Genomic DNA, 54,323 nt, shown 5'->3' on the forward strand with positions numbered 1-54,323 from the left:
GGCGCGAAAGAAATCCTCGGCGTCGGCATTGGCGTAGGTAATGAAGCCTTCGCCATCGACCATGATCACCGGGCGGCGAATGGTGTTCAGCACGATCTGGGCGGCATCCACCATGTCCGACCCCACCATGTCCGACCCTTGAGCAGCTATGGCCTTCATGCCGCGCTCCGCAAGGTCACTGGTGCGCCGACGATCGAGAACGCGTCGCGCAGTTCGGCAATGACCCTGGCTGGCTCGAAGGACGTCAAAATGGCCTTGCGCTGGTCGGGACCGACGCCGGGGGCGTGGCGGTCGAGATACCAGCCAAGGTGCTTGCGCGCCTGGCGCAGCCCGCTTTCGCTGCCATAGAGCGACAGCATGTCCTCATAATGGGCGATGATGTAGTCGGCGAGAGCCCACGGGCTTTCCGGAATGCCCGTTGCCTCGCCGCCGGCCGCGGCGATGCTGCCTGCAATCCACGGCGCGCCATAATGCGCGCGGCCGACCATCACCGCGTCGGCGCCGGACTGCTCCAGAATATCCGCCGCCTCGGCGGCCGAACCGACATCGCCATTGGCAACGACCGGGATCGACACCGCCTCCTTGACCCGGGCGATGGCGCGCCAGTCTGCCTTGCCCTGGTAGAACTGGCAGCGCGTGCGGCCGTGCACGGTCACCATGCGGACACCCGCCTGCGCGGCGCGGCGTGCAAGCATCGGCGCGTTCAACGCGTCCTCGTCCCAGCCGAGCCGCATCTTGACCGTGACCGGCACCTCGACGGCGCCGACCACCGCCTCGATCAGCGTCAGCGCGTGGTCGAGATCGCGCATCAGCGCCGAACCGGCATAGCCGCCCGTCACCTTCTTGGCCGGGCAGCCCATGTTGATGTCGATGATGTCGGCGCCCTCGCCCGCGGCTATGCGCGCGCCCTCGGCCATATGCACGGCCTCGCGGCCGGCGAGTTGCACCATGTGCACCGGCAGGCCGGAATGGCGGATACGCAGATCGCAGCCGGCCCTGCCCTTGGCCAGTTCCCCGCTCGCCACCATTTCCGAAACGACCAGCCCGGCACCATGCGCATGGGCGCGCTGCCGGAACGGCTCGTCGGTTATCCCGGACATCGGCGCGAGAAAGACGCGATTGCGGATCGTCACGCCGCCGACGTCGAGCGGCACAGTCAATTTGGTCAATTCAGGCATGCACAAAAACCAAGCATGTTCGATTGCTGCACATTCTCTAGCCAGAACGGCGACAATGTGCAACGCGGAATGACGCCACATTAAGGCGCATTTGGGAAAATACCGGTCTTCGGCTTTGGCCGCGACCAAAGCGCCGCGCGTCCTTCAGGACGCGTAAAGGACGCTTTGGAACTTCACAATTGGCGCACGATCTTTTCCGAAAACCGATTACACTTTTCGGGATCGTGCGCTAGGACCAATCCGCATGACTGACGCAAGTGAAAGACAAACCGGGGCGGCAACGGACAAGGTCGGCGTGGTGATCGTCGCCGCCGGTCGGGGCGCGCGCGCGGGACAGGTCGACGGTCCGAAGCAGTATCAAAGCATTGGCGGCCGCGCCGTCATAACACGAACGCTGGACGCGTTCCTGGCCCATCCGAGAGTAGGCCAGATCGTCGTCGCCATCCATGCCGACGACCGCGACCTCTTCCGCAAGGCGGCCGGCGCCAATGCCGACCGGGTCATCGCCATTACGGGTGGCGATTCGCGCCAGGCCTCCGTACGGCTTGGGCTGCTCGCCTTGAGAGACCACGCGCCGGGCCGGGTCCTCATCCATGACGCAGTGCGTCCCTTCGTCGACGGCGGCTTGATCGAACGCACCATCGAGGCCATCGGCGAACGCCAGGGGGCACTGCCGACGCTCCCCGTCGCCGATACGCTGAAGCGCGAGTCGGCCGCCGGCATGATCGAAGAGACCGTTCCGAGGAACGGGCTACATGCCGCCCAGACGCCGCAAGGGTTTCCGTTCTGGCCGATCCTGGCGGCGCATGAAAAGGCGCATCATCTGGGCAAGGCGGATTTCACCGACGATGCCGCGATCGCCGAATGGGCGCATATTCCGGTCAAGATCGTCCCAGGTTCGCCAGACAATGTGAAGCTCACCTGGGCAAGGGACATCGCCATGGCGGACCAACGGCTCTCCGGCGAACGACCGCGCTTTCCGGACATCCGCACCGGCAATGGCTATGACGTCCACGCCTTCGAGCCCGGCGACCATGTCACCCTGTGCGGCGTCGCCATTCCGCACGACAGGAAGCTATCCGGCCACTCCGATGCCGATGTCGGCCTTCATGCCCTGACCGATGCGCTGCTCGCCACCTGCGGCGCTGGCGACATCGGCACGCATTTCCCACCTTCCGATCCGCAATGGAAGGGTGCTGCCTCGCGCATCTTCGTCGAACATGCGGCAAAGCTGGTGCGCGAGCGCGGCGGACGCATCGCCAACGCAGACATCACGCTGATCTGCGAGGCGCCTCGCATCGGCCCGCATCGCGAAGCGATGACGGCAGCCCTTGCTTCGATGCTCGGCATTGCGTCGGAACGAATCTCGGTCAAGGCGACCACCAACGAGAAGCTCGGCTTTGTCGGCCGCGAGGAAGGCATAGCAGCGATCGCCACCGCCAGCGTCGTTTATCCAGGCGACGTTCCGGCATGAACAACGGCGATCTCGCCAACGCCTTGCTCCAGGCCTGCCAGCGCCGCGGCATCATGCTGGCGACGGCCGAGAGCTGCACCGGCGGCATGATCGTCGCCACGCTGACGGACATCGCCGGCTCCTCAGCCGTGGTCGACCGCGGCTTCATCACCTATTCCAACGAGGCCAAGATGGAGATGCTCGGCGTTTCGGCTGGCACGCTCCAGGCGCATGGCGCCGTGTCGCGCGAAACGGCGCTGGAGATGGCAGAAGGTGCGCTGGCCCATTCGCGCGCCGGGCTGACGCTCGCCGTCACCGGTGTTGCCGGCCCAGGCGGCGGGTCGGCGGAAAAGCCTGTCGGCCTCGTCTGGTTCTGCGTTGCCCTGGCCGGCCATCCTGTTGTTGCCGAGCACCGGCTGTTTGCCGACCAAGGCCGTGCCTTCATCCGCAGCGAAACGGTCAGGCACGCGCTGGAACTCGGCTTGCGCGCGCTTGGAGAAGATCAGGCTCTGGCGCCGTAAATCACGTTGGCACGCTTCTCGAACGCCTCGGAAAACATGCGGAAGCCGCGGTCGAACATCGTTCCCATCAGTGCGCCGAGAATGCGGCTCTTGAACTCGTAGTCGATGAAGAAATGGACCTCGCAGCCGCCGTCGGCCGGGTCGAAACGCCAGATATTGCTTAAGTATTTGAACGGGCCGTCGATGTATTTGACGTCGATGGTGTTTTCGTCCGGCTTCAGCAGCACCTGCGTGGTGAAGGTCTCGCGGATCGCCTTGTAGCCGATGCTCATATCGGCGACGAGAATGGTGCGGCCGTCGCGTTCCTTGCGCGAGCGCACGGTCAGCGCCTCACAGAGCGGCAGGAACTGCGGATAGGCCTCGACATCGGCGACCAGCCTGAACATCTCTTCCGGCGTATGCGCGACGCGGCGGGTGGCTTCGAATTTCGGCATGAAGACGGGATATCAGGCGGTTTTTCTGAGCTGCGCTTCGCGCGCCGCGCGCAGCCTGGCGAAATCGTCGCCGGCATGGTGCGAGGAGCGCGTCAGCGGACTCGACGCCATCAGCAGGAAACCCTTGGTCTTGCCGATCGTCTCGAAGGACTTGAATTCCTCCGGCGTGACGAAGCGGATCACCTGATGGTGCTTTTTCGACGGCTGCAAATACTGGCCGATGGTCATGAAGTCGACATTGGCCGAGCGCAGATCGTCCATCAGTTGCAAGATCTCGTTCCGCTCCTCGCCGAGCCCGACCATGATGCCGGACTTGGTGAAGATCGACGGGTCGAGCTCCTTCACCCGCTGCAACAGCCGGATCGAATGGAAATAGCGCGCGCCGGGCCGCACCGTCAGGTAGTTCGACGGCACCGTCTCGAGGTTGTGGTTGAACACATCGGGCTTGGCCGCCACCACGATTTCCAGCGCGCCGTCCTTGCGCAGGAAGTCGGGCGTCAATATCTCGATCGTCGTCGATGGCGTTGCCGCCCGGATCGCACGGATGACCTCGGCGAAATGCTGCGCACCACCATCGGCGAGATCGTCGCGGTCGACCGAGGTGATGACGACGTGGCTGAGGCCCATCTGCTTGACGGCATGCGCGACGCGCGCCGGCTCGTCGGCATCGAGCGCCGTCGGAATGCCGGTGGCGACATTGCAGAAGGCGCAGGCGCGCGTGCAGATCTCGCCCATGATCATGAAGGTGGCGTGCTTCTTCTCCCAGCACTCGCCGATATTCGGGCAGCCGGCCTCCTCGCACACCGTCACCAGCTTATGCGACTTCACGATCTCGCGCGTCTCGGCATAGCCCTTCGAGACCGGCGCCTTGACGCGGATCCAGTCGGGCTTGCGCAGCACTTCCTGATCCGGCTTGTGCGCCTTTTCGGGGTGCCGCAGCCGCGGCGCATTGGCGATCGTGTCGAGAACAGTGACCATCTCAAACCCGGTTCATTGGCGAGCCCCTGTCCGGCGCTCGCGTTCCAACGTCATCTAAGGCTTTTCGGCGCAAAGAAAAAGGTCATGCCGGCGCATGACGGCAGGGCCTTTTTCGCATAGCGGCATTCGGCCGGATCTAGCGGCGTACCAACCGTCCTGCAAAGATCAGCAGGCAGGCACCGATGAAGCCGGTGATCAGATAGGCGAACCAGCCGACGCCGAAGGGCTCGATGCTGAGGCTCTGAGGATTGCGTTCAGCACCACCGCGCCGACGATGCCCATGATGATGTTCATGAAGATGCCGGTGTTGCTCTTCATCACCATCTCGGCCAGCCAGCCCGCCAGACCTCCGATGATGATGGCTGCAATCCAGCCCACGCCATTCACGTCCATATGCCCACTCCTCGTATGATGGGGGAAAATGCATCCGCAAACGAACTGCCTTGCCGTCGCGTTCCTCCGAGCTTTGCGCGTGAGTCCCGCACAGCCAATTTATCATGCGTTGAGCGCCCGGCCATAGGCGTCGAGCACGCTCTCCTTCATCATCTCCGACAGCGTCGGATGCGGGAAGATGGTGTGCATCAGCTCTTCCTCGGTAGTCTCGAGGTTCATCGCCACGACAAAACCCTGGATCAGTTCGGTGACTTCGGCGCCGACCATATGCGCGCCGAGCAGCTGGCCGGTCTTCTTATCGAAGATGGTCTTGATGAAGCCCTGATCCTCGCCGAGCGCGATCGCCTTGCCGTTGGCGCCGAACTGGAAGCGGCCGACGCGGATGTCCTTGCCTTCGGCCTTGGCCTTCGCTTCGGTCAGGCCGACGGAGGCGACCTGCGGGTTGCAGTAAGTGCAGCCCGGAATCTTCAGCTTGTCGGTAGCGTGCACGCCGGGGAAATTGGCGATCTTCTCGATGCACACCACGCCTTCATGCTCGGCCTTGTGGGCAAGCATCGGCGGTCCGGCGACGTCGCCGATGGCGTAGATGCCAGGCACGTTGGTCTTGCCATAGCCGTCAACGACAACGCAGCCGCGGTCCGTCTTCACGCCGAGCGTTTCGAGACCGAGATTCTCGATATTGCCTTGCACGCCGACGGCCGAGATCATGCGGTCGGCGGTGATCTTCTCGACCTTGCCATCCTTCATCTCGACATGCGCGGTGACCGAATTGGCTGACTTCTCGACCTTGGTTACCTTGGCTTCGAGAATGATCTTCATGCCTTGCTTTTCGAACTGCTTCTGCGCGAATTTCGAGACCTCGGCGTCCTCGACCGGCATCACCGCCGGCAACAGCTCGACCACCGTCACCTCGGCGCCCATGGTGCGGTAGAAGGAGGCGAACTCGATGCCGATGGCGCCCGAGCCCATCACCAGCAACGACTTCGGCATTTCCTTCGGCACCATCGCCTCGAAATAGGTCCAGATCAGCTTCCCGTCCGGTTCGATGCCGGGCAGCGCCCTTGGCCGCGCGCCCGTCGCCAGGATGATGTGCTTGGCGGTGTAGGTGCCCTCGCCCTTGACGCCTTTCGGTGCTGGCGGCTGCGGCTCCATCGGCTTCTTGGCTGTCTTGGAGACGACGATCTCGCCCGGCTTCGACAGCTTGGCTTCGCCCCAGATGACGTCGACCTTGTTCTTCTTCATCAGGAAGGCGACGCCGCCATTGAGGCGCAGCGAGACCTTGCGCGAACGGTCGACGACGGCGGCAGTGTCGGCGCTGACCTTACCGTCGAGCTTCAGGCCGTAATCCTTCAGATGATCCGAATAGTGCATGATCTCGGCCGAGCGCAGCAGTGCCTTGGTTGGGATGCAGCCCCAGTTGAGGCAGATGCCGCCGAGATGCTCGCGCTCGATGATCACCGTCTTGAAGCCGAGCTGCGCGGACCGCACCGCCGTGACATAGCCGCCGGGGCCGGAGCCGATAATGATGACGTCGTAGGATTCAGCCACGGGTTTTCTCCCTGATTTTCTAGAGTTCCAGCATCACGCGCACCAGCGGTGCCAGCGCCTTGCCGATGTTTCGCGTGTTTTCGGCGTCGAGATGGACGCCGTCGAGCGGCGTGGTCGTCGCCACCGTGCCGGCATCGAAGAAGCCGCAGCCGGCCTCGTCGGCAAGCGCGGAAAATTGCGGCGCCAGCCGTTTTGACGCTTCGTCGCCGCCGGCGAACATTTCCTTGAACTCGGCATTGTCGGTGCGGCTGACCGCGGGCGGCGCGACGAGCAGGATCTGCGGCGCCGGCCAGTCGAACGGATAGTCGTGGCCGCGCACGATGTCGATCAGGCGCTGCATGCCCTGCTTGGCGGCGACCGGATTGCCGTGGATCCACGGCTTCATGTCGTTGGCGCCAAGCATGATGATGATCAGGTCGAGCGGCGCATGCGTCATCAGGACCGTCGGCAACAGTCTTGCACCGTTGCGATCGGCACCAGCCAGGTGGTCGTCGAAGGCCGTGGTGCGGCCGTTCAGTCCGTCGGCGATGACCTCGATGTTCCCGCCCAGTGTCGCGCGCAGCACGCTCGGCCAGCGGTCTTCCAGCGCATGGCGGCCGAGGCTGGCGGCGTCATAGCCCCAGGTCAGCGAATCGCCAAAGCAGAGAATTGTCGTCATGCGTTTGTCCCACCCCTGCCGAACCCTGCCGCCGAGCCTTTGAGGCGCCAGCGCACGAACAGCCATTGCACGATGATCGCCACGACGCCGGGCAGGATCAGCCCGGCAACGATGGAAAGATCGCTTGCGATCGCACGGTTGTCGGCCGGCACGGAAAACGTCCAGCCGGCGAGCGCCAACAGCGTTAGTGCGAAAACCGCAAGCGGCCACCACAACATGCGGTCGACCGCCCGAACCGGCTCGGCGCGGAACTGGACCAGAAAGAAGATGACCGTCACGACGATGATGATCAGAGCCGTCGCCGCGAAGACCAGTATGTACTCTTCCGTCGCACCAGTGAGGACGGCCAGTTCCTGCACCACCAGCCCGCCAGCCAGACCGGAAAGGATGAAGGCGAAAAGGCTGGTGAAGAATTTCCGCACCGCCTTTTCCTTTCCTAGACCAGCATGCCCATCGGGTTCTCGATCATGCGCTTGAAGGCGCCGAGCAGTTCGGCGCCGAGCGCGCCGTCGACGGCGCGGTGATCGGTCGACAGCGTCACCGACATGACGGTGGCGATCTTGATCTCGCCGTTCTTCACCACCGCCCGCTCCTCGCCAGCGCCGACCGCCAGGATCGTCGCATGCGGCGGGTTGATGACGGCGGCAAAGTCCTTGACGCCGAACATGCCCAAATTGGACACCGCCGTGGTGCCGCCCTGATACTCTTCCGGCTTCAGCTTGCGGCTGCGCGCCCGGCTCGCCAGATCCTTCATCTCGTTGGAGATGGTGGACAGCGTTTTTTCCTCGGCGCGGCGGATGATCGGCGTGATCAGGCCGCCGGGGATCGACACCGCGACGCCGACATCGGCGTGCTTGTGCTTGACCATGGCGCTGTCGGTCCACGACGCATTGGCATCCGGCACCGCCTTCAGCGCCATGGCCATCGCCTTGATCACCATGTCGTTGACCGAGAGCTTGTAGGCAGGTGCCTCGCCTTTCTCGGTCTTCTTCACCGGTGCAGCGGCATTGAGTTGCGTGCGCAGCGCCAAGAGCGCATCGAGCTCGCAGTCGAGCGTCAGATAGAAATGCGGGATGGTGCTCTTGGCCTCGACCAGCCGCCGCGCGATGGTCTTGCGCATATTGTCGTGCGGGACGAGGTCGTAGGAGCCTTCGGCGAACAGTTTTAGCACCTGATCGTCCGACATCGCCTTTGGTGCTGCAGCGGCCGCGGATGCCGGTGCGCCGGCGGGCGCTGCCTTCGCGGCCGGAGCTGCCTTGGCGCCACCGCCGGCAATCGCCGCCTCGACATCGGCCTTGACGACGCGGCCATGCGGGCCGGTGCCCGTCACTGCCGAGACATCGACGCCGGCGTCCTTGGCAATGCGCCGGGCAAGCGGCGAAGCGAAGGTGCGCTCGCCAGCCGCGTGGCCATTGGCAACCGGCGCCGCTTCTGCCTTGGGCGCCGGCGCTGCAGCGGGTTCCGACTTCGGCGTTTCTGCCTTGGCTGCCTCGGCGTTGGGTGTCTCGGCCTTTGCCGGCGCGGCAGCTCCGCCGCTCTTGGCAGCTGCTCCCGCATCCTCGCCTTCGGCCGCAAGCACCGCGATCAGCGCATTGACCTTGACGCCTTCGGTGCCGGCTGGAACGACCAGCTTGGCAACCGTGCCTTCATCGACGGCCTCGACCTCCATCGTCGCCTTGTCGGTCTCGATCTCGGCGATAACATCGCCCGGCGAGACCTTGTCACCTTCCTTGACCAGCCATTTGGAAAGATTGCCCTCTTCCATCGTGGGCGAGAGCGCCGGCATGGTAATATTAATTGGCATGAGGTCCCTCCACTTGGGCAATCGTAACAACATCCAATCGCCTGCCCGCGATCTCTTTTCCAAGCGCGTGTTCCAGAGCGAATTTGAATGCGACAAAGTAGCAGGCAAACGATATCGCGAAGGCCACGTAGGTTATGCTTTGAACAAGCCGTTCCGTCGGCACTCCAGCGCTCACAAGAATTTGGGGTAGAAAGAGACTGAAGACGAAGTTCACAACAATTCCAAGGATAATGCCCGCGATTACCGTCTTCCAGAAGATCGACCAAGCAATGCGCCACACGCCAGGAGCGGTCGACATCTTTGCTATCCCCGATACGTGACGGCTTTGACCGCCTCGACGACCTCGCCGATATTCGGCAATGCCAGCTTTTCGAGGTTCGCCGCATATGGCATCGGCACGTCCTTGCCGGCGACGGTGATGACCGGCGCATCGAGGAAGTCGAAGGCGCGCTGCGACACCTGGTTGGCGATGTGATCGCCGACCGAGCTCTGCGGGAAACCTTCCTCCACCACGATCAGACGGTTGGTCTTCTTCACCGAGGCGATGATCGTGTCCAAATCGAGCGGACGGATCGACCTCAGATCGATGATCTCGGCGTCGATGCCCATGCCGCGCAACTCGGCTTCCGCCTTGATCGCATAAGTCATGCCGATGCCGAAGGAGACGATGGTGACGTCCTTGCCCTGCTTATGGATGCGCGCCTTGCCGATCGGCAGCACGAAATCGTCGAGCTTCGGCACGTCGAAGGACTGGCCGTAGAGGATTTCGTTCTCAAGGAAGATGACCGGGTTCGGATCGCGGATCGCGGCCTTCAGCAGGCCCTTGGCATCGGCGGCCGTGTACGGCATCACCACCTTGAGGCCGGGAATGTGGCTGTACCAGGCGGCATAGCACTGCGAGTGCTGGGCAGCGACGCGGGCAGCCGCCCCATTCGGTCCGCGGAAGACGATCGGCGCGCCCATCTGGCCACCGGACATATAGAGCGTCTTGGCGGCGGAGTTGATGATCTGGTCGATCGCCTGCATGGCGAAGTTGAAGGTCATGAACTCGACGATCGGCTTCAGCCCGGCCATCGCAGCACCCACACCGACGCCGGCAAAGCCATGCTCGGTGATCGGCGTGTCGACGACGCGGCGCGGTCCGAACTCCTGCAGCAGCCCTTGCGTGATCTTGTAGGCGCCCTGGTACTCGGCGACCTCCTCGCCCATGACGAAGACGTCGCCGTCGCGGCGCATTTCTTCGGCCATGGCATCGCGCAGCGCTTCGCGCACCGTGGTCGAGACCATCTCGGTGCCGGCTGGAATGTCCGGATCGGCGGCGATTTCGGTCTTCGGTGCCGCCGCGACAGGCGCCGCGGCCTCGCTCTTGGCCGCCGCAGGCGCAGGCCCCGCTGCTTCAGCCTTGGCAGGTTCTTCGCCGATGCCTTCGCCGGCCTTGTCGACATCTTCGCCATCAACCGCAAGCACGGCGATCACCGCGTTGACCTTGACGCCTTCGGTGCCGGCTGGAACCACGATCTTGGCAATCGTGCCTTCGTCGACCGCTTCGACTTCCATCGTCGCCTTGTCGGTTTCGATCTCGGCGATGACGTCGCCGGCGACCACCTTGTCGCCTTCGTTCTTCAACCACTTGGAAAGATTGCCCTCTTCCATGGTCGGCGAGAGAGCGGGCATGAGAATTTCGATCGGCATGTCCTTGCCCTCCCCTTACAGTACGATGTCGGTCCAGAGCTCGGACGGATCCGGCTCTGCGTCGTTCTGGGCAAAATCGGCGGCGTCGGCGACAATGTCGCGGACTTCCTTGTCGATGGACTTGAGCTCGTCCTCGCTTGCCCACTTCTTGTCGATCAGCCGCGCCTTGACCTGCTCGATCGGGTCATGCTCGGAGCGCATCTTCTGCACTTCTTCCTTGGAACGGTACTTCGCCGGGTCGGACATCGAGTGGCCGCGGTAACGGTAGGTCTGCATTTCCAGGATCAGCGGCCCGTTGCCGGCGCGGCACCATTCGGTGGCGAGGTCGGCGGCGGCCTTGACCGCGCGCACGTCCATGCCGTCGACCTGGATGCCGGGGATCTTGAACGAGGCGCCGCGATGCGAGAAATCGGTCTCGGCCGACGAGCGCGACACCGAGGTGCCCATGGCGTAGCGGTTGTTCTCGATGATGAAGATCACCGGCAGCTTCCACAGCGAGGCCATGTTGAAGCTTTCATAGACCTGGCCCTGGTTGGCGGCGCCGTCGCCGAAATAGGTCAGCGAAACATTCTTGTTCTCGCGATAGCGGTTGGCGAAGGCAAGCCCGGTGCCAAGCGACACCTGTGCGCCGACAATGCCGTGGCCGCCATAGAAATGCTTCTCCTTGGAGAACATGTGCATGGAGCCGCCCTTGCCTTTCGACAGGCCGCCACGGCGCCCGGTCAATTCGGCCATGACGCCGCGTGGCGACAGTTCCATCGCCAGCATGTGGCCGTGGTCGCGATAGGCGGTGATCATCTGGTCGCCGTCGATCAGCGCCATCTTCATGCCGGTGACGACCGCTTCCTGGCCGATATAGAGGTGGCAGAAGCCGCCGATGAAGCCCATGCCGTAAAGCTGGCCGGCCTTTTCCTCGAAGCGGCGGATGAGCAGCATGTGCCGGTAGGCGGCAAGCTCCTCGTCCTTGGTGAAATCTGCTGGCTTAGGGGCGGAAAGTCCCGATGATTTGACGGATTTGGCAGGCGCTTTTCTGGCGGCGGTGGCCATGCATCACTCCCTGTTGGCGTCTCTTTGCGGACATTAGAGCAAGATGAAATCTGCTCTGAGGGAGATCAGTTCTCCCCACCGATTTGAGCAAGGCTAACACGCGGGAAAGCGTTTCGCCATGCAGAAAAATGCATGGCTGTCATGCGTCTAAGCGATTAAAATCATTGAAAATATCAACGATTAACTGAAATCCAGTTATTTCGCTGAAGCCGGCAGCATGATGGTGATTTCGTCGGCATGGGAGACATTGAGCGCCTTGCGCGCCTGCTCGTCAAGCATGTCCTTCTCCAGCGTGCCTTCATGCATCAGCTGGACACGGCGCTCGAGATCGACCCGGCGCGCCTTGATGGCATCGAGCTTGCCCTGCAGATCTGTCGCCTGGGCCTCGAGCTGGTATTTGGAGTAGATGCCGAACTCGCCGTGATAGGCGTGGAAGCCGAAATAGGCCAGAAACAGCACGCAGAGCGAGGGGATGATCAGCCGGCCGGTGTTTCTCTGCTTGTGCTGGCGTGTCCACATGGCGCTCTTCCTCTCAACGCCTCTTTCTCGCCGATTGTGCTTAATGGACGGTTACGGGCGGCCGGATTCGGCAGCCGCGAAAAACAAAAGGGCGGGAATGTTCCCGCCCTTGTCGTTACTGGATATGGTCCGGAGATCAGCTTTTCACGATCGACTTGCCGGCATAGCGCGCCTGCTTGCCGAGCTCTTCCTCGATGCGGATCAGCTGATTGTACTTGGCCATGCGGTCGGAGCGCGACAGCGAGCCGGTCTTGATCTGTCCGCAATTGGTGGCGACCGCCAGATCGGCGATGGTCGAATCCTCGGTTTCGCCCGAGCGGTGCGACATGACGGCGGTGTAAGCGGCCTTGTGCGCGGTCTCGACTGCGTCGAGCGTCTCGGTCAGCGAGCCGATCTGGTTGACCTTGACCAGGATCGAATTGGCGACACCCATGCGGATGCCGTCGCGCAGCCGCGCCGTGTTGGTGACGAACAGATCGTCGCCGACCAGCTGCGTCTTCTTGCCGATGAGGTCGGTCAGGATCTTCCAGCCTTCCCAGTCGTCCTCGGAGAGGCCGTCCTCGATCGAGATGATCGGATAGTCGGCGGCGAGCTTGGCCAGGTATTTGGCCTGCGCCTTGGGATCGCGGGTCTTCTTCTCGCCTTCATAGACGTAGTTGCCATCCTTGAAGAACTCGGTCGCCGCGCAGTCGAGGCCAAGCGCCACGTCCTCGCCCGGCTTGAAACCGGCCTGCTCGATCGATTCCATGATGAAATCGAGCGCCGACGGCGCGCTCTTCAAGTTGGGAGCGAAGCCACCCTCGTCGCCGACATTGGTGTTGTGGCCGGCATCCTTCAGCTTCTTGCGTAGCGTGTGGAAGATCTCCGAGCCCCAGCGCACGCCGTCGCGCAGCGTCGGCGCGCCGATCGGCAGGATCATGAATTCCTGGAAGTCGATCGGGTTGTCGGCATGGGCGCCGCCATTGATGATGTTCATCATCGGCACCGGCAGCAGATGCGCCTTGGCACCGCCGACATAGCGGTAGAGCGGCAGGCCGGCCGCTTCGGCGGCAGCCTTGGCCACCGCCAGCGACACGCCGAGGATGGCATTGGCGCCGAGCCGGCTCTTGTTGGGCGTGCCGTCGAGCTCGATCATGGTCTGGTCGATGTGGATCTGGTTTTCGGCTTCCATGCCGCCGATCGCCTCGAACAGTTCGCCGTTGACGGCCTCGACCGCCTTGAGCACACCCTTGCCGAGGTAGCGGGGCCCGCCATCGCGCAACTCGACGGCTTCATGAGCGCCGGTCGAAGCGCCTGACGGCACGGCGGCGCGGCCCATCGAGCCGTCTTCCAGCACCACGTCGACCTCAACGGTCGGATTTCCACGGCTGTCCAGGATTTCACGCCCGACAATGTCGATGATGGCGGTCATTTGCGATGTCCCCGATTGATCGATTGAAGCGTCGCGCCCCTCTTAGCCAAAGCGCTGCAAAAGGCAATCGGGCGGCTTGCAAATAGTGCCGCTACGTCGATTCACGAAGCGCAAATTTCTGTCATCATAAGTCATGCGCGGCAAACTGGTTTCTGGACTATGATTCTGGCGCGCGGGGCGAAACAGGAGGAGTTTCGCCATGTCCCAGTTGAGCGGTATCGTGAGTTTGTTCCTGATCGCTGCGGCGTTCCTGACATCGTGCGACAGCCAGAAGCCACCGCAGGGCGCGGTGCAATTGTCGACCCTCAACGCAGCGGAGTAGCTTTCTTCGCAGAAAAGGGCTCCCGCCATGCGGGGGCCCTTTCGATTCCGGCTGGGCTGGCCCAGCCGGTCAATGCCAGTAGGGATCGACCTTGTAGTAGTCGAATGAGGGCCGCTGACGAAGGTTCCAGACTTTTCTTCGGCCTCGATTGGTTTACTCAGCCAGAATGAAAGTGACCTTCATATTGACCCGGTAAGCGGCGATCTTGCCGTCCTCGACGACGATCTTCTGGTCCTGGATCCAGGCGCCCTCGACGTTCTTGAGGGTCTTTGCGGCGCGCGCAATTCCCTTTTCGATGGCGTCCTGAAAGCTCTTCTTGGACGACGATGTGATCTCGGTGACGCGGGCGACGGACATGGCTTCCTCCTGCCAGGGCGCTCAGTTGCAGGGCAAGCCTACAACCGGCTCTCTGCAACCACAAGCCGGCGCAAGATCAGGCGGGGCTGGCCATCAACATCAGTGCCCTTTCGCCACGCGGTCGAACGCCATCAGCCTTTCGAGCAGCGCCGGCAGGTCCTTGAGCGGCACCATGTTAGGGCCGTCGGAGGGCGCATTGTCGGGGTCCTGATGCGTCTCGATGAACACACCGGCGACACCGACCGCGACCGCGGCACGCGCCAAGGTCTCGACGAAGCGACGATCGCCACCTGTGGATCCGCCCTGCCCGCCCGGCTGCTGCACCGAATGCGTGGCGTCGAAAATCACCGGCGCGCCGATCTCGGCCATGATCGGCAGCGCACGCATGTCGGAGACCAGCGTATTGTAGCCGAACGAGGCGCCGCGCTCGGTGACCAGCACATTGGCGTTGCCTGATCCCGTCACCTTGGCGACGACGTTCTTCATGTCCCATGGCGCCAGGAACTGCCCCTTCTTCACATTGACCACCTTGCCGGTCCTGGCTGCGGCGATCAGCAGATCGGTCTGCCGCGACAGGAAGGCCGGTATCTGCAGGATGTCGACATGCGGTGCGACCAGCGCGCACTGCTCTTCGGTGTGGATGTCGGTCAGAATTGGCAGCGAGAATTCCTTGCGCAGATCGTCGAACACCGGCAGTGCAGCCTCGAGCCCGGCGCCGCGCGTGCCGCCGAGCGAGGTGCGGTTGGCCTTGTCGTAGCTGGTCTTGTAGACGAGCCCGATGCCGAGCTTTTGCGTCAGTTCCTTGAGCGCCCCGGCCATGTCGAAAGCGTGCTGGCGCGATTCCAGTTGGCACGGTCCGGCGATCAGCGACAACTGCGCTGCGTTGGCGAACACGACATTGCCGACGGTTACCGACGAATTGGGCTTGCTCATGGGGTCTCCCGGAAAATAAAGGCTGCGCCCTGCCCGGGCGCCGGCGGCACGACAATTTCGTTGCCGCGTATGTTGTGTTCGACGGATCCGGCTGCAAGCAGCCTCGCCACGGTGTCGGCACTGCCGACCGAAAGGACGATCGCCGCAAACCGAAGCTGCGACGGCGCTCCGGCCGGAATGCCGAAGCGGGTGGCAAAGGCGGCAGGATGCAGGATGGTCAGTGTTGCGTTGGGCAACTCGAACACATCGTCATCCTTGTTCGCCAAGCCGGCGGCGATCGAGATCAGCCGGCGTTGCCCGGCCGGCAGGTCGCTGACCGCCACGATCTCGGCAATACCGGTGACGCCATTGCCATGGGCCTGCAGCGCGGTGCGGTCGATTTTCGGTGCATTGATCCGCTCGCAGGCGAACAGGAACGCGTCCGTGGCCGCGTCACCTGCAGCGAAGGCCAGTTTGAAGGACGCGGTGTCGCTCTTGCCGCTCACATCGGTGAAGGCCCGCGAAAAAGTCAGCTCGTTTCCCGCCGACAGGCCGGCTTCGACATAGCGCGCGTGATCCGCATCGGCGTCGGTCGTTCCGAAGACCAAGGCGCTGAACCCTTCATTGCCGAGGCTGTGGCGATAGAGGCGGTCGCGCGCGACGAAGACGTTACCCTCGGCGATCGCGCTCGCCACTGCCTGTCCATCGCCGACCGCGAGCGGCTCCAGGTAGGTGCCGTCGGCAAAGAAGACGCAGCAATTTTCCGTGCCGAACGGATGGATGCCGGTCGGCGCCACGACAAAGCCAAGCGAGGCAAGCCGCGCCCGCGCGACATCGAGGCTCGCGGTCGGCAGCACAAGGTGATCGAGCGGGTGAGCCGCGGGCGCTTTGGTCATGCGGGTGCGGTGTGCATCATTCCCAAGGCTGGTTCAAGAGCTTCACCTTGGTTGCCGTCCCTGATCGCATTTGCAGTCACCGGGAAGCAACCCTAGGTGGCGGTTGCGGCGATCGTGGTAGTCGCCGCGCTGGTGCTGAGCACGCGGCCGGGCGTCGACCCCGCGGAGACTTCCGCCGTCCAGACGGAATGAGACCACTCATCCATGCATTCGAGGGCATTGCCTGCAGCCGAAATTCGCTCAGGCAGCTACGACATCGGCCGAATAACGCAATTCGCGCAATGGCTTAACCCGGCTGGTCGTCTCGGCGTAGAGCGGATGCGCCTTGTAAGCGGCGAGTGCGGCGTCATCTTCGAATTCGGCATAGACGACCACGTCGATCGCATCCGAAAGCGGATCGACCTTGGTGTTGAGGGTCACTTCAAAGAGGCTGGAATGCGGGATCTTGCCCAGCACCATCAATCCGTCGCGCACGGCTTCCACATCCTCTTTGCGCCGGGCGCTGAAGAAAACGATATGCCGGATCAACCCAACCTCCTGATCGGTAAGCGCGGCTGTTTTGTGCGAGCGCAGCCGTCGCGTCAACCGGCAACGATGTCGCGCCAAGTCCTTTGGAATGCGGGGGGCGAAATTAGAGCATGATCCCGAAAAGTGGCGTCCGGTTTTCGGAAGAGATCATGCTCAAACAAAAAGATAGAGCCCCATCCCGATTCGATCGGGATGAACAGGCTCTAGGCTGCGCCGGTGACGTAGCGCACGATGCGCGACATCTCCCTGACCGTGTAGTCGAGGTAGCGGCCCTCATTGTAGAGGCCGTCCCAGATCAGGAAGAAGGTGAAGCCGACGATCACGATTACATAGCGCATGGCTAAAACTAACGCATATGGGTAGGCGCAACCATAGCGATTCCCATCGCCACGGACACTCTCCAGCGGATTTTTCGTAACCTCGGATTCGGTTGCCTGGCACTGCTTTGCTGATCGCTTGCCTCTTGAAGTTCCCGTCGATGACGTGGAAGATTGTCGTGGGAATTCACAGGGAAGCGCGAAAACCCTTGAGGGGCGCGTTTTCATTCGAGCCCGCCCGCTGCCGAATCGGCAAGCTGTCGAGATCGGCGAGCGGAGTTCGAGCCTGGCGAAGGAACCGCAAGAGGGTGGGAGCCGGCATATTGCGCTGGCTCTGCGGAAGTTCAGGGGCGTGACATGACCTACAGCGAACACAAGAGCGGTGGCCTGGGCGGCATGGCTCTCGGCGACGCGGTAAAGCTCGACGAGTTCAACTTCGCCGAGATCGTCAAGGGGCTGCCGGCCAAGGCACGCATGGTCCTGTCGGCCGCCATGAACCTGCCACGCGGCTCGCTCAAGGTCAGGATGCCGGACGGCCGCGCTGTCCTCGTCGGCGGCAAGGGGCCCGGCCCCGACGCCGAACTGGTGCTCAAGAACTGGCGCCTGCCTGGCCGCGCCTTTTCCGGCGGCACGATCGGCCTGGCCGAGTCCTACATGGACGGCGATTGGGAAAGCCCCGACGTCACCAGTTTCCTGGAGCTGTTCGTGGTCAACTCGGCCATCGGCGAGCGTGTCGCCGGCGGCGCCAATTGGCTGATCAACACCGTCCAGCGCATCCGTCACTGGTTCAACGACAACACCCGCACCGGCTCGGAGCGCAACATTTCGGCGCATTACGATCTCGGCAACGCCTTTTACAAGCAATGGCTGGACCCGAGCATGACCTATTCGTCGGCACTCTACGCGACCGGCGCCAACGATCTGGAAAGCGCGCAGGCCGCCAAATACCGCGCGCTGGCCAAGGACACCGGCATCGGCAAAAAGGACCACGTGCTCGAGATCGGCTGCGGCTGGGGCGGCTTTGCCGAGTTCGCCGCGCGCGAGATCGGCTGCCGCGTCACTGGCCTGACCATCAGCCGCGAGCAGCACGATTTTGCGAGGGAGCGCATCCAGAAGGCCGGGCTGGCCGACAGGGTCGATATCAAGCTGCAGGACTACCGCGACGAGACCGGCACCTATGACCGCATCGCTTCGATCGAGATGTTCGAGGCGGTCGGCGAAAAATACTGGCCGGTGTTCTTCGCCAAGATGAAGGCCTGCCTGAGACCCGGCGGCACAGCGGGCCTGCAGATCATCACCATCAACGAGGATGCCTACGACACCTATCGCGCCCGCCCGGACTTCATCCAGCGCTACGTCTTCCCGGGCGGCATGCTGCCAACGCCGTCGATCCTGAAATCGTTGGGAAGAGACCATGGCCTCGCCCATCTGCGCGAGCGCGTCTTCCCGGACGACTATGCCCGCACGCTCGCCGAATGGCGCCAGCGTTTCTGGGGATCCTGGGAAAAGATCGTGCCGCTCGGTTTCGACGACCGCTTCAAGAAGCTCTGGGAATTCTACCTGCACTATTGCGAAGCCGGCTTCCGCGCCAGCTATATCGACGTCCGCCAGGTGGTCTACAGGGCCTAGTGCGCCACCAAGAGGGGGGAACGCATGAGCACAAATTGCTCATGCGAACGTGATGAAACCGCGATCGGACCCCGGGCGTTTCCTGCTGTCCGCCGCTTGGCACTGCATCGTGTCAAAAACGAGCGCGGAGCATCCTTGGCAACAGGAGGCTTCCTTGAACCGAAACCAGACCGCCGCCGGGCTGTTGCTTGCCGTGATATCGGCAAGCACAGCTCAGGCGAAATCATCCATCCCACAGTCACCAACGACCCGCTGGGTGCGAACACCACCGCCACCCTCACACCTGGAATCAGCGACCTCATCAACAACACGCCGACATCGTCCATCCCGGCGATCCATCACCCGAGAGGCATGACGCCCTTGACCGTTCCCAATGATCCGTTGGGCGATTCCATCCAGCCCGCGTTCCCTGGACCGGTCACCGCTCCCGCGACCGGCTCGCCCTAGATTGGCCGCCGGTTGGCGGCCCCAGCCGGGCAACAAGCTAAGCGCGACCCTGCTTCAAAGAGCGATGCGGTACTTTGCAAACCCCGCTTCGCCCTCGCCTGCGGGCTCGATCTTCAGGGATTTCACCTCGGCGATGAAATCCTTCGCCTTGGGTCCGGTCTCGAACACGACGCTGGTTCCCGACAGCGGCGCGAACGACCAGTTGTTATCAGCGGATGGGTTTATCGTACCTTCGCTGATGATGTAGCGCACGATCACGTCGCGATTGGTGTCCGGCGCCTCATAGATGATCTTCAAAGCATTGATATCGGGGAAATTGCCCCCGCCGCCGGCGCGGTAATTGTTGGTCGCAACGACGAATTTCGCTGCGGGATCAATTGGCTTGCCGTCGAACATCAGATCGACGATGCGGTTCGAGCCGGCATTCGCCAAGCCACCCTTGGCATCGTATTTCGGCGGCTGCGAGAGGTCTATCTTGTAACTGACACCGTCGATAACGTCGAAATTGTAGGAGGGGAAATCGGTGTTGATCAGCGGCTCGTCCGCTTTGCCCGCCTCAATCCGGTTGAAGATACCGGCCGACATCTCCAGCCATTCCTTGACTTGCGCGCCGGTGATTTCAACCGCCCGCACGGTGTTCGGATAGAGATAGAGATCGGCGACATTCTTGATAGCGATGTCGCCCACCGGCACGTCGGTATAGTAGTCGGCGCCACTACGCCCACCGGCCTTGAAAGGAGCCGCGGCCGACAGCAACGGCACGTCCTTCCATTGCGTGCTCTTGAGGATGTCCTTGAGGTACCAGCTCTGCGCCTGATTCACGATCTGCACCGACGGATCGTCAGCGACTAAGGCGAAATAGGAATAGAGCGGCGCCGACGTCTTGCCGACCGGACGGCGCACATAGGCCAGCGTCGCCTCATGGTCCTGTTCCAGTGCGGCAATGATGCGCTTGTCGTCGCCGACCGTCGCCTTGTTCTTGTTGTCGATCCGCTCGTAGATCGGCCGCGCCTCGGAGGTCGCCGAAACGACCCGCCATTTCGAGCCGTCGCGCTCCAGAAGCAGGTCGATCAGGCCCATATGCGACCCCCAGAACCCGCCCATCACGGCAGGCTTGCCCTGTAGCGTGCCCTTTTGCGTGTCGACGGCCTCGAGCGATTGAAAGTCCTTCTTGCCGGGGAAGACGAGATGCTGGTGGCCGGTGAAGACCGCATCGATGCCTTCGACGCCGGCGACGAAGAAGGAAGCATTTTCCATCATGTCGCCTTGCTTGACGTCGATGCCGGAATGCGAAAGCGCAATCACGATGTCGGCGCCCTGCTCCTTGATCTCGGGCACCCAGGCCTTGGCCGCTTCGACGATATCGCGCGTCTTGACGTTGCCTTCGAGGTTTTTCAGGTCCCAGACCATGATCTGCGGCGGCACGAAGCCGATGATGCCGATCTTGATCGGCTGCTCGGCGCCCGACCCGTCCCTGATCTTCTTGTCGAGGATCACGTACGGCTTGAGGTAGAGCTTGTCGTCCCGCGGATTGGTGGCAAGCTCGGTGCCGCGGATCAGGTTCGCGCAGACAAACGGAAAATTGGCGCCGGCCAGCACCTTGTCCAGGAACGACAGGCCGTAGTTGAACTCGTGGTTGCCGAGTGTCGAGCATTCGTACCCAAGCAGGTTCATTCCCTTCATGACCGGATGAAGATCGCCGTCCTTCATGCCCTTCTCATAGGCGATGTAGTCGCCCATCGGATTGCCCTGCAAAAGGTCGCCATTATCGATCAGCATCGAGTTGACCGCTTCCTTGCGCACCGCATCGATCAGCGAAGCCGTCCGCGACAGGCCCATCGTGTCGTTTGCTTTGTCGGCGTAGTAATCATAGGGCAGCACGTTCACATGGATGTCGGTCGTCTCCATGATCCTGAGATGCGCCTGGTTGGCTTGAGCGCGGGCTGAGAACGGGTGCAGCATGATCAGCGCCCCGGTTGCGGCGGCGCCCGCTAGCAACGAGCGGCGGGAGACAGGGTGGAGCAGTTGGGACATTGTTTTTTCCTGTTTCGACAATGCGACAAGCCCTGCCCCGAAGCGAAAGCTTCGCGCTGAAATCCGGCCATGTCCATCGGGAATCCAGTCGATCAGCAAAAGGTGACGGGCGGATGAAACGTCTTCGCGCCAAGCAAGGTCAGCCCTTGTCGTCGTCGCCCTGGGTGATCAGCCGCGCACTGCGTTGTCCGGTCGCATAGATCCATAGCCAGCTAAGCGAAACCGCCAGCCGGTTGCGAAAGCCAATCAGGAAATAGATGTGGGCGATGCCCCACAGCCACCAGGCGGGCCAGCCGGTAAGCTTAATCCAGCCGAAATCGATGACCGCGGCGCGCTTGCCGATCGTCGCCAGATCGCCGTCATGCTTGTAGCGGAACGGCCGTGGCGTGGCATTGCCGGCAAGCCTGGCCTTGATGGTCGCGGCGACATGCCATCCCGCCTGCTTGGCGGCCGGGGCTACGCCAGGCACCGGCTTGCCGTCAGGCCGCAGGACATGTGCCGCGTCGCCGATGACAAAAATCTCCGGGCTGCCTGGCACGGTGAGGTCGGGCTCGACGAGCACCCTGCCCGCGCGATCCGCCGCCGCCCCCAGCCATTCGGCGGCCGGCGACGCCGCAACGCCTGCCGCCCACAGGATTGTCCGGGCCGGCAGGACTGTGTCGCCGAAGACGACGACCTCGGCGTCGCAGCGTGTCACCGCGCGGCCGAGTTCCACCTCGACGCCGAGTCGCTCGAGCGCCATCCTTGCATAATTCGAGAGCTGCGGTGCGAAATTGGCAAGGATGCGGTCGCCGGCCTCGATCAGCACCACACGCGTCTGGCGCGTGTCGATGTTGCGGAACTCGCCGCGCAGCGTGTCGCGCGCGAGTTCCGCAATAGTCCCGGCCAGTTCCACGCCGGTCGGCCCGCCGCCGACGATTGCCAGCGTCAGCAGCGCCTTTCGCTTTTCGAGATCGGTTTCCCGCTCGGCCTGCTCGAAGGCCAGAAGGATGCGCCGCCGGATGGTGGTCGCGTCCTCGAGTGTCTTCAGCCCAGGCGCAAAAGGCTCCCATTCGTCATGGCCGAAATAGGCGTGGCCGGCGCCGGTGGCGAGCACCAGCGTGTCGTAGGCGACCGCGCTGCCATCGTCGAGCAGCACACGCTTGCCGGCGCGGTCGACGCCGCTGACATTGGCGAGCAGCGTCGTCACATCCTTGCGCTTGCGCAACAGATGGCGGATCGGCCAGGCGACCTCCGAGGTCGCCAGCGCCGTGGTCGCCACCTGATAGAGCAATGGCTGGAAAAGATGATGGTTGCGCTTGTCGATCATGGTGATGCGCACCGGCACACCCGATAGCGCTCGGGTGAATTCGAGACCGCCGAAGCCCGCGCCGACAACGACGACATGATGGCTGGCTTCGTTCATCTCATTCACCCCATGGGCGCGTAAATTCACCAGCTTCGATATAGGCATTTTTGTGCACTGCAACAGTGCCCCGACTGCCCGGGACTCGCCGCTCGATGTCGTGAATGCACATGCCGGCCGGCTCATGCGGGGTATAGCCTCCGGACTGGATGACCGGAGTGAAGCATGGCTAGCGATCGTGACGGCGAAGATCCGGCGCAGTATTCCTCGCCGCCCTGCTTCATGCATGAGCTCGATCCCGAGTTCCGCACGCCGCTCACCGAATGGACCGACGTGCGGCGCTGGCGCAAGGCCGAGCGCGAGCGGCTGATCGCGGCGCGGCTGGCGGTTTCCGCCGACGCACGAACGGCAATGTCGCAGCGCATAGCCGAAGGCCTCGACGCGCTGATCGGCGACATTGCCGGCCGCCTGGTCAGCCTCTATTGGCCGTTTCGCGGCGAGCCGGATCTGCGCCCATGGATGGTATCCATCAACGAGCGCGGCGGCCGCACGGCCCTGCCCGTCGTCATCGAGAAGGGACAGCCGCTGGTGTTTCGCGCCTATGTCCCTGGCGATCGGCTGGAGAAAGGCGTCTGGAACATCCCGATCCCGGCCGAAGGCGATCCGGTGCTGCCCGCCATCGTCATCTCGCCGATCGTCGGCATCGATCCCCGGAACTATCGCCTGGGTTACGGCGGCGGTTTCTTCGACCGCACCCTGGCCGCGATGCCGTTCAAGCCTTTGGTCATCGGCGTCGGCTACGAACTGCAGCGCATCGCCACGATTTACCCGCAACCACACGACATCCCGATGGACCAGGTGGTGACGGCGACCGCCAGAATTTAGCAGCCTAAGCCATTTCAAGCCTCAGCCCCACGGTCGTCCGGTCGACGATCTCGCGCAAGGCGAAGGACGAATTGATCTTCGTCACATGCGGCATGGCCGACAGCCATTCCTTGTGGATGCGCTCGTAGTCGACCAGATCCTTTGCTGCGATGCGCAGGATATAGTCGTATTCACCTGACATCAGGTGGCAGGAAAGCACGTTCGGGCAGCGCTTGATCGCCGCTTCGAAATCCGACAGCGTCTTCTCGAATTGTCCCGACAGCGATATATGCACGATCGCCGTCATCTGGTGGCCGAGTGCTGCATTGGAAAGCCGGGCATGATAGCCGCGGATGGTTCCGGATTTCTCCAGATTGTCCAGCCGCCGCGAACAGGCCGACTGCGACAGGCCGACCTTCTCGGCGAGTGCGGCATTGGGTATCCGGCCATCCTTCTGCAATGTCTCCAGAATGGCGATATCAATCCTGTCGAGTGGCATTCTTCGGGATTCCTTCGAAAATCCTGATATTTCGCGCAACAATTATCGAAGCATGCCGGCTAGCGCAAGCGCATTCGCAAACACCTGCGCAACGATTCATGGTTCACTGGGTTCAATGCATGTCGCCCAAAAGTGTTCAGCAGTTTTGGGAGTAACGACATGCTCGAAAACAACAGGGAACGCGCCCTTAAGGGCCGGATCAGGAGAAGAAAATGCGCGTCGGCTGCCCCAAGGAAATCAAGAACCACGAGTACCGCGTCGGCCTGACGCCGGGCTCGGTCCGCGAATATGTCGCGCATGGCCATGAAGTGCTGGTCGAGACCGGCGCCGGTGCCGGCATCGGCGCCGACGACAATGCCTACCGCGCCGCCGGCGCCACCATCGCCAAGACGGCGGCCGACGTGTTCGCCAAGTCCGACATGATCGTCAAGGTCAAGGAGCCGCAGCCCAATGAGTGGGTCCAACTGCGCGACGGCCAGATCCTCTACACCTATCTTCACCTGGCTCCGGATCCGGAGCAGACCAAGGGCCTGCTCGCCTCCGGCGTCACGGCAATCGCCTATGAGACCGTCACCGACGATCGCGGCGGCCTGCCGCTGCTGGCGCCGATGTCGGAAGTCGCCGGCCGCCTGTCGATCCAGGCCGGCGCCACCGCGCTGCAGAAGGCCAATGGCGGCCGCGGCGTGCTGCTCGGCGGCGTGCCCGGCGTGCTGCCCGGCAAGGTCACCGTGCTCGGCGGCGGCGTCGTCGGCCTGCATGCCGCCAGGATGGCGGTCGGCCTCGGCGCCGACGTCACCATCATCGACCGCTCCATCCCGCGCCTGCGCCAACTCGACGACCTGTTCGCCGGCCGCGTCCATACCCGCTACTCGACCGTCGAGGCGCTGGAAGAAGAATGTTTTTCGGCCGACATCGTCGTCGGCGCCGTGCTGATCCCGGGTGCTGCGGCACCCAAGCTGGTGACGCGCGAAATGCTCTCCGGCATGAAGAAGGGTTCGGTGCTGGTCGACGTCGCCATCGATCAGGGCGGCTGCTTCGAGACCTCGCACGCCACCACCCATGCCGAGCCGACCTACGAGGTCGACGGTGTGATCCATTACTGCGTCGCCAACATGCCGGGCGCGGTGCCGGTCACCTCGGCGCACGCGCTCAACAACGCGACGCTGCACTACGGCCTGCAGCTTGCCGACAAGGGTCTGAAGGCGCTGGTCGACGACCACCATCTGCGCAATGGCCTCAACGTCCACAAGGGCAAGATCACCAACCGTGCGGTGGCCGAAGCGCTCGGCTACGAGCTGGCCGAGCCGAAGGCAGTGCTCGCCGCCTAGAGCAATTTCAGGAAAAGTGCGCAGCGGTTTTCCGTCCGGAATTGCGCAAAAACAAAGAGTTAGAGCGGATCGGCGATCCTGAACCGCTCTAGCACGCAAGCAAGAGCTTCTTCCCGTCTCGCCCGCCGGTTCGTTCCGGCGGGTTTTTCTTACCGGCAAAAGCGCGCAACAAAAAAGCGGAGCCAAAGCCCCGCTTCCTCGATGTCGAGATGTGCCGCCGGTCCATCCGCGGTCGGCAATCGATCGACGACTACCTTCTAGCGCGCTTATGCGACGGGAGTACGACAGCCGTCACCAACATTGCGCTCCGCCGCAGTGACCAAATACGCCCTGTGTGAAGTATTTCACATTCGGCGTTCGAAAACTGTGCCTACACAGGTGTCGTTCCCTGACGGCTCGAGCCGCCTCCCAGACGCCGGCGAAACCCAAGCTTTGCCGGCGGCTTCGGACGCAGCTTCTGTCATACGATTCCCCAACCGCCCGCCAGATCATCGGCGGGCGTCTTTTTTGCGCACCTCAGGCGCGCTCGATCCGGCACTGGTAGCAATTGTTGCGCGCCGAGCGGACGTGGACGTAAGCGATGTCGTCGCGCTCGAACAGTGCCTCGGCGCGTGCCGCGATGGCTGCCGTCGGGATGACGCCACCACTGCCGTAGACGATGCGGTCGTCGCTGCCATAGCCGCGCACGATATAGTCGCTGCTTTCCAGCATGTCGGGCAGCGCCTCGGCCTCGGCCGCGCGTTCGCATTCGCCGGCATGCAGGAAGATCGGCCCGGTCTCGGCGTAGGGCTGCAGTTCCGGAAACGGCCGGTAGGCCAGGATCAGATAGGCATCGCCGGCGGCGACATTCCTGAGGCAATGGCGGCACGGCACGCCGTCACCGTCGGAAATGCTTTGCTCGGGCTTGCGGCCATAGGCGTCCGCCCCGCCGCGCTGCAAGGCTCTCACATCTTCGGTCGGCAAGGCTTTGAACTGGATGGTCATGGCGAAATCTCCGGTGTCGTGACCGGAAATTATGCTGTGGTCTGAGCTCGTCCCACCCGAATCCTGCCAACCTCAATCCATAAGGGCGTCGAGCCCACGCATCAGTCCGATGACTTCCGGAACCCGCCGGACGGCGAGCAGCGTGCCGGCGACATAGGGTGCTGCGGACGAGCCGGCGTCATGGCGGATGGTCAGCCGCTCATCAGGCAGGCCGAACAGTGCTTCGCAGGACAGGATGTAGGACGGCAGACGCAGCGCATGCACCTGGACCCCCTCGCCCGCGCCGACCGCGGCACCCCGTGTTCCCGGCACACCTGACACTTCCGACACGGGCCGCGCAGTCGAGGCATTGCGGATGTCAGCCAGCGCTTCGGCCAGCTCACGCGCCGTGCCTGACGGCGCATCAGGCTTCCTGGCGCCGGCATAGTCGATGACCTCGACATCAGGCACATATTTCGCCGCCATCAGGGCGAAGCGTTTCATCAGCGTGGCGGTGATCGAAAAATTGCCGGCCGCGATGACGCCGACCCGGTTGGCGCGCGCAGCCGCATCGATGTCGGCATAGTCGGCGGCTCCGAGCCCGGATGTGCCGATGACCACGTGCCGTCCCTTCTCGATGGCGAGCAGCACGTGGTCCTTCACCACATCCGGCTTGGTGTAATCGACCAGCACGTCGGACGGCGCCTGCAGCGCCTGCGCCAACGAAGCGGCAGCGATCACGCCATTGGCCGGCACACCGACCAACAGGCCGGAATCCTGTCCTGCGCCGCTGCGCGACACCGCACCGGAGAGCTGCATGTCGGCCTGCGCCGCGATCGCCGGCACCAGTGCCTTGCCGACCCAGCCCGTCACGCCTGCCATTACCACCCGTATCGTCATGATCCGATCCTTTCGCCATCGCTATTGGCCCTGGACGATCAGCGTTATGCAAAGAGCCCGGCTCGTTCAAGCCGGGCTCTTTCCGCATTTCTTCAAGAGTTTCGAACGAGGCTATCTTATGAAATCGTCGAAACGACGCACCGTCACCCGGCGATTGGGCAGCTACGGCCGCATGACGCTGGCCGAGCGCTCGGCGAAGGTCATCGGATGCACGATCTCCTTCTTTTGCGCCACCGGCGCAAAGCCGAGTTTCTGGTAGAGCGGCAAGGCCGCCGGATGGTCGAGCGTGCAGGTCTGCACCGTCACCCGCTTCGGTCCGTAGGACCAAGCGGCGGCGATCGCCGCGCCCAGGAACCAGCGGCCAATGCCTTGCCCGGTGGCGTGCTCCATCATGCCGAAATAGGCGAGCTCGACTTCTTCCGGCAGATGCGGCTTGAGGTCGAAGAAACCGGCCGGCGCGCCGTCGAGATAAAGCACCCTGATGTCGCGGTCTTCGCGATGCAGATCGGCCGAAAGCTCCTCATCGTCCAGCCGCAGCACATTGACCCAGTGCCATTTCCGCCCCACCCGATCCATCAGGTAGCGGTAGAAATGCAGTGGAATATCCTTGGTTTTCAGCAGTGCAATCTGGCGGTTGTACGGCACCGGCGGCGAGTAGGCCGGCGGCACATGCATTTCGAGAAACGTCACCGTGACGTCGATGTCTTCCAGCGCTCCGTTTTCCATCACCGTCATTCCTTGCCCGTCACCACCGGCGTATCGCCAAGCCCGCCCCATTCGGTCCACGAACCGTCGTAAAGCCTGTTGTCGGCATGGCCAAGCGTCTCCAGCGCCAGCGAGATCGCCGCCGCAGTGATGCCCGAGCCGCATGACGTGACGACCGGTTTCGACAGATCGATGCCGGCATCCTCGATCACCTTGCGCAGGCGATCCTTGGGCAGCAATTCGCCGTTCTCGGCGAGTGCTGTAACCGGGACATTGCGCGCGCCAGGCATATGGCCGGAACGGACGCCGGCGCGAGGTTCAGGCTCGGTACCGGCGAAACGGCCGGCGGAGCGCGCGTCGGCGATCTGGCTTTCTCGTTTGTCGACGATGCGGCGCATCTCGGCGAGGCTGACGACGCGACCTGCGTCGAAATCGGCATGGAAGATGCAAGGTGCCATCTTCGTCTGCTCCGCCGTCACCGGGCGACCCTCCGCCTTCCAACGGTCGAAGCCGCCGCTCAGGATATAGACCTGGAAGACACCCATGACCCGGAACATCCACCAGCCGCGCGGCGCCGAAAAATAGCCGGGGCCGTCATAGACCACGATCGTATCGTCGGCCGAAACGCCCATGCCGCCAACATACTGCGCGAAATTCTGCGGCGACGGCAGCGTATGCGGCAGGCCGGACTCCGGGTCCGAGATCGCATCCTGGTCGAGAAACCGCGCGCCTGGAATATGTGCCGCCTCGTATTCGGCGCGCGCGTCGCGCTTCTGCGCCGGAAGGTACCAGGACGCATCGATGACCGTCAGGCCCGGCTCCCCCAGGCGCTGCTGCAGCCAGTCCGCGTCGACGATGAAAGGACTGTCCTCGGCCATTCTTTTTCTCCTGCTCGCCTGTGGCAGCACTGACATTCAGATCGCCGGCATCGGCCCGAAGCGTATACGGAAGCGCCGGTTCTCGCGGCCTTTCTTTTCGATCTTGCCGATATGGATCTCACCGACTTCGCCGGTGCTCTTCACATGCGTGCCGCCGCAAGGCTGGCTGTCGATCGAGGCATTCTCGCCGATGCAGACCAGCCGGATCATGCCGGTGCCGACAGGCGGCCGCACATTCTTGGATTTCACCAGGCCGGGATTGGCCGCCAGTTCCTCGTCGGTGATCAGCCGGGTGAAGATCGGATGGTCGGCGCGCACCAGTTCCATCAGCCCCGCCGTCACGTCCTCCTTGGTGAAGCCGGCATCCGGAATGTCGAAGTCGACGCGGCTGTCGTCCTCGGAAACTGAAGCGCCGGTGATCGGGTACGGACAGACAACGGTAAGCAAGTGGCAGGCGGCATGCATGCGCATCAGAAGGTGTCGTCGCTCCCAGTCGATGGCGAGCTTCAGCCGCTCGCCGACACCAGGAACCGCTTGCTCGGGCGACGGAACATGGATGATCTCGTCCTTGGTCTCGCCGGTGATGGTGGCGGCAACGGCGATGCGGCTGCCATCGGCGCGCTCCAGCACACCGGTGTCGCCCGGCTGGCCGCCCGACGTCGCATAGAAGATCGAGCGGTCGAGGATGATGCCGCCGCGCTCGTTGACGGCGACGACCGTGGCATCAGTCGTCCTCAGATAGGCGTCGTCGCGAAACAGCGCTTCGGTCTTGTGTGCCATCACGCGACCTTTTCGAACGGCACCGAGATTTTGCTCTGCTCGTCCATCCAGCCCGGCGCCGGCAGCCCCTTCTCGCGCAGGAACTCGGGGTTGAACAGCTTCGACTGGTAGCGCGTGCCGTAGTCGCAAAGGAGGGTCACGATGGTGTGGCCGGGACCCAGTTCGCGCGCCAGCCTGATCGCCCCGGCAATGTTGATGCCGGTCGAGCCGCCGACGCACAGCCCTTCTTCCTGGATCAGGTCGAAGACGATCGGCAGCGCTTCCTCATCCGGAATCTGGAACGAAAAATCCGGTGCGAAGCCTTCGAGGTTGGCAGTGATGCGCCCCTGGCCGATGCCTTCGGTGATCGAGCTGCCCTCGGACTTCAATTCGCCGCTGGTGTAGAAACTGTAGAGTGCCGCTCCCAGCGGGTCGGCGAGCGCGATCTTGACGTCGTTGCTTTTGGCCTTCAACCCAAGGCCAACGCCGGCCAGCGTCCCGCCGGAACCGACGGCCGACACAAAGCCATCGACCTTGCCGCCGGTCTGGGCCCAGATTTCCTGCGCGGTGGTGCGGATATGGCCGTCGCGGTTGGCGACATTGTCGAACTGGTTGGCCCAGATCGCGCCGTTCGGCTCCGAACGCGCCATCTGCTCGGCCAGGCGCCCCGAGAGCTTCACGTAATTGTTGGGGTTCTTGTAAGGCACCGCCGGCACCTCGATCAGCTCGCCACCGAGCATTTTGATCGTGTCCTTCTTCTCCTGGCTCTGCGTGTCCGGGATGACGATCACGGTGCGATAACCGAGCGCCTTGGCGACCAGCGTCAGGCCGATACCGGTGTTGCCAGCCGTTCCCTCGACGATGACGCCGCCCGGCTTCAAAAGCCCGCGCTGTTCGGCGTCGCGGATGATGAACAGGCCGGCCCGGTCCTTGACCGACTGACCCGGATTCATGAATTCGGCCTTGCCCAGGATCTCGCAACCGGTTGCTTCCGACGCTTTGTTGAGGCGGATCAGGGGCGTGTTGCCAATCGCTTCGATCACAGAACGATGCATGGAGATTCCTTGTGTAGGTGCGGCGAGACCCTAGAAACCCGAAGCTTCGGTTTCAAGGCAAGAATTTGCCTGGACTAGCGGCATTTCGGGCACCGCAATTGCCAGGATGCGTCTCAAAACGGATGTGTTGTCAAAATGTTCATTTCCACGTCGCGCGAAAAGCGCCCTTTTCATTCGATTTATCCACCGCTAGAGCACTATCGACACATTCACAGGGCGCAGCATGACTCTCTATCGGGCCAACCCGAAGCACGGTGTCGCCTGGATCACCGGCGGCAGCAGCGGCATCGGCCGCGCATTGGCCAAGGATCTTGCGGCGCAAGGCTATGCCGTCGCGGTGACCGCACTCGACAACGATCCGGTCGACACGCTGCTCGTCGAGACAGCGCAGATGCCCGGCCGCGTCACCGCCTTTCCTTGTGACGTCACCGACGAGCAGCGCATGGCAGCGACGGTCGCGGCGATCGAGAAGGATCTCGGTCCGATCGTGCTGGCCGTCTTCAATGCCGGGAACTACATCGCCACCCCCGGCGAAGACCTGGTCGTGCGGGATTTCCGCCGGTCCTTCGAGGTCAACTATTTCGGCATCCTCAACGGCCTGGTGCCCGTCGTCGAGCACATGCGGGTGCGTTCGCGCGGCCATGTCGTGCTTGTCGGCTCGGTAACGGCCTATTCCGGCTGGCCGACCACCGCGGCCTATGGCGGCACCAAGGCGGCCATCAACATCCTCGCCGAGTCGCTGAAGTACGATTTCGACAAGATGAACATTCGCGTCCAGGTGATTAACCCGGGCTTTGTCGACACGCCACTGACGGAAAAGAACATGCTGCCGATGCCGGGCCTTATGCCTGTCCATCGCGCTTCGCGCCGTATGGCGCGCGGCATCAGATCCGGCGGCTTCGAAGTCACCTTTCCCTACCACATAAGCTGGCCCCTGAAGCTGCTCGGTCTGCTACCGCGGCCGGTCGGCCGATGGGTGATCGGCCTGACGACCGCCTGGATGGCCCGGCCGCTCAATTTCGACCGCAAGCCGCCCGGCGAATAGACCGCGCAGGCGGATTAGCGAAGGCGCCGTCCAAGTGGCGGCCGCGCCGTCCACAGGTGGCGACCGCGTCGTCCACAAGTGGCGGCCGCGCCGTCCACAGGCGCCCCGTTGCCTGTTTGCGATCGCGCCCGTAGGTTGAGAATTATTGCGTGGAGTCTGTTAATGGGGCGACGGATCGTGCTTGCGGTGTTGGGCCTCGCCGTCGTTCTTGTCATGGCCTTCGTGCTTGGCCCGCGCGTTCCCGTCGACACCACGATCCGCTTCGATCCCAAGGGGATCGGCGACGATCCGCAGGCCTATCTGGCGCGCGAAGAAGCCGCCGTTCCCAATATCCGCGACGGGCTGGAGAAGGAAATCATCTGGGCCGACCCGATGGTTCACGCCAGGACAAAGCTGGCGATCGTCTACATCCATGGATTCTCGGCGTCGAAGGGAGAGGTTCGTCCGCTGCCCGATGACGTGGCAGACCAGCTCGACGCCAACCTCTTCTACACCCGCCTCACCGGCCATGGTCAGGACAGCGCCGCAATGGCTGAGGGTAGCGTCAATGCCTGGATCAACGACTATGAGGAAGCGCTCGCCATCGGCCGGGCGATCGGCGACAAGGTGATCGTCATCGCCACCTCGACCGGCGGCTCGCTGGCGGCCTGGGCGGCGACGCAGCCGGATGCCTCGGACGGCGTCGTGGCGATCGCATTCATCTCGCCCAATTTCGGCGTCAAGGCTTCCGGTGCCGAGATCCTGACCATGCCGTGGGGCAAGCAGATCGCCGAACTCGTCGGCGGCAAGGAGCGCAGCTTCCCGACGCGCAATGCGCTGCACGAGAAGTTCTGGACCTACAAATATCCGATGGCGGCAACGCTGCCGATGGAGGCGCTGGTGGAACTTGCCCATGGCGCGCCGGTGGAGAAGGCGACCATCCCCGCTTTGTTCATCTTTTCCGATTCGGACAAAGTGGTACGGCCCGACCGCACGCGCGAGGTTGCCGGACGCTGGGGTGCCGCGCATGAACTGGTGCCGGTCGACGACACCGGCGACCAGGACAACCACGTCATTGCCGGCGACGCGTTGTCGCCGTCGACCACGGCCTTCCTGGCGCAGCGCATCGTCGTCTGGGTCAAGGCGCTCACGGAATAGACCCGAAACGAAAAGGGCGACCGAAGCAGCGCTTCGGTCGCCCTTGTTTCAGTCAGCGGCGATCGGGCCCAAGGCTCGACCGCGCAGCAGGTTCAGGCAGCCCGTGTAGCCGGCCGCTTGCCGCCGAAACGGCGCTTGTTGTTGCCCTTGAACGGCTTGCGGCCCTCCGGGCGCTCGCCTTGCGGCTTGGCCGTGAACGGACGATCGCCAGCCGGCTTGTCGCCGAACCGCTTCTTGCCGAAACCGTTGTTGCCGCCCGGCCGCCTGCCGTCGCGACGGCCGTTGTGGTCGGCGCGGTCATTGGCCGGCTCGAAGCGCTCGTTCTTCTCGGCAGGATTGCGCTGCGGATCGGGGCTGCCGAGATGGTCGGCAACGATCGGCAGCTTGCTGCGGATGATGCGCTCGACCTGGCGCAGCTTGCTGTTCTCGGACGGATCGCAAAGCGTAATAGCAATGCCGTCCATGCCGTTGCGGCCGGTGCGGCCGATGCGGTGGACATAGCTTTCCGCTTCATCAGGCAGGTCGAAGTTCACCACATGGCTGATGCCGGGCACGTCGATGCCGCGCGCCGCGATATCGGTCGCCACCAGAATGCGTACCGAGCCCTCGCGGAAATCGTTGAGCGCCTTCTGGCGGGCGTTCTGCGACTTGTTGCCGTGGATGACGGCGGCCTTGAAACCGTCGCGCTCGAGATCCTTGGTCACCCTGTCGGCGCCGTGCTTGGTGCGCGAAAAGATGATGACGGACTTCATCGCCTCGTCGGCGAGCATCTTGGACAGCACCTGACGCTTCTGCTTGGTGCGGGCAAAGACGACGCCTTGCACGATCTCGGCCGCCGCGGTGCTCTGCGGCGAGACCTCGACGCGAACCGGGTTCTTCAGCAGGCCCTTGGCCAGTTCGGCGATTTCATCCGGCATGGTGGCCGAGAACAGTGCCGTCTGACGGTCGGGCGCGGTCGCCTTGGCGATGCGCTTGACGTCGTTGATGAAACCCATGTCGAGCATGCGGTCGCCCTCGTCGAGCACCAGCCATTTGGTGTCGGAGAGAATGAGGTCACCCTCGCGCACCAGGTCGGTCAGACGGCCGGGCGTCGCGATCAGGATGTCCACGCCCGGAGCAACCTTCTTCACCTGGCTGAAGCGGGAGACGCCGCCCAGCACCAGCGCGGTCGAGACATGTGCGCCCTTGGCGAGGATCTTGATTGTATCCTCGATCTGCACTGCAAGTTCGCGCGTCGGCGCCAGAATCAGCGCACGGGTCGTCTTGGCGCGCCGTTTGGTGCCGAGCGCGATGATCTTCGACAGGATCGGCAGCGCGAAGGCCGCCGTCTTGCCGGAGCCGGTCTGGGCGATGCCGAAAATGTCACGGCCTTCCAGCTGCGGCGGGATTGCCTGGACCTGGATCGGCTTCGGCTCGGTGAAGCCCGCGGCATGGGTCGCCTTGAGCAGCGCGCCCGAAATTCCAAGTGCTGCGAAACCCGAGAGTTCCCCAGTGTCCTTACCGGACAAAGTGTTTTCGTTGGTCAAAATATTCTTCTTTCACGCGGCCTGTGGCCGCAAACATCGATGGCGGCAGGGCGCAACCTGCCGTCGAAAAAATTGTCATGGAACGACAAGGCGGCGGACGTTCTTCGTCCGCTCGGCTGCGCTGTCGTGCCCGCAGGCATCATGCCACGGGGCTTTTTCGCCGCCTTGCCGATCAACCGGAAAGAGGGAAAACAGACGCAACCAGTCTCATTCGTCGAGAAGGCCGGAAAGTGCCAGCCCAAGCGCCTATGCCGCTGCATATGGCTGAGTTCGCATCGAAATGCAAGGGCTCGATGTTGCAGCGCAACAAATCGAGGGCGAAAGCGGCGCTTGCGCTCGCTTGCGGGCATCATTACCACAAATGCCACTTTCCATATTGGGGACCGGGCGATGAAGGACGTGCTGAAGGAACTCGAGCGCCGCCGCGAGATCGCCCGCATGGGCGGCGGCCAGGCGCGCATCGACGCCCAGCACAAGAAGGGCAAGCTCACGGCGCGCGAGCGCATCGACGTCTTTCTCGACGAAGGCTCGTTCGAGGAGTTCGACATGTATGTCGAGCACCGCTCGACCGATTTCGGCATGGAGAAGACCAAGATCGCCGGCGATGGCGTCGTCACCGGCTGGGGTACCGTCAACGGCCGTCCGGTCTATCTCTTCGCCAAGGACTTTACCGTCTTCGGCGGCTCTCTGTCGGAAGCCCATGCCGAGAAGGTGGTCAAGGTGCAGGAAATGGCGCTGCGCAACCGGGCGCCGATCATCGGCCTCTACGATGCCGGCGGCGCCCGCATCCAGGAAGGCGTGGCGGCACTCGGCGGCTATGCCGAGATTTTCCAGCGCAACGTGCTCGCCTCCGGCGTCATCCCGCAGATCTCGCTGATCATGGGTCCTTGCGCCGGCGGCGACGTCTATTCGCCGGCCATGACCGATTTCATCTTCATGGTGCGCGACACCTCCTACATGTTCGTCACCGGGCCGGACGTGGTGAAGACCGTCACCAACGAGACGGTGACCGCCGAAAGCCTCGGTGGCGCCAGCGTCCACACGACTAAATCCTCGATCGCCGACGGCGCCTATGACAATGACGTCGAGGCGCTGCTGCAGATGCGCCGGCTGGTCGACCTGCTGCCCGCCTCCAACACGGCCGAGCTTCCCGAGATCGAATGCTACCAGTCGGTGACCGACAACGACCTGTCGCTCGATCGTCTGATCCCGGACAACGCCAACAAACCTTACGACATCAAGGAACTGATCCTCAAAGTTGCCGATGAGGGCGACTTCTTCGAGATCCAGCAGAGCTTTGCCAAAAACATCGTCACCGGTTTCGGCCGTGTCGAGGGTCGCACCGTCGGCTTCGTCGCCAACCAACCGATGGTGCTGGCCGGCGTGCTTGATTCCGACGCCAGCCGCAAGGCGGCGCGCTTCGTGCGCTTCTGCGACTGTTTTTCGACCCCGATCGTCACCTTCGTCGACGTTCCGGGCTTCCTGCCCGGCACCGCGCAGGAATATGGCGGACTGATCAAGCACGGCGCCAAGCTGTTGTTCGCCTACGCCGAGGCGACCGTGCCGAAGATCACCGTCATCACAAGAAAAGCCTATGGCGGCGCCTATGACGTCATGGCCTCGAAACATTTGCGCGGCGACATGAACTATGCCTGGCCGACGGCGCAGATCGCGGTGATGGGCGCCAGGGGCGCGGTCGAGATCATCTACCGCAAGGACATCGGTGATGCGGAAAAGATCGCAGCGCATACAAAGGCTTACGAGGACCGCTTCCTGTCACCCTTTGTCGCCGCCGAGCGCGGCTATGTCGATGAGGTGATCATGCCGCACTCGACCCGCCGCCGCATCGCGCGGGCGCTGCGCATGTTGCGCAACAAGGACATGCAAAACCCCTGGAAGAAGCACGACAATATTCCGCTCTGAGTGAGCCACGCCATCGCGGCAGACCTTCTCCCAATCGAATAGGTAGTCAAACTTTTGGATCCAATCCTCGTCTTCTGTTTGCCGGCGATCGGCGATTTCGTTCGTTGCCATTCGGCCATTCTGGTCATCGCCGAACGGTTTCCCGGCCATCCCCTCGATGTCATCACCTCGCCGCTTGCAGCGCCCCTCGCGCGGCTGATGCCTCACGTTAGGAAAGCCTGGGTGCTGGAGAAGCGGCACTTGCAGGCTGGTTTCGGCATGCGCATGCAACTGGCCCGCCAACTTCGCGAGCAGAATTATCGCGCGTGCTATCTTCTCACCAGCAGCACCAAGGCGGCCCTGGTGCCTTGGATGGCGGGCATCCCCGAGCGCATCGGCTATCCGCGCGAATTGCAGTTCGGCATCGTCAACCGGCTGCCGGCCGACTGGCTGAAGAGTTTGGTGGCTTTCGGCCCTCGCAAGACAAGGCTGTTCGAGCAGGTCTGCGCGATCGCCATGCTGGGTGAGAAGCCGGTTGACGGAACGCGGCTTCCGCCGCCGCGAATGGTGATCTCGCCCGAGGAACTGTCGGCTTGGCGCGTCCGGCATCGGATCGACGCAGCAAGGCCGGCGCTGGTGCTCTACACGTCGGACTTTGCCAACTTCCGCTCATGGCCGGCGGAGCGTTTCGTCTCGGTCGCCAGGGATCACGCCAAGCGCGGCTGGTCTGTATGGATTGTCGGCGGTCCGCGCGAACGCGAGGCCGCCGCCCAGATCCGGGCAGCGCTTCCGGAGGCGGTGGATTTCACGTCAACCCCTGACATCACCGACGCCATGTGCCAGATCGCTGCCTCGACCGTCTTCCTCGGCGTCGATGGCGGCATCGCGCATGCGGCCGCGGCTTTGGGCGGGCCGTGCGTGCTCATCTTCGGGTCGAACCGCCCCTACGAAACCGGTCCTGTGAACGACCAGGTTCGGTATGTCGAGCCGCCGATTTCGACGCCAAGCTGGATCGAGCATACGCGCGATGTCAGCGAAGAGAGAGTGCTTGCGGCCCTGGCGGACGCTGTAGCGCGCCACCCGCAAGGCGCCTGAACTGGCGGCTATTCCCCTGCTGCCGCGCCGAAGCCCGCGCCCATTGTCGCACGCGCCGCACTCGCCCATGGCGTTGCATGGTTGTCGATGCGCATCTGGAAGATGAAGTAGGTCGGCGAGCAGAAGCCGATGCCTTTTACCTTGCCGACACCAGGCGTGTCGGGTGGCAGCGACTGGCACATATAGTCCTCGCGGCAGAAATGATCCGCTGAGCAGGCCGGCCTGTTGCCGCGATTGACCGCGCCGTCGAGGCACTGGTCGAAATTGTTGGTCGCCACGCAGGTATCGAACTTTTTCCCGCCAACCAGCCCGCAGATCTCGTTGGGCACCGGCTTGCCCGCCTTGAAGGCGGCGAAGGTGCGATCCTTGTCGTCGCAGCCGCGATAGGCGATGCCGGCCGGCACGCCGATCTTCGGTGGACGGCAGGTATAGGCGGTGCGTGAAATATCGGTCGCGAAAGCGGCGAACTGCCCGGTGATCTTGTAACGATCGTTGAAAGGCTGCGTCTCGTTGCTGGCGATCGAGCCGGTCAGGCATGGATGGCCGGAAAACATGTCCTTGCTATCCTTGGGCAGCAAGCATTGCGCGAGCTTGGTGCGCACGCCTGAAGCGGTGGCCAGCTGCGTACAGACAGTGCCGCCGCCGCATTGCCAGGTGGCGCCGAAGCGGGCGGCGTCCTCCGGCACCAGGCACGGCATAGCCAGCTCGGCCGGCGCGTAGTCGACCTCGCCCGCATCCGTCCAGGCGGCCGGCGGCGCGAAGGACAGCGGCCGAAAACCGTTCGGCTCCTTGCCCTCGGCCGTGGCGCGCAGCCAGGCCTCGCGGCGCGGTATCTCCGCATGCAGATGCGGAGATATGCCGACCTCGATGCGGTTGAGCGGCGACGTCGTTCTGTCGTCGAGGCCGATGAAATGGAAGCCGGCGGTGGAGCCCGCCTGATGGCAGCCCTGGCAGGTGCCATTGTCCAGCCGCTCGACCAGCGCCTCCGGTGTGCGCACCAGCTTCAGCCCGGAATAATCCAGCCCGCCGAAATCCGTTGGCTGGAACAAAGGCGTAAACGGGTGGTTGGCCTGCCTGGCGCTGCCGAAGGTCGACCACGAAATGACCTTTTTGGCCAAGAATTCCTCGGGGATTTCGTAGACGCCGAGATCGACCGCCGCCACGTTGTCACTGATATAGTCGGCAAGCCTTTTCTTGAGCGCTGCATCTTGCGTCAGCCGCGCCGTATCCGGCGTGTTTTCCAGCGGCTTCTCGGCGATGGCGGCACCGTCAAAGTCGAAGATCCGCATCAGATAGGCGGCCTGTCCGCCGAACTCGGTCTCCTGGCCGGACGGAAAGCGGACGATCTGTGCGTTGAGCTCAAGCTGCTTGAAGTTGAGGCCGGCCTTTTCCAGCGGCCCTCCAACAAGCCAGCCGGCATCGACGCTCTCGTCGAGCTGCGGCGTCCAGCGCCCCGCAACGCCGACGCAGCCGCCGTCGGCATCCGGCGCGGCGCTGTAGACGGCGTTGAAATTGAACGGCAGGCGCGAGGCCAGGATCTTGCCGTTCTTCTTGAAGCTGTAGGCAAGCCGGTAGATGAACCGCACCTCGCCGCAGCTGCCCTCGCCCTGCACCTTGGCGAAATCGCGCCGGTCGATCCGGTTGACGACACCGACCAGACGGAAGCGCGCGGCATCGGTCTTCAGCCAGCGCATGTCCATGATGCGCCCGACATTGCCGTCGGTCACCTCATAGAGCGGCCGCCCGCCGGCCTTCATTTCCGCCCGCAAGGCGGCGACGTCGCCTGCCACCGTGTCGACGATCGCGTGATAGGCCGGCGCCTCGTCATAGAGGGCCTTCAGGTCGTTCTCGCCATCGACACCGAAAACTCCGGCAAAGCCAAAACCCCTGGCGTCGAGGGCGGTGAGAACCGCCGGATCGTCGACCATGGTCACCGGACCCTCGGCGCGCGCCATCTGCGCCATCAAGAACGCGACAAGAAATCCGGCAATCAGCGTGAAGCGTTGGGTCATCCAGCGATTCCCTTGCGGCTGCGGATCAACTCGAGCAGCACCGGCACCATGGCAAGCGGCAGATCCTCGGCGATCAGCCCCGGCCCGAAGCGGCTGCCCGCCTCGGCATGGATCCACGCCGCCGCGCAAGCAGCCTCGAAAGGCGGCATGCCTTGCGCCAACAGTCCAGCGATGATGCCCGCCAGCACATCGCCAGAGCCAGCGGTGGCGAGCCAGGGCGCGCCATTGCTGTTGATCGCCGCCAAGCCATTCGGCGCCGCGATCACCGTGTCGGCGCCCTTGTAGACGACGACACCATTGGAGCGCTGAGCAGCCGCGCGCGCCTTGGCCAGCTTGGAGAGCGCGTTGTCGCCTGCAATTTCAGGGAAGAGCCGCCCGAATTCGCCCTCATGCGGCGTCATCACCAGCGCCGGGGCTTCCGATCGGCGCACCGTGTCGAACAGCGTATCCGGCTCTTCGCGAAACGAGGTGATGCCGTCGGCATCGAGCACCAGCCCGTCGATCCGGCCGGCGGCACCTTGCTGTCCGGCACCAAGTATCGCCAGGGCAAAATCCCGGGTCTTGTCACCAACCCCGAACCCAGGACCGAGGACGAAGGCCGATGGCCGCCGTTCAGCGATGAAATCGTGCACATCGTCGACCGTATCGGCCTTGCGCAGCATGATCGAGGTGAGGTGCGCGGCATTCACCTGCATGGCGTTCGCCGGCGACAGCACCGTCACCGCCCCTGCCCCGGTCCTGGCGGCGGCAAGCGCCGACAGCCGCGCAGCACCCGTCGACGATGGCCCGCCGGAAAAGACCCCGGCATGGCCACGCCTGTATTTGTGTGCATCGACCGCCGGCACGGGAAGCGCGTCCCGCCAAAGAGCGGGTACGTTCTCGAAGGTCTGCGTCTTGAGTTGCGCAATCACTTCGGCCCCGATACCGATATCGGCAAGCACGATCTCACCGCACAACTCGCGCCCCGGCAGCAGCAGGTGGCCGGGTTTCTTGCGCGCGAAGGTAACGGTGACGTCGGCGCGGAACGCCTGCCCCGGTCTGTTGCCGCTTTCGCCGGAAACGCCGGACGGCAGGTCGACGGCGACGAGCGGCAGGTTCAGCGCTGTGGCGATCTCGACCGCCCGGGCTGCATCACCCGACAGCGCCTTGGACAGCCCTGCCCCATAGAGCGCGTCGACCACGACCGCGTTCTTCTCGGCGCTGAATGCCGACAGCGGCCGGGATGCGACCGGACATTCGGCGGCGGCCATGGCCGCATCGCTGCCTGCCCTGGGCGGGCCCGATGCCCACACCCGGACATCGACGCCGCTGTCATGCAGCACGCCGGCAACGACATAGCCGTCGCCGCCATTGTTGCCGGGACCACACAGCACATGCACGCGTGCCGCGGCCGGATAGCGCGCCAGCACCACGGCGGCCACCGCTTCGCCGGCACGGCGCATGAGGCCGAAGCCATCCAGCGGGCCGGCGGCGATCGCCAGCCGGTCGGCTTCGCCCATTTCGGCCGGAGACAGAAGTTCGTTGCTCATGGATTGCCGTCCGCATTTCAATCGAGCATTGTCCAGTTTTAAGTCTGACGCAAACGCCGAGAGGCGGATTGCGAGAGCGAAAGCATCGTTGGAGGAACGAAGCGCCGCGCAAACTGCCCGCAAAATGTACGACTTGCCTAATTATTAGGCGGACAATCGCAACCGCTGTGTCTAGGCTTTAAGTGTCCATGCCGCTTCCAATGCAGCGAATGACGCGAATATGCATCGGGTGGCGGCATGGTGTTGAAATCGCGTGATACCGCTTTGTTTTAGCCGAAATTGGCACAGTTCGTGCTTGAAGGAGGCGCAAGCGGGGCTCACAACCCGTCTTTTTGGCAGTGGAGGCCATTTTTTACATGAAAAAGATCGAAGCGATCATCAAGCCGTTCAAGCTAGACGAAGTGAAGGAAGCGCTTCAGGAGGCCGGGCTGCAAGGCATCACCGTCACCGAGGCCAAGGGCTTCGGCCGACAGAAGGGCCATACCGAACTTTACCGGGGCGCGGAATATGTCGTCGATTTCCTGCCCAAGGTGAAGATCGAGGTCGTGCTCGGCGACGATGCGGTCGAAGGCGCCATCGAGGCCATCCGCAAGGCGGCGCAGACTGGCCGTATCGGCGACGGCAAGATCTTCGTCTCCAACATCGAGGAAGTCGTTCGTATCCGCACCGGTGAAACGGGTATGGACGCCGTCTGAGCTTTCTGATTTCAGTTTCCTCGAACCGTCAGCGCACAGGGAAGACATGACATGACGACAGCCAAAGACATCATGAAGCAGATCAAGGACAACGACGTGAAATTCGTCGACCTGCGCTTCACCGATCCGAAGGGCAAGCTGCAGCACGTGACGATGGATGTCGTCGAGGTCGAGGAAGACATGTTCGCCGATGGCGTCATGTTCGACGGCTCCTCGATCGCCGGCTGGAAGGCGATCAACGAGTCCGACATGGTGCTGATGCCCGACCCCGACACGGTGCATATGGACCCGTTCTTCGCCCAGTCGACCATGGTCATCCTGTGCGACATCCTCGATCCGGTCTCCGGCGAATCCTACAACCGCGATCCGCGCGGTACCGCCAAGAAGGCCGAGGCCTACATGAAGTCGGAAGGCATCGGCGACACCATCTATGTCGGCCCGGAAGCCGAGTTCTTCGTCTTCGACGACGTCAAGTACAAGGCCGACCCTTATAACACCGGCTTCCGGCTGGATTCGACCGAACTGCCGTCCAATGACGACACCGACTACGAGACCGGCAACCTCGGCCATCGTCCGCGCATCAAGGGCGGCTATTTCCCTGTGCCGCCCATCGATTCCGCGCAGGACATGCGTTCGGAAATGCTGACCGTGCTTGCCGAAATGGGCGTGCGCGTCGAAAAGCATCACCATGAGGTCGCCGCCGCCCAGCACGAGCTTGGCATCAAGTTCGACACGCTCGTCCGCAACGCCGACAAGATGCTGATCTACAAGTACGTCGTGCACCAGGTCGCCAACGCCTACGGCAAGACGGCCACCTTCATGCCGAAGCCGATCTTCGGCGACAATGGCTCGGGCATGCACGTCCACCAGTCGATCTGGAAGGGCGGCAAGCCGACCTTCGCCGGTAACGAGTATGCCGGCCTGTCGGAGAGCTGCCTGTTCTACATCGGCGGCATCATCAAGCACGCCAAGGCCATTAATGCCTTCACCAACCCGCTGACCAATTCCTACAAGCGTCTGGTGCCGGGCTATGAAGCGCCGGTGCTGCTCGCCTACTCGGCGCGCAACCGTTCGGCGTCCTGCCGCATTCCGTTTGGCTCGTCGCCGAAGGCCAAGCGCGTCGAGGTCCGCTTCCCCGATCCGGGCGCGAACCCCTACCTCGCCTTCGCTGCCATGCTGATGGCCGGCCTCGACGGCATCAAGAACAAGATCCATCCGGGGCAGCCCATGGACAAGGATCTCTACGACCTGCCGCCGAAGGAATTGAAGAAGATACCGACCGTCTGCGGCTCACTGCGCGAAGCCCTGCAGAGCCTCGACAAGGACCGCGGCTTCCTGAAAGCCGGCGGCGTCTTCGACGACGACCAGATCGACAGCTACATCGAGCTCAAGATGGCCGAGGTGATGCGCTTCGAAATGACCCCGCATCCGGTCGAATACGACATGTACTATTCGGTCTAAGCTTCTGATCGGATTGAGATTTGAAGCCCTCGGAGGTCGCCTCCGAGGGTTTTTTCATTTTGGCTCAATGAGCCGCAACCTGGCGGAGCCGATCCGCCGCATTGTTGCCGGCCACCAAACGTCCCACAAAAAAAAGCCCCGGCGTCTCCGCCAGGGCCTTCCAGGAGCCGGTTTAACAGCACAGTGCGGGCCATCCGGCCCGTGCCGTGGCAAGGGGTCAGGCGGCGGCCGATACCTCGCCGCTGGCCGGAACCGACGCGATCGTCTTCAGGATCTGCGAGGCGATCTGGTAGGGGTCGCCCTGCGAGTTCGGGCGACGGTCTTCCAGATAGCCCTTGTAGCCGTTGTTGATGAACGAATGCGGCACGCGGATCGAAGCGCCGCGGTCGGCGATGCCGTAGCTGAACTTGTTCCACGGCGCGGTCTCGTGCTTGCCGGTCAGACGCTTGTCGTTGTCCGGGCCGTAGACGGCGATGTGATCCATCAGGTTCTTGTCGAAGGCGGCCATCAGCGCTTCGAAATAGGCCTTGCCGCCGACGTCGCGCATATAGGCGGTCGAGAAGTTGGCGTGCATGCCCGAGCCGTTCCAGTCGGTGTCGCCGAGCGGCTTGCAGTGATATTCGATGTCGATGCCGTACTTCTCGGTCAGGCGCTGCATCAGGTAGCGCGCCATCCACATCTGGTCGGCGGCCTTCTTTGAGCCCTTGCCGAAGATCTGGAATTCCCACTGGCCCTTGGCCACTTCGGCGTTGATGCCTTCATGGTTGATGCCGGCGGCGAGGCACTGGTCGAGATGCTCCTCGACGATCTGGCGCGCGACCGAACCGACATTCGAGTAGCCGACGCCGGTGTAATACGGGCCCTGCGGCGCCGGATAGCCGCTCTCCGGGAAGCCGAGCGGACGGCCGTCCTTGTAGAAGAAATATTCCTGCTCGAAGCCGAACCAGGCGCCCTCGTCATCGAGGATGGTGGCGCGCTTGTTGGAGCTATGCGGCGTCACGCCATCTGGCATCATGACTTCGCACATCACCAGCACGCCATTGGTGCGGGCCGGATCCGGGAACACCGCGACCGGCTTCAGCACGCAGTCGGAGCTGTGGCCTTCGGCCTGCTGTGTCGAGGAACCGTCGAAGCCCCACAGCGGCAGCTGCTCGAGCGTCGGGAATTCGGCATAGTCCTTGATCTGGGTCTTGCCGCGAAGATTGGGGACCGGGGTGTATCCATCGAGCCAGATATACTCGAGCTTGTATTTGGTCATTCTAGAGCCTCTCGTTGCTTGACCACCGCACACGGTGTCGACGCATGGCCGGATCGAGCCGACCTGCCGGACCGTTAAAATGCAAATCGTGTGCCACTCGCGCTCCAGCGGGTGCGGCAAAATGGTCGGGGCATCGCGTTGAATTTGCTGAACCGCCTCAGCAATGCGCCTAGATCGATCAAAAGCATATCATGCATAAATATTGTGCAAATACTGATCTTTTCGTAGGCATATTGCCTAAATGACTCGCAGGACCTATCTTGCTGGAAAGCTGAATCGACAAGCCTCAGCACAAGAAAGGAGCCCGACAATGGAAATCGTTTCTACCCGTCCGTCGGCCAAAATCCTGATGTTCCCGGTGGCAGCCCGCGCAGTTGCCTCAAATTTAAGCGGAAAGGCTAAGTTCGCGGCAGAGCTTGCCTCTTTGCGCAATGATCTCACGGATTTCGGCAGCGGCTGGTATCACGAGGCAGCCATCGAGGAAGCGCAACAGGATCGGAAGAGCTAATGCATGTCGCCCAAAAGTGCGCAGCGGTTTTGGGATAACGACATGCATAAAAACAACTGAATCCATTTCAACGCGACGCGCTTTAGACCCTTGCGCATCGCTTCTGATGAATTAAAAAGCCCGGCGCGATCGCTCGCGCCGGGCTTTTTCTTTGTACCGGAGCCGTCGGCTACTTGGCGTGCAGGTCGGTTCCCAGCGTATCCTTGACGAAGATCATGCCGATGATCAGCGTCATCGCTGCGATCACGATCGGGTACCAGAGACCATAATAGATGTCGCCCTTGGCCGCGCTCAAGGCGAAGACCGTCGCCGGGAGCAGGCCGCCGAACCAGCCGTTGCCGATGTGATAGGGCAGCGACATGCCGGTATAGCGGATACGGGTCGGGAACATCTCGACCAGAATCGCGGCGATCGGTCCGTAAACCATGGTCACGTAGAGGATCAGGATAAACAGGATGCCGGTGACCTTTGTCCAGTTGACCTGCGCGGGATCGGCAAACATCGCAAACGCGCCGGACGCTGGGATGTTGTAGACGGTCACGTCGGTGGCGCCAGCGGCTTCATCGGCCGTCAGCACCTTATCCGTGACCGCCTGGGCGACCGGAACCGTCGCCTTCTCGCCGGCACGAATGGCGACGGCATCGAGCTTCAGTTCGGGATTGGCCGCGACGAAGGCGTCAAGCTTCTGGTCGGCGACCTTGGAAGCGGCACGCTTCAGCGGATAGCCGCCATCCTTGAGTGCCATGTTGACCGCCTTGGTGAAGGCGCCATCCTTGGCCTTGGCCTGATCGCCGGCAGCGACCGCATCATAAGACTCGACCGTCTCGCTGCCGACCTTGACCGTCGCCGCAGTTCCAGGTGCGGCGGTGGTGACTATATCATAAGGCACCGAACTCTTGGCCAGGAACGAGGTGGCGATATCGCAGGACGTGGTGAACTTCGCCGTGCCGACCGGGTTGAACTGGAACTTGCAGTCGCCGGGAGCCACGGTGACCGTCGCACGCGTGTTCTCCTGCGCGGCGGCCAGCGTCGGATTGGCCGCCCAGGTCAATGCCTTGAACAGCGGGAAGTAGGTGAAGATCGCCAGAGCCAGCCCCGCCATGATGATCGGCTTGCGGCCGATCTTGTCGGAGAGCCAGCCGAACACAACAAAGAAGATGGAGCCCAACGCCAAGGCGATGGCGATCAGGATGTTGACCGTCTGCAGATCGACCTTGAGAACGTTCTGCAGGAAGAACAGCGCGTAGAACTGGCCGGAGTACCAGACCACGGCCTGGCCGGCGGTGAGGCCGAGAAGGGCCAGGATGGCGATCTTGGCATTCTTCCACTGACCGAAGGCTTCCGTCAGCGGAGCCTTGGAGCCCTTGCCCTCGTCCTTCATCCGCTGAAAGGTTGGCGATTCACTGAGCGTCAGGCGAATCCAGACCGATATGCCGAGCAAGATGACCGAAACGAGGAATGGAATCCGCCAGCCCCAGGCGGCGAAGTCCTCTTTGCTCAACATCGCCTGGATGCCGAGGATGACGATCAACGACAGGAACAGGCCAAGCGTCGCCGTCGTCTGGATCCATGAGGTGTAGAAACCGCGGCGGTCGTCGGGCGCGTGCTCGGCGACATAGGTCGCGGCACCGCCATATTCACCACCGAGCGCCAGACCCTGCAACATACGCAGCGCGACCAGGATGATGGGAGCGGCGATGCCCCAGCTCGCGGAACCTGGAAGCAGGCCGACCAGGAACGTCGAGCTGCCCATGATCAGGATGGTGACGAGAAATGTATATTTGCGGCCGACGAGATCGCCGATACGGCCGAACACCAGCGCGCCGAACGGGCGCACCAGGAAGCCTGCGGCGAAAGCCAGCAGGGCGAAGATGTTGCGCGTCGCTTCGGGATACTGGCTGAAGAAGGTGGCACCGATAAAGGCGGCCAGCGAGCCGTAGAGATAGAAATCGTACCATTCGAAAACGGTGCCGAGCGAGGAAGCGAAGATGACCTTCTTTTCCTCTCGCGTCATGCCGCGGCTGGTTTCGCCGACGGTCGATGCCATTGCCATGAAAATGTCCTCCCTTGAGATCTCGTCTGTCCTCGATGCTGCGCGCCCTCGTCCGCGTTCCCTCTGAACGCAGACTCAAAGCCAGCCAACGGCGCAAAAATGACAGAAAGCAGCGGCCGGAGGCAGACCGACCTTGGAATCATGACTTTCGTATTAGGTGCGATGCGAAAGGATCGGGAAAATGGCTATTTCAGCGCCTCGAGAAGACTGACCGCCGCCATCATGTCACGCTTGCGGGCCGACCGGCGCGCGGCGGCTTCGGCATCCTGCCCCCAGTGCTCGACCTGCCAGTCTTCATCGACATGGGCAGCAGCCCAGGCCGCCTCGCTGTCGAGCTCGCCGAAATCCACCGCCAGCGCCAGCAGCGCCGAACCGGTCAGCGACGTCATGACATGGATGGCCGCCAGCCGCAGCGGTTCCTTGCGCTGGGCAAGGTGGACGCCCAGCACCGCGATGGTCTCGCGCGGCTGCTCGACATGGATGATGCCTTCGGCAAGGTTGAAGCGAGCGCCAAGCGCGGACCGCGCCCAGTCGATGACGGGATCCCAGAGCTCATTCTGGCGGTCGACCAGCCCTTGCGGCGCATCGGCGCGGTAGCAGAGGAGATCGGACGAGGCAAAGCGCAGAACATCCTCCAGCACCGCCTGCGGGTCGCTGGCGACGCCGTCGATGGCCGTGTTGACGAGACGCATCACCGGCATCGAAACCGGGTCGATGGTCTCGCTCTGCGCATCGAACTCGCCGGCGACCAGCGCCGCCGCCTTCTCGGTCGGCAGCACCAGCAGCGCCTTGCCGGGCGTGCGTACCGGCCTGCCGTCAAGGTGAACGGCAAATCCCTCATCGGTCGATGCCACCGAGACGTTCTTGTAGAAGCGCTTCGGCAGCGGCGTCTTCATCTGGATCTGGGCGCGGCGCACCGGGTCCGGATCGGACAGCTGCTTTCCCGCTTCGAGGTCGTTGAGGATATCGCGCATGCCAGAACTTCCTATCCGGGGATTTGCTTGCGCACCGGCCGGTTGACGATGATCAATCCGGCCGCGATCAGGCCGAGTGCCAGAAAGATACGCACGGTCAGCGGTTCGCTCAAGATCACCGCGCCGCACAGCACACCGAACACCGGCGACAGGAAGGTGAAGCTCGACAGGCCGGATGCCGGGTAGCGCCTGAGCAGCCAGAACCACAGCACATAGGTGAAGGCGACGACGTAGACAGCCTGGAACAGCAGCGCCAATGTCGGCAAGGCGGCAAGGTCGCGGATGGATGGTCCGGCGAAAGGCAGGACCAGGACACCGACGACGACGGCGCCGGCCAATTGATAGAGCAGCAACTTCTCGGCGCTGGTCTCGGCCAGCTTCGAGCGCTTGATGACGATGCTGGTCAGAGCCCAGAGGATGCCGGCGGCGAGGCTGAGCAGATCACCTGTCAATGTCGAGCCACCGGCGGCACTCATCTTGTCGGAGAATACGGCGGCCAGTCCGCCAAATGCCAGCACAAGGCCGACAAGCTTGCGCCCCGTGATGCGCTCGTCGAGCAAGAAGTGACCGCCGACCAGCACCCAGAACGGCATGGTGTTGACCAGAAGCGTGTTGCGGGCAACGGTGGTGTGTTCGAGTCCGACATAGAGGCACAGGAACTCGACGCCAAACAGCGCGCCCACCACGGCCCCCGCGACAAGGGTCTTGTCTGAATTAAACAGCGCAATACCGCGCCAACGGCACCAGCCAAGGACGCAAAGGCCGCCGATGACCGAGCGCGCGATCGACAGGAAGACCGGGTCGTAGCCTGCATAGGAGATCTTGGCGGCGACATAGTTGAGCCCCCAGGAAAACGTCAGCCCGACCATGATGGCCGCTGCCGCCAGGTCGACCGCTTCGCGACGATCCAATGCGGGCGCAACGGCCAATCTCAGTCCTCCGCGCTGGCGTCGTCGAAGCCGATCAGGTTCCAGCTCTGGCGCATATGCGGCGGCATCGGCGCGGTCACATCGATGACACCCTTGTCCGGGTGCGGAATGACGATGCGCCGCGCATGCAGATGCAGGCGGTTTTGAATGCCGCCCGGAAAGTCCCAGTTGGTATCGGCCTCGAAATATTTGGGGTCGCCGATGATCGGGCAGCCGATATGGGCGGCATGAACGCGAAGCTGGTGGGTACGGCCCGTATAGGGCTCCATTTCCAGCCAGGTCATCGTCTGTGCCGCCTGCTCGATGACGCGATAATAGGACACGGCGTGATCGGCGCCCTTTTCACCATGCGCGGCCACGCGCACCCGGTCGCCGTCCGCTGTCGGCTCCTTGATCAGCCAGGTCGATATCTTGTCCTCGCGCTTTGGCGGAACGCCCTTGACCAGGGCCCAGTAGGTCTTCTTGGTCTCGCGCGCCCGGAACGCCTCGGAGAGCTTCATGGCGGCAAGCCTTGTGCGGGCAACGACCAGCACGCCTGACGTGTCGCGGTCGAGCCGGTGCACCAGGCGCGGCTTCTCGCCCTTCTGGTTGCGCCAGGCTTCGAGCATGCCGTCGACATTGCGGGTGACGCCCGAGCCGCCCTGGACGGCCAACCCCGCCGGCTTGTTGAAGACGAAGACCTTCGGGTCCTCGTGGATCAGCATCTTGGCAAGCACGTCGGCATCGCCCTGGTTGCGGATCGAATGGCCGGTGAGCGGGCTCTCGCCCTTCTTGTCGACTTCGAGCGGCGGCACGCGGACCATCTGGCCCGGCTCGACGCGGGTGTCGGCCTTCACCCGGCCGCCATCGACGCGGATCTGGCCGGAGCGCAACAGCTTCTGCAGATGGCCGAAACCGAGACCCGGGAAATGGGTCTTGAACCAGCGATCGAGCCGCATGCCCGCCTCGCCGGCCTCCACTGTGATCTGTTCTACGCCTGCCATTTTCGCCTATCCGCTTTCTCGCGCATGACCCCGAAAATCGATTCCGATTTTCGGAAAGGATCATGCGCAAGATCAAGGTTTTACAGCGTCCTTTGCGCGTCCAACAGGACGCGCGGCGCTGTAGGCCGCGGCAATAGCACTATGAAACGGTTCTTGCGAGCCAAAGACCCAGAAACAGGGCAAAGATCGCGCCAATCACGCTGGCAAGCGCATATCCGAACGCCGGCAGCGCCGCGCCGCGCCCCCACAGCGTCGCGAAATCGAGCGAAAAAGCCGAAAAGGTGGTGAAGCCGCCCAGGATGCCGGTGGCGATGAACAGCCGAAACTCGTTCGATCCGCCGCGCCGCGCCATGATCGCAATGAATAGACCCATGCCAAACGAGCCGACGACGTTGATCGCCATCGTGCCCCAGGGAAAATTCGGGCCGGCAAAGCGCAATGCTGCGAAATTCACCAAATGACGCATTCCGGAGCCAATGGCCCCGCCCACGGCAACGAGGAGAAGATCAATCATCGCCGGTCCACCGTCCTTGATCGCTATTTCAGTTCGCGCCGACCTTTTTCGGCTTGCTGGAGCCGATCATCTTCCAGTTCTTGTAGAACATGGAATTGATCCGCTCGACGCTGACCGAGACGATGGCAAGCAGCGCCGAAATCAGGCGCGGAAACGGCGATGGGCGAATGATGTCCATGAACACGCAGTACCGGCGCCCGTCATATTCGTTGACCGAGCGGTGCAGCAGCGTGTCGTCGAAAATGTACAGCGGATTGTCGTGCCAATAGTTTTTGGCGTTGTTGCACTCGACGAAAACCTCGGCCTTCACCGGGAGAAGGTTGTAGAGGATGCGCAGGCTGAGCCGCAGCGGCCCGAAATGCCAGGAGGTCGATTCCTTCCCCCTGAAAACCGATACGGCGATCGTCTTGATGTATTTGAAATCCTTGTTGAATTCGGCGACGTTATCGATCTTGTGCTTGCCGTACCACTGGTACACATACATGCCCCGGCGGCCGGTGCCGAAATTGGCATCGATATCGGCGATGATCTCATCCTTGCGCGCTTTGAAGACATCCAGGACCTCGTTGACCTCGCGCTGATAGTCTGGCGGGAACTGCTCCAACTTCCAGACGCCCGGGTTCCTGTAGCAAAGCAGATCGACCAGCAGGTTGAAGGGCGACAGCAGCCAGGTGAAGATTCCGTTGCCGAGGAAATAGCCGCGAAACAGCGACAGGTTCTTGTTGGCGTTGCGCAGCACGTCGATCAGGCCGCAGACGATCCAGATCGTGGTCAGGATCGGAATGAAGTAGAAACCGATTGCAAGCAGCGACACCGCTATGACCAGCTGGCGGAGGGATTTGCGAAGGGACTTTGTCATTTTTTGCTCGCGCCAGGCGCGATTTCCTGTTCCGAGTGACTATCGCCAAGCATCTTGACAGCGACCACCCCCGAGGTCGTGCGCCTTGATAGGGTCTTTTGTTTCCCGGCACAATGCCATCGCATTTCGTCCGCTTGGCCGACCGCCATTGCCAACAATAATATTTGGAGTATGCCGCTCCACTTCAGGTCGGTGTACGGCCGCGCGCGCCAAGCCTACCTTTCCCGCTCGCTGCGCAGCTTTGCCCAATACTCCAGCCGCTTGCGGATATCGCGCTCGAAGCCGCGCTCGGGCGGGTCGTAGAAGGTTCGCCGGCCCATCTTTTCCGGAAAGTAATCCTGGCCGGAAAAGGCGTCCGGCTCGTCATGGTCGTAGCGATAGCCGGCGCCGTAGTCCTCTTCCTTCATCAGCTTGGTCGGCGCGTTGAGGATGTGCTTGGGCGGCAGCAGCGAACCGTGCTCCTTCGCCGCCTGCGTCGCCGCCTTGAACGCCGTGTAGACGGCATTCGATTTCGGCGCCGTGGCGAGATAGACCGTGGCCTCGGCGAAGGCGAGTTCGCCCTCGGGCGAGCCTAGATAGTCATAGGCGTCCTTGGCGGCATTGGCGACGACCAGCGCCTGCGGGTCGGCCAGTCCGATATCCTCCATCGCCATGCGCACCAGCCGGCGCCCGAGATAGAGCGGATCCTCGCCGGCGTCGAACATGCGGGCGAGATAGTAGAGCGCTGCATCCGGGTCGGAACCGCGCACCGACTTGTGCAGCGCCGAGATCAAATTGTAGTGGCCGTCCTGGCCCTTGTCATAGATAGGCGCGCGGCGCTGGACGATGCGTTGCAGGCCCTCCGGCGTGAACACCTCGCCGGCTTTGGCCGCCCGCCAGACTTCCTCTGCCAGCGTCAGCGACGCACGGCCGTCGCCGTCGCTCATGCGGATGAGCATCGCCCTCGCCTCGTCATCGAGCGGCAGCGCCCTGCCCTCGGTTTCCTCGGCCCGCGCCAGAAGTTTCGCGATGCTCTCCTCGCCCAGCGAGTGGAAGACCAGCACGCGTGCGCGGGAAAGCAAGGCCGCATTCAACTCAAAGGACGGGTTCTCGGTGGTGGCGCCGACCAGCACCACCGTACCGTCCTCCATGACCGGGAGGAAAGAATCCTGCTGGGCGCGGTTGAAGCGATGGATCTCGTCGACGAACAGCAATGTCTGGCGGCCGTTGGCGCGGCGCAGCTTCGCCGCCTCGAACACCTTCTTCAGGTCGGCGACACCGGAAAACACCGCCGATATCTGCTCGAAGGCGAGACTGGTCTCGCCGGCGAGCAATCGCGCGACCGTGGTCTTGCCGGTGCCTGGCGGGCCCCAAAAAATCATCGAGCCGAGCGAGCCGGAACCGATCAGCCTGGTCAGCGCGCCATCTGGCCCGGTCAGGTGCTCCTGGCCGACGACCTCGCCCAGGTTTCTCGGGCGCAGCCGGTCAGCCAGCGGCCGGCCGGGCGGCGCCCTTTCTGGTTCATCGACGCTGAACAGATCGGCCATGCTGGTCTTTTGGTTGGAGTCATATCTCTTCGGAAAGACCGGCTCAGTAACGCAATACCTGGCGCAGTATCTGCCCGCCGCGCTCGACGGTAAAGCGCCACCAGCGCGTATCCTGCTGGGCTATCTGAGCCAGCGTCGCTGCCGTATCGATGGTCGTGCCATTCACTTCACGCACGATGTCGCCCGGCTGGAAGCCGAAATCGGCGGCGGGCGAATCGCGATTGATATCGACCACGGCAATCCCTTTGATGTCGGTGCGCAGGCCAAGCCGCTGGGCAAGCCGGGGCGACAGCTCCGCGACCTTGGCGCCGGAAAAAGGACTGCGACCGTGCAGCGTCACTTCGGAGGCCTTGGCGCCTTCCGGCGCCCGCTCCAGCGCGATGTCCATCGTCGCCTGCTGGCCCTTGCTCAGCACGGCGAAGCTGGCCTTGGTGCCGATCGACAGCGTCGCCATCCGGTAATCCAGCGCCTCGATGCTTTCGACAGACGTGCCGTTGAGCGACAGCACGACATCGCCGGGCTTGAGGCCAGCCTTGCCGGCAGGTCCGGCTGCATCAACCGATGAGACCAGCGCACCGGTCGGCTTCTCCATGGCAAGCGATTCAGCGATCTGCGGCGTCACCGCCTCGAATTCGGCGCCGATATAGGGCCGCTCGAAGAAGTCGAGCCCGGCCTTGGCTGCGTCGGCAAAGGCGCGCACCATGTTCGAAGGGATGGCAAAACCGATGCCGATCGAGCCGCCACTGCGGCTGTAGATCGCCGTGTTGATACCCACCAGCTGGCCACCCATGTTGATCAGCGCGCCGCCGGAATTGCCGGGGTTGATCGCGGCATCGGTCTGGATGAAGTAGCCCGAATCCGAAACACCGATATGGCTGCGGGCAAGTGCGGAAACGATGCCGCTGGTGGTGGTCTGGCCGACGCCGAACGGATTGCCGATGGCCAGCAACAGGTCGCCGACCTCGAGCGCGTCGGAATCGCCGATGGCAATCACCGGAAACGGCTTGTCGGAAGAAATCTTGAGCACGGCGAGATCGAGCGTCTCGTCCTTGAGCATGACCTTGCTGGTGAATTCGCGCCCGTCCGCGGTCGCCACCTTGACCTCGTCGGCGCCCTTGATGACGTGGAAATTGGTGACGATGACGCCACTCGGGTCGACCAGCACGCCGGAACCCAGCGAGGATTGCGCGCGCGGCTGCGCCCGCCCGAAGAACTCCTCGAAGAAGGGATCGCCTTCGAAGGGCGACGTCACCTTGGCCGTCTGCGAGGCATAGACATTGACCACGGCCGGCGCCGTCTGCTTGACCAGCGGTGCGAAGGAAAGCTGCACTTCCTCGCGGCCGAACGGCACGCGCTTGTCTGGGCCGGACGTGGCGTTCTCGCCTTCGACGCCATGCAGCAGATCGGTCAGCACATCGGACAGGCCGGGGTCGGCGGTCTTGGCGGCGTCTTCGGCCAGCGCATGCCTGGCCGCCGGCACGAAGGCCAGCGCCATGAGGGCGCAGATCAGAACAAGGGACAGCCGTTTCACGCGCATTCCGAATCCTCCAAATCGGGCGCCATTGTCCCGACGATTGTGCAAAATGAAAGGCTAATGCACTGAAATCTGATTATTATCGCGCAAAAGCCTGGGCTTGGGCCGCGTAGCCGCACAACCGCTGGCTCCAGAATGCAAAAAGGGGCCCGCAGGCCCCTTTGAACTTCTCAGGATGCCGAGCCTTATGCGGCAGCGGCTTCCTCGTCGGTGCCTTCGGCTTCGATGCGGGCGCGGTCGCCGGCGCCCTTGGCCGAGGTATCGCGGTCGACGAACTCGATGACCGCCATCGCGGCGTTGTCGCCGTGGCGGAAGCCCGCCTTCATGATGCGCAGGTAGCCGCCGTTGCGAGTGGCGTAGCGCGGCGCAATCGTATCGAACAGACGCTTGACGACGCCTTCATTGCCGA

Annotated in this window: 54 protein-coding genes and 1 pseudogene (2 of these 55 only partly in view); 14 read left to right on the top strand and 41 right to left on the bottom strand. The window is 63.0% G+C overall.

Going from position 1 to position 54,323, the window contains the following annotated elements; genetic code table 11:
• Together ACSQ3Z_RS31330 and dusB are read right to left on the bottom strand one after the other, a co-directional pair.
• Positions 1 to 159, bottom strand: partial view of a two-component system sensor histidine kinase NtrB gene (locus tag ACSQ3Z_RS31330; protein ID WP_436175076.1) — the beginning only. The gene continues 999 nt to the left of window position 1, outside the view; the window shows 159 of its 1,158 coding nt (coding positions 1-159); its start codon is at positions 157 to 159; its stop codon lies beyond the left edge, outside the window.
• Entirely contained in the window at positions 156 to 1,178 is a 1,023-nt protein-coding gene (dusB, locus tag ACSQ3Z_RS31335) for a tRNA dihydrouridine synthase DusB (protein WP_436175077.1), read from the bottom strand. Before dusB ends, ACSQ3Z_RS31330 begins: the two co-directional genes overlap by 4 nt.
• Positions 1,179 to 1,422: 244 nt before the next feature.
• On the opposite strand from dusB, the gene ACSQ3Z_RS31340 reads away from it, so the two are divergent.
• Positions 1,423 to 2,652: a bifunctional 2-C-methyl-D-erythritol 4-phosphate cytidylyltransferase/2-C-methyl-D-erythritol 2,4-cyclodiphosphate synthase gene (locus ACSQ3Z_RS31340; RefSeq protein ID WP_436175078.1), complete on the top strand. Its 1,230-nt coding sequence runs from the start codon at positions 1,423 to 1,425 to the stop codon at positions 2,650 to 2,652.
• Complete coding sequence (locus tag ACSQ3Z_RS31345; RefSeq protein WP_436175079.1) at positions 2,649 to 3,152, top strand: CinA family protein; 504 nt, start codon at positions 2,649 to 2,651, stop codon at positions 3,150 to 3,152. Before ACSQ3Z_RS31340 ends, ACSQ3Z_RS31345 begins: the two co-directional genes overlap by 4 nt.
• On the opposite strand, the gene ACSQ3Z_RS31350 is transcribed toward ACSQ3Z_RS31345, so the two are convergent.
• The 12 genes and pseudogenes from ACSQ3Z_RS31350 to eno all read right to left on the bottom strand — a co-directional run bounded on the left by ACSQ3Z_RS31350 (position 3,134) and on the right by eno (position 13,636).
• A complete protein-coding gene (locus tag ACSQ3Z_RS31350; RefSeq protein ID WP_436175080.1) occupies positions 3,134 to 3,586 on the bottom strand; it encodes a type II toxin-antitoxin system RatA family toxin in 453 nt (150 codons plus the stop codon). The genes ACSQ3Z_RS31345 and ACSQ3Z_RS31350 overlap by 19 nt on opposite strands.
• Before the next feature lie 12 nt (positions 3,587 to 3,598).
• Positions 3,599 to 4,564 (bottom strand): lipoyl synthase, encoded by a 966-nt coding sequence (gene lipA, locus ACSQ3Z_RS31355; protein ID WP_436175081.1) that lies wholly within the window; start codon positions 4,562 to 4,564, stop codon positions 3,599 to 3,601.
• A gap of 136 nt (positions 4,565 to 4,700) precedes the next feature.
• A pseudogene (locus tag ACSQ3Z_RS31360) lies at positions 4,701 to 4,957 on the bottom strand (GlsB/YeaQ/YmgE family stress response membrane protein).
• A gap of 102 nt (positions 4,958 to 5,059) precedes the next feature.
• Positions 5,060 to 6,505, bottom strand: a complete 1,446-nt coding sequence (gene lpdA, locus ACSQ3Z_RS31365) for a dihydrolipoyl dehydrogenase (protein WP_436175082.1) — start codon at positions 6,503 to 6,505, stop codon at positions 5,060 to 5,062.
• A 19-nt stretch (positions 6,506 to 6,524) separates the two neighbouring features.
• Positions 6,525 to 7,163 carry an SGNH/GDSL hydrolase family protein gene (locus ACSQ3Z_RS31370; protein WP_436175083.1) on the bottom strand — a complete coding sequence of 213 codons (639 nt, stop codon included), beginning with the start codon at positions 7,161 to 7,163 and terminating at the stop codon, positions 6,525 to 6,527.
• A complete protein-coding gene (locus ACSQ3Z_RS31375) occupies positions 7,160 to 7,585 on the bottom strand; it encodes a hypothetical protein (protein WP_436175084.1) in 426 nt (141 codons plus the stop codon). Before ACSQ3Z_RS31375 ends, ACSQ3Z_RS31370 begins: the two co-directional genes overlap by 4 nt.
• Before the next feature lie 14 nt (positions 7,586 to 7,599).
• Complete coding sequence (locus ACSQ3Z_RS31380) at positions 7,600 to 8,967, bottom strand: pyruvate dehydrogenase complex dihydrolipoamide acetyltransferase (protein WP_436175085.1); 1,368 nt, start codon at positions 8,965 to 8,967, stop codon at positions 7,600 to 7,602.
• Positions 8,957 to 9,265 carry a hypothetical protein gene (locus ACSQ3Z_RS31385; RefSeq protein ID WP_436175086.1) on the bottom strand — a complete coding sequence of 103 codons (309 nt, stop codon included), beginning with the start codon at positions 9,263 to 9,265 and terminating at the stop codon, positions 8,957 to 8,959. The genes ACSQ3Z_RS31380 and ACSQ3Z_RS31385 overlap by 11 nt, the downstream gene beginning before the upstream one ends.
• Positions 9,266 to 9,270: 5 nt before the next feature.
• Entirely contained in the window at positions 9,271 to 10,659 is a 1,389-nt protein-coding gene (locus ACSQ3Z_RS31390) for a pyruvate dehydrogenase complex E1 component subunit beta (RefSeq protein ID WP_436175087.1), read from the bottom strand.
• A gap of 15 nt (positions 10,660 to 10,674) precedes the next feature.
• Positions 10,675 to 11,706 carry a pyruvate dehydrogenase (acetyl-transferring) E1 component subunit alpha gene (pdhA, locus tag ACSQ3Z_RS31395; RefSeq protein WP_436175088.1) on the bottom strand — a complete coding sequence of 344 codons (1,032 nt, stop codon included), beginning with the start codon at positions 11,704 to 11,706 and terminating at the stop codon, positions 10,675 to 10,677.
• A 195-nt stretch (positions 11,707 to 11,901) separates the two neighbouring features.
• Positions 11,902 to 12,225 (bottom strand): FtsB family cell division protein, encoded by a 324-nt coding sequence (locus ACSQ3Z_RS31400; RefSeq protein WP_436175089.1) that lies wholly within the window; start codon positions 12,223 to 12,225, stop codon positions 11,902 to 11,904.
• 136 nt (positions 12,226 to 12,361) lie between these two features.
• The gene (gene eno, locus ACSQ3Z_RS31405) at positions 12,362 to 13,636 is read right to left on the bottom strand and encodes a phosphopyruvate hydratase (protein ID WP_436175090.1); all 1,275 of its coding nucleotides are present in this window, start codon (positions 13,634 to 13,636) and stop codon (positions 12,362 to 12,364) included.
• Between the two features lie 199 nt (positions 13,637 to 13,835).
• Here eno and ACSQ3Z_RS31410 point away from each other — a divergent pair, with 199 nt between their 5' ends.
• Positions 13,836 to 13,958: a hypothetical protein gene (locus ACSQ3Z_RS31410; RefSeq protein ID WP_281034914.1), complete on the top strand. Its 123-nt coding sequence runs from the start codon at positions 13,836 to 13,838 to the stop codon at positions 13,956 to 13,958.
• Positions 13,959 to 14,111: 153 nt separating this feature from the next.
• Here the strand turns inward: ACSQ3Z_RS31410 and ACSQ3Z_RS31415 are convergent, their stop codons facing one another.
• The 5 genes from ACSQ3Z_RS31415 to ACSQ3Z_RS31435 all read right to left on the bottom strand — a co-directional run bounded on the left by ACSQ3Z_RS31415 (position 14,112) and on the right by ACSQ3Z_RS31435 (position 16,989).
• Entirely contained in the window at positions 14,112 to 14,315 is a 204-nt protein-coding gene (locus tag ACSQ3Z_RS31415; protein ID WP_019858016.1) for a dodecin family protein, read from the bottom strand.
• 99 nt (positions 14,316 to 14,414) lie between these two features.
• Positions 14,415 to 15,248, bottom strand: a complete 834-nt coding sequence (gene kdsA, locus ACSQ3Z_RS31420) for a 3-deoxy-8-phosphooctulonate synthase (RefSeq protein WP_436175091.1) — start codon at positions 15,246 to 15,248, stop codon at positions 14,415 to 14,417.
• Positions 15,245 to 16,123 carry a VOC family protein gene (locus ACSQ3Z_RS31425; RefSeq protein ID WP_436175092.1) on the bottom strand — a complete coding sequence of 293 codons (879 nt, stop codon included), beginning with the start codon at positions 16,121 to 16,123 and terminating at the stop codon, positions 15,245 to 15,247. The genes kdsA and ACSQ3Z_RS31425 overlap by 4 nt, the downstream gene beginning before the upstream one ends.
• A 240-nt stretch (positions 16,124 to 16,363) precedes the next feature.
• Positions 16,364 to 16,651 (bottom strand): Dabb family protein, encoded by a 288-nt coding sequence (locus ACSQ3Z_RS31430; RefSeq protein ID WP_436175093.1) that lies wholly within the window; start codon positions 16,649 to 16,651, stop codon positions 16,364 to 16,366.
• A gap of 203 nt (positions 16,652 to 16,854) precedes the next feature.
• Positions 16,855 to 16,989, bottom strand: a complete 135-nt coding sequence (locus tag ACSQ3Z_RS31435; RefSeq protein WP_281034913.1) for a hypothetical protein — start codon at positions 16,987 to 16,989, stop codon at positions 16,855 to 16,857.
• A 336-nt stretch (positions 16,990 to 17,325) separates the two neighbouring features.
• On the opposite strand from ACSQ3Z_RS31435, the gene ACSQ3Z_RS31440 reads away from it, so the two are divergent.
• Together ACSQ3Z_RS31440 and ACSQ3Z_RS31445 are read left to right on the top strand one after the other, a co-directional pair.
• Complete coding sequence (locus ACSQ3Z_RS31440) at positions 17,326 to 18,597, top strand: class I SAM-dependent methyltransferase (RefSeq protein WP_436175094.1); 1,272 nt, start codon at positions 17,326 to 17,328, stop codon at positions 18,595 to 18,597.
• A gap of 24 nt (positions 18,598 to 18,621) precedes the next feature.
• Positions 18,622 to 19,044 carry a hypothetical protein gene (locus ACSQ3Z_RS31445; RefSeq protein WP_436175095.1) on the top strand — a complete coding sequence of 141 codons (423 nt, stop codon included), beginning with the start codon at positions 18,622 to 18,624 and terminating at the stop codon, positions 19,042 to 19,044.
• A 54-nt stretch (positions 19,045 to 19,098) separates the two neighbouring features.
• Here the strand turns inward: ACSQ3Z_RS31445 and ACSQ3Z_RS31450 are convergent, their stop codons facing one another.
• Both ACSQ3Z_RS31450 and ACSQ3Z_RS31455 read right to left on the bottom strand, forming a co-directional pair.
• Positions 19,099 to 21,078, bottom strand: a complete 1,980-nt coding sequence (locus ACSQ3Z_RS31450; RefSeq protein WP_436175096.1) for a bifunctional 2',3'-cyclic-nucleotide 2'-phosphodiesterase/3'-nucleotidase — start codon at positions 21,076 to 21,078, stop codon at positions 19,099 to 19,101.
• A 139-nt stretch (positions 21,079 to 21,217) separates the two neighbouring features.
• Positions 21,218 to 22,483: an NAD(P)/FAD-dependent oxidoreductase gene (locus tag ACSQ3Z_RS31455; protein WP_436175097.1), complete on the bottom strand. Its 1,266-nt coding sequence runs from the start codon at positions 22,481 to 22,483 to the stop codon at positions 21,218 to 21,220.
• Between the two features lie 165 nt (positions 22,484 to 22,648).
• Here ACSQ3Z_RS31455 and ACSQ3Z_RS31460 point away from each other — a divergent pair, with 165 nt between their 5' ends.
• Complete coding sequence (locus ACSQ3Z_RS31460) at positions 22,649 to 23,308, top strand: 5-formyltetrahydrofolate cyclo-ligase (protein WP_436175098.1); 660 nt, start codon at positions 22,649 to 22,651, stop codon at positions 23,306 to 23,308.
• A 4-nt stretch (positions 23,309 to 23,312) separates the two neighbouring features.
• Here ACSQ3Z_RS31460 and ACSQ3Z_RS31465 read toward each other — a convergent pair whose 3' ends face one another.
• Positions 23,313 to 23,786 carry an Lrp/AsnC family transcriptional regulator gene (locus tag ACSQ3Z_RS31465; protein ID WP_436175099.1) on the bottom strand — a complete coding sequence of 158 codons (474 nt, stop codon included), beginning with the start codon at positions 23,784 to 23,786 and terminating at the stop codon, positions 23,313 to 23,315.
• Between the two features lie 212 nt (positions 23,787 to 23,998).
• On the opposite strand from ACSQ3Z_RS31465, the gene ald reads away from it, so the two are divergent.
• Positions 23,999 to 25,114, top strand: coding sequence for an alanine dehydrogenase (gene ald, locus ACSQ3Z_RS31470; RefSeq protein ID WP_436175100.1), 1,116 nt, complete (start codon positions 23,999 to 24,001; stop codon positions 25,112 to 25,114).
• 516 nt (positions 25,115 to 25,630) lie between these two features.
• On the opposite strand, the gene ACSQ3Z_RS31475 is transcribed toward ald, so the two are convergent.
• The 6 genes from ACSQ3Z_RS31475 to ACSQ3Z_RS31500 form a co-directional block, all read right to left on the bottom strand.
• On the bottom strand, positions 25,631 to 26,098 hold the full coding sequence (locus ACSQ3Z_RS31475) for a DUF1203 domain-containing protein (protein ID WP_436175101.1): 468 nt from the start codon (positions 26,096 to 26,098) through the stop codon (positions 25,631 to 25,633).
• 72 nt (positions 26,099 to 26,170) lie between these two features.
• Positions 26,171 to 26,977: a 4-hydroxy-tetrahydrodipicolinate reductase gene (gene dapB / locus ACSQ3Z_RS31480; protein ID WP_436175102.1), complete on the bottom strand. Its 807-nt coding sequence runs from the start codon at positions 26,975 to 26,977 to the stop codon at positions 26,171 to 26,173.
• 162 nt (positions 26,978 to 27,139) lie between these two features.
• A complete protein-coding gene (locus tag ACSQ3Z_RS31485) occupies positions 27,140 to 27,703 on the bottom strand; it encodes a GNAT family N-acetyltransferase (protein WP_436175103.1) in 564 nt (187 codons plus the stop codon).
• A 5-nt stretch (positions 27,704 to 27,708) separates the two neighbouring features.
• On the bottom strand, positions 27,709 to 28,560 hold the full coding sequence (gene sseA, locus ACSQ3Z_RS31490; protein ID WP_436175104.1) for a 3-mercaptopyruvate sulfurtransferase: 852 nt from the start codon (positions 28,558 to 28,560) through the stop codon (positions 27,709 to 27,711).
• A 36-nt stretch (positions 28,561 to 28,596) separates the two neighbouring features.
• On the bottom strand, positions 28,597 to 29,340 hold the full coding sequence (locus ACSQ3Z_RS31495; protein ID WP_436175105.1) for an alanyl-tRNA editing protein: 744 nt from the start codon (positions 29,338 to 29,340) through the stop codon (positions 28,597 to 28,599).
• Positions 29,340 to 30,374 carry a cysteine synthase A gene (locus ACSQ3Z_RS31500; protein ID WP_436175106.1) on the bottom strand — a complete coding sequence of 345 codons (1,035 nt, stop codon included), beginning with the start codon at positions 30,372 to 30,374 and terminating at the stop codon, positions 29,340 to 29,342. Before ACSQ3Z_RS31500 ends, ACSQ3Z_RS31495 begins: the two co-directional genes overlap by 1 nt.
• A gap of 223 nt (positions 30,375 to 30,597) precedes the next feature.
• On the opposite strand from ACSQ3Z_RS31500, the gene ACSQ3Z_RS31505 reads away from it, so the two are divergent.
• Positions 30,598 to 31,419 carry an SDR family oxidoreductase gene (locus ACSQ3Z_RS31505; protein ID WP_436175107.1) on the top strand — a complete coding sequence of 274 codons (822 nt, stop codon included), beginning with the start codon at positions 30,598 to 30,600 and terminating at the stop codon, positions 31,417 to 31,419.
• 162 nt (positions 31,420 to 31,581) lie between these two features.
• On the top strand, positions 31,582 to 32,556 hold the full coding sequence (locus ACSQ3Z_RS31510) for an alpha/beta hydrolase (protein WP_436175108.1): 975 nt from the start codon (positions 31,582 to 31,584) through the stop codon (positions 32,554 to 32,556).
• Between the two features lie 92 nt (positions 32,557 to 32,648).
• Here ACSQ3Z_RS31510 and ACSQ3Z_RS31515 read toward each other — a convergent pair whose 3' ends face one another.
• Complete coding sequence (locus tag ACSQ3Z_RS31515) at positions 32,649 to 34,082, bottom strand: DEAD/DEAH box helicase (RefSeq protein WP_436175109.1); 1,434 nt, start codon at positions 34,080 to 34,082, stop codon at positions 32,649 to 32,651.
• Positions 34,083 to 34,472: 390 nt separating this feature from the next.
• Here ACSQ3Z_RS31515 and ACSQ3Z_RS31520 point away from each other — a divergent pair, with 390 nt between their 5' ends.
• Both ACSQ3Z_RS31520 and waaF read left to right on the top strand, forming a co-directional pair.
• Positions 34,473 to 36,005 (top strand): acyl-CoA carboxylase subunit beta, encoded by a 1,533-nt coding sequence (locus tag ACSQ3Z_RS31520; RefSeq protein ID WP_436175110.1) that lies wholly within the window; start codon positions 34,473 to 34,475, stop codon positions 36,003 to 36,005.
• Between the two features lie 54 nt (positions 36,006 to 36,059).
• Entirely contained in the window at positions 36,060 to 37,079 is a 1,020-nt protein-coding gene (gene waaF / locus ACSQ3Z_RS31525) for a lipopolysaccharide heptosyltransferase II (protein ID WP_436175111.1), read from the top strand.
• 8 nt (positions 37,080 to 37,087) lie between these two features.
• On the opposite strand, the gene ACSQ3Z_RS31530 is transcribed toward waaF, so the two are convergent.
• Together ACSQ3Z_RS31530 and ACSQ3Z_RS31535 are read right to left on the bottom strand one after the other, a co-directional pair.
• Complete coding sequence (locus ACSQ3Z_RS31530) at positions 37,088 to 39,091, bottom strand: hypothetical protein (protein ID WP_436175112.1); 2,004 nt, start codon at positions 39,089 to 39,091, stop codon at positions 37,088 to 37,090.
• Positions 39,088 to 40,620 (bottom strand): NAD(P)H-hydrate dehydratase, encoded by a 1,533-nt coding sequence (locus ACSQ3Z_RS31535; RefSeq protein WP_436175113.1) that lies wholly within the window; start codon positions 40,618 to 40,620, stop codon positions 39,088 to 39,090. The genes ACSQ3Z_RS31530 and ACSQ3Z_RS31535 overlap by 4 nt, the downstream gene beginning before the upstream one ends.
• A gap of 356 nt (positions 40,621 to 40,976) precedes the next feature.
• Here ACSQ3Z_RS31535 and ACSQ3Z_RS31540 point away from each other — a divergent pair, with 356 nt between their 5' ends.
• Positions 40,977 to 41,315, top strand: a complete 339-nt coding sequence (locus ACSQ3Z_RS31540) for a P-II family nitrogen regulator (RefSeq protein ID WP_006205430.1) — start codon at positions 40,977 to 40,979, stop codon at positions 41,313 to 41,315.
• Positions 41,316 to 41,366: 51 nt separating this feature from the next.
• Positions 41,367 to 42,776, top strand: coding sequence for a type I glutamate--ammonia ligase (gene glnA / locus ACSQ3Z_RS31545; protein ID WP_006205431.1), 1,410 nt, complete (start codon positions 41,367 to 41,369; stop codon positions 42,774 to 42,776).
• A gap of 217 nt (positions 42,777 to 42,993) precedes the next feature.
• Here the strand turns inward: glnA and ACSQ3Z_RS31550 are convergent, their stop codons facing one another.
• Complete coding sequence (locus ACSQ3Z_RS31550) at positions 42,994 to 44,034, bottom strand: glutamine synthetase beta-grasp domain-containing protein (RefSeq protein ID WP_436175114.1); 1,041 nt, start codon at positions 44,032 to 44,034, stop codon at positions 42,994 to 42,996.
• Between the two features lie 310 nt (positions 44,035 to 44,344).
• Here ACSQ3Z_RS31550 and ACSQ3Z_RS31555 point away from each other — a divergent pair, with 310 nt between their 5' ends.
• The gene (locus ACSQ3Z_RS31555) at positions 44,345 to 44,542 is read left to right on the top strand and encodes a DUF2735 domain-containing protein (protein WP_436175115.1); all 198 of its coding nucleotides are present in this window, start codon (positions 44,345 to 44,347) and stop codon (positions 44,540 to 44,542) included.
• 169 nt (positions 44,543 to 44,711) lie between these two features.
• Here ACSQ3Z_RS31555 and ACSQ3Z_RS31560 read toward each other — a convergent pair whose 3' ends face one another.
• From ACSQ3Z_RS31560 to rplQ, 9 genes are all read right to left on the bottom strand, one after another.
• Complete coding sequence (locus tag ACSQ3Z_RS31560; protein ID WP_436175116.1) at positions 44,712 to 46,595, bottom strand: MFS transporter; 1,884 nt, start codon at positions 46,593 to 46,595, stop codon at positions 44,712 to 44,714.
• A 185-nt stretch (positions 46,596 to 46,780) separates the two neighbouring features.
• Complete coding sequence (locus ACSQ3Z_RS31565; RefSeq protein WP_436175117.1) at positions 46,781 to 47,569, bottom strand: ATP12 family chaperone protein; 789 nt, start codon at positions 47,567 to 47,569, stop codon at positions 46,781 to 46,783.
• 11 nt (positions 47,570 to 47,580) lie between these two features.
• Positions 47,581 to 48,498, bottom strand: a complete 918-nt coding sequence (locus tag ACSQ3Z_RS31570; protein WP_436175118.1) for a DMT family transporter — start codon at positions 48,496 to 48,498, stop codon at positions 47,581 to 47,583.
• Positions 48,499 to 48,500: 2 nt separating this feature from the next.
• Positions 48,501 to 49,481, bottom strand: a complete 981-nt coding sequence (locus ACSQ3Z_RS31575; RefSeq protein WP_436175119.1) for an RluA family pseudouridine synthase — start codon at positions 49,479 to 49,481, stop codon at positions 48,501 to 48,503.
• Positions 49,482 to 49,620: 139 nt separating this feature from the next.
• A complete protein-coding gene (gene crcB / locus ACSQ3Z_RS31580) occupies positions 49,621 to 49,995 on the bottom strand; it encodes a fluoride efflux transporter CrcB (protein ID WP_436175120.1) in 375 nt (124 codons plus the stop codon).
• Positions 49,996 to 50,023: 28 nt separating this feature from the next.
• A complete protein-coding gene (locus ACSQ3Z_RS31585; protein WP_436175121.1) occupies positions 50,024 to 50,854 on the bottom strand; it encodes an aspartyl/asparaginyl beta-hydroxylase domain-containing protein in 831 nt (276 codons plus the stop codon).
• 215 nt (positions 50,855 to 51,069) lie between these two features.
• Positions 51,070 to 52,380: a replication-associated recombination protein A gene (locus ACSQ3Z_RS31590; protein ID WP_436175122.1), complete on the bottom strand. Its 1,311-nt coding sequence runs from the start codon at positions 52,378 to 52,380 to the stop codon at positions 51,070 to 51,072.
• A gap of 43 nt (positions 52,381 to 52,423) precedes the next feature.
• On the bottom strand, positions 52,424 to 53,917 hold the full coding sequence (locus ACSQ3Z_RS31595) for a DegQ family serine endoprotease (protein ID WP_436175123.1): 1,494 nt from the start codon (positions 53,915 to 53,917) through the stop codon (positions 52,424 to 52,426).
• A gap of 182 nt (positions 53,918 to 54,099) precedes the next feature.
• A protein-coding gene (rplQ, locus tag ACSQ3Z_RS31600) for a 50S ribosomal protein L17 (protein WP_023682598.1) crosses the window boundary here: on the bottom strand, positions 54,100 to 54,323 show its 3' portion. The gene runs 208 nt beyond the window's last position; the window shows 224 of its 432 coding nt (coding positions 209-432); the start codon falls outside the window, past its right edge; the stop codon is at positions 54,100 to 54,102.

Origin of the sequence: Mesorhizobium sp. LjNodule214 (genome assembly GCF_964252735.1) — a bacterium.
GTDB lineage: Bacteria > Pseudomonadota > Alphaproteobacteria > Rhizobiales > Rhizobiaceae > Mesorhizobium.

What these genes read in the sequence shown, in the direction of transcription:
- ACSQ3Z_RS31510 (WP_436175108.1), top strand. Translation starts at nt 31,582, where the DNA reads ATGGGGCGACGGATCGTGCTTGCGGTGTTGGGCCTCGCCGTCGTTCTT.
- ACSQ3Z_RS31465 (WP_436175099.1), bottom strand. Translation starts at nt 23,786, where the DNA reads ATGCCACTCGACAGGATTGATATCGCCATTCTGGAGACATTGCAGAAG.
- ald (WP_436175100.1), top strand. Translation starts at nt 23,999, where the DNA reads ATGCGCGTCGGCTGCCCCAAGGAAATCAAGAACCACGAGTACCGCGTC.
- ACSQ3Z_RS31595 (WP_436175123.1), bottom strand. Translation starts at nt 53,917, where the DNA reads ATGCGCGTGAAACGGCTGTCCCTTGTTCTGATCTGCGCCCTCATGGCG.
- ACSQ3Z_RS31575 (WP_436175119.1), bottom strand. Translation starts at nt 49,481, where the DNA reads ATGGCAGGCGTAGAACAGATCACAGTGGAGGCCGGCGAGGCGGGCATG.
- sseA (WP_436175104.1), bottom strand. Translation starts at nt 28,560, where the DNA reads ATGGCCGAGGACAGTCCTTTCATCGTCGACGCGGACTGGCTGCAGCAG.
- ACSQ3Z_RS31520 (WP_436175110.1), top strand. Translation starts at nt 34,473, where the DNA reads ATGAAGGACGTGCTGAAGGAACTCGAGCGCCGCCGCGAGATCGCCCGC.
- ACSQ3Z_RS31455 (WP_436175097.1), bottom strand. Translation starts at nt 22,483, where the DNA reads ATGAACGAAGCCAGCCATCATGTCGTCGTTGTCGGCGCGGGCTTCGGC.
- ACSQ3Z_RS31505 (WP_436175107.1), top strand. Translation starts at nt 30,598, where the DNA reads ATGACTCTCTATCGGGCCAACCCGAAGCACGGTGTCGCCTGGATCACC.
- ACSQ3Z_RS31350 (WP_436175080.1), bottom strand. Translation starts at nt 3,586, where the DNA reads ATGCCGAAATTCGAAGCCACCCGCCGCGTCGCGCATACGCCGGAAGAG.
- ACSQ3Z_RS31535 (WP_436175113.1), bottom strand. Translation starts at nt 40,620, where the DNA reads ATGAGCAACGAACTTCTGTCTCCGGCCGAAATGGGCGAAGCCGACCGG.
- ACSQ3Z_RS31450 (WP_436175096.1), bottom strand. Translation starts at nt 21,078, where the DNA reads ATGTCCCAACTGCTCCACCCTGTCTCCCGCCGCTCGTTGCTAGCGGGC.
- ACSQ3Z_RS31440 (WP_436175094.1), top strand. Translation starts at nt 17,326, where the DNA reads ATGACCTACAGCGAACACAAGAGCGGTGGCCTGGGCGGCATGGCTCTC.
- ACSQ3Z_RS31370 (WP_436175083.1), bottom strand. Translation starts at nt 7,163, where the DNA reads ATGACGACAATTCTCTGCTTTGGCGATTCGCTGACCTGGGGCTATGAC.
- ACSQ3Z_RS31435 (WP_281034913.1), bottom strand. Translation starts at nt 16,989, where the DNA reads ATGCGCTATGTAATCGTGATCGTCGGCTTCACCTTCTTCCTGATCTGG.
- kdsA (WP_436175091.1), bottom strand. Translation starts at nt 15,248, where the DNA reads ATGAGCAAGCCCAATTCGTCGGTAACCGTCGGCAATGTCGTGTTCGCC.
- ACSQ3Z_RS31390 (WP_436175087.1), bottom strand. Translation starts at nt 10,659, where the DNA reads ATGCCGATCGAAATTCTCATGCCCGCTCTCTCGCCGACCATGGAAGAG.
- crcB (WP_436175120.1), bottom strand. Translation starts at nt 49,995, where the DNA reads ATGATTGATCTTCTCCTCGTTGCCGTGGGCGGGGCCATTGGCTCCGGA.
- ACSQ3Z_RS31550 (WP_436175114.1), bottom strand. Translation starts at nt 44,034, where the DNA reads ATGACCAAATACAAGCTCGAGTATATCTGGCTCGATGGATACACCCCG.
- ACSQ3Z_RS31495 (WP_436175105.1), bottom strand. Translation starts at nt 29,340, where the DNA reads ATGGCACACAAGACCGAAGCGCTGTTTCGCGACGACGCCTATCTGAGG.
- ACSQ3Z_RS31400 (WP_436175089.1), bottom strand. Translation starts at nt 12,225, where the DNA reads ATGTGGACACGCCAGCACAAGCAGAGAAACACCGGCCGGCTGATCATC.
- ACSQ3Z_RS31560 (WP_436175116.1), bottom strand. Translation starts at nt 46,595, where the DNA reads ATGGCAATGGCATCGACCGTCGGCGAAACCAGCCGCGGCATGACGCGA.
- ACSQ3Z_RS31460 (WP_436175098.1), top strand. Translation starts at nt 22,649, where the DNA reads ATGGCTAGCGATCGTGACGGCGAAGATCCGGCGCAGTATTCCTCGCCG.
- dapB (WP_436175102.1), bottom strand. Translation starts at nt 26,977, where the DNA reads ATGACGATACGGGTGGTAATGGCAGGCGTGACGGGCTGGGTCGGCAAG.
- ACSQ3Z_RS31585 (WP_436175121.1), bottom strand. Translation starts at nt 50,854, where the DNA reads ATGACAAAGTCCCTTCGCAAATCCCTCCGCCAGCTGGTCATAGCGGTG.
- ACSQ3Z_RS31410 (WP_281034914.1), top strand. Translation starts at nt 13,836, where the DNA reads ATGTCCCAGTTGAGCGGTATCGTGAGTTTGTTCCTGATCGCTGCGGCG.
- ACSQ3Z_RS31500 (WP_436175106.1), bottom strand. Translation starts at nt 30,374, where the DNA reads ATGCATCGTTCTGTGATCGAAGCGATTGGCAACACGCCCCTGATCCGC.
- ACSQ3Z_RS31415 (WP_019858016.1), bottom strand. Translation starts at nt 14,315, where the DNA reads ATGTCCGTCGCCCGCGTCACCGAGATCACATCGTCGTCCAAGAAGAGC.
- lipA (WP_436175081.1), bottom strand. Translation starts at nt 4,564, where the DNA reads ATGGTCACTGTTCTCGACACGATCGCCAATGCGCCGCGGCTGCGGCAC.
- ACSQ3Z_RS31425 (WP_436175092.1), bottom strand. Translation starts at nt 16,123, where the DNA reads ATGACCAAAGCGCCCGCGGCTCACCCGCTCGATCACCTTGTGCTGCCG.
- ACSQ3Z_RS31445 (WP_436175095.1), top strand. Translation starts at nt 18,622, where the DNA reads ATGAGCACAAATTGCTCATGCGAACGTGATGAAACCGCGATCGGACCC.
- ACSQ3Z_RS31555 (WP_436175115.1), top strand. Translation starts at nt 44,345, where the DNA reads ATGGAAATCGTTTCTACCCGTCCGTCGGCCAAAATCCTGATGTTCCCG.
- ACSQ3Z_RS31475 (WP_436175101.1), bottom strand. Translation starts at nt 26,098, where the DNA reads ATGACCATCCAGTTCAAAGCCTTGCCGACCGAAGATGTGAGAGCCTTG.
- pdhA (WP_436175088.1), bottom strand. Translation starts at nt 11,706, where the DNA reads ATGGCCACCGCCGCCAGAAAAGCGCCTGCCAAATCCGTCAAATCATCG.
- ACSQ3Z_RS31590 (WP_436175122.1), bottom strand. Translation starts at nt 52,380, where the DNA reads ATGGCCGATCTGTTCAGCGTCGATGAACCAGAAAGGGCGCCGCCCGGC.
- glnA (WP_006205431.1), top strand. Translation starts at nt 41,367, where the DNA reads ATGACGACAGCCAAAGACATCATGAAGCAGATCAAGGACAACGACGTG.
- ACSQ3Z_RS31540 (WP_006205430.1), top strand. Translation starts at nt 40,977, where the DNA reads ATGAAAAAGATCGAAGCGATCATCAAGCCGTTCAAGCTAGACGAAGTG.
- ACSQ3Z_RS31530 (WP_436175112.1), bottom strand. Translation starts at nt 39,091, where the DNA reads ATGACCCAACGCTTCACGCTGATTGCCGGATTTCTTGTCGCGTTCTTG.
- ACSQ3Z_RS31340 (WP_436175078.1), top strand. Translation starts at nt 1,423, where the DNA reads ATGACTGACGCAAGTGAAAGACAAACCGGGGCGGCAACGGACAAGGTC.
- ACSQ3Z_RS31345 (WP_436175079.1), top strand. Translation starts at nt 2,649, where the DNA reads ATGAACAACGGCGATCTCGCCAACGCCTTGCTCCAGGCCTGCCAGCGC.
- ACSQ3Z_RS31380 (WP_436175085.1), bottom strand. Translation starts at nt 8,967, where the DNA reads ATGCCAATTAATATTACCATGCCGGCGCTCTCGCCCACGATGGAAGAG.
- ACSQ3Z_RS31565 (WP_436175117.1), bottom strand. Translation starts at nt 47,569, where the DNA reads ATGCGCGATATCCTCAACGACCTCGAAGCGGGAAAGCAGCTGTCCGAT.
- ACSQ3Z_RS31385 (WP_436175086.1), bottom strand. Translation starts at nt 9,265, where the DNA reads ATGTCGACCGCTCCTGGCGTGTGGCGCATTGCTTGGTCGATCTTCTGG.
- eno (WP_436175090.1), bottom strand. Translation starts at nt 13,636, where the DNA reads ATGACCGCCATCATCGACATTGTCGGGCGTGAAATCCTGGACAGCCGT.
- dusB (WP_436175077.1), bottom strand. Translation starts at nt 1,178, where the DNA reads ATGCCTGAATTGACCAAATTGACTGTGCCGCTCGACGTCGGCGGCGTG.
- ACSQ3Z_RS31485 (WP_436175103.1), bottom strand. Translation starts at nt 27,703, where the DNA reads ATGGAAAACGGAGCGCTGGAAGACATCGACGTCACGGTGACGTTTCTC.